Genomic DNA, 54,870 nt, shown 5'->3' with positions numbered 1-54,870 from the left:
GGTGCTGGACGCCGTGACCGCGCATCTGGCGCTGGAGGCCACCATCGGCGGCTACGAGGCGGCCGAGCACGCCAACGGCCGGCTGGAGGGCGTCTACGGCTCCGTGGCCCGCCTGCTCGCCTGCTCGCGGGAGGAGGTGGCCCTGGCGGAGAACGCGACGGTGGGCTGGGGCATGGCTTTCAACGCGCTGGCCGCCCTGCCGGGGGAGGGCTTCCGGCCCGGCGACCGCATCCTGACGGCGCGCGCCGAATACGCCGCCAACCTGATCCCCTTCCTGCAAGCCTCCCGGCGCACCGGCGTGGCGGTCGAGGTGATCCCCAGCGACGAGACCGGCCAGACCTCCGTCGCGGCGTTGGAGGCGATGATCGGGGAGCCGGGGAAGGGCCCGGTCAAGCTGATCGCCATCACCCACATCCCGACCAACGGCGGCTTGGTCAACCCGGCGGCCGCCATCGGGCGGGTGGCCCGGCGGCACGGCATCCCCTATCTGCTCGACGCCTGCCAGACGGTGGGTCAGATGCCGGTGGACGTCGAGGAACTGGGCTGCGACTTCCTGTCGGCGACCGGGCGCAAGTTCCTGCGCGCGCCGCGGGGCACCGGCTTCCTCTATGTCCGCAAGGATTGGCTCGACCGCATCGAGCCGTACACGCTCGACCACAGCGGCGGCGCGCTGGTAGGGCCGGACCGCTACACCATGCGCCCCGACGCCCGCCGCTTCGAATTGTGGGAGAGCAACACCGCCGTCCGGCTTGGGCTGGGCGTGGCGGTGGATTACGCGCTGTCCTGGGGGCTGGAGGCGATCCGCGACCGCGCCTTCGCGTTGGCCGACAGGCTGCGGCACGGTCTGGGCGGGCTTCCCGGCGTGACGGTGCGCGATCTCGGGGCGGAGCGCTGCGCCATCGTCACCTTCACGGTGGACGGCCATGACCCGCGCGGCATCAAGGCCGCTCTGCGCGGCCAGGGGATCAACCTCTCGGTGTCCTCCGCGCCCTCGACCCCCTTCGACATGGACGCCCGCGGCCTGACCGAGGTCGTCCGCGCCTCCCCCCACTACTACAACGACGAGGCGGAGGTGGAGCGGCTGCTGGCGGCGGTGAAAGCGCTGTAGGCGCTACAGCACCGACTCCACGACGTCGGCCACGCCGTCCGCGTAGCGGTCCCAGGTCAGCCCGGCCAGGAAGGCGGCGCCCGCCCGCCCGATGGCCGCGGCGCGGGCGCGGTCGGCCCACAGGCCTTCGAGCGCCGCGACGATCTCCTCCACATCGCTCTCGCCCCAGCCGTCGGTGCCGAAATCGGTCTGGATGGCGCGTTGCCGGGTCAGGGGGAGGCAGCGATCCGCCCCGATCAGGTCGAGATGCCCGGTGTTGGCCGACAGGATGGCGGGCACGCCGCAGGCCATGCATTCCATGGCGACGAGGTTGGTCCCGCCCTCGCCGCGGTTGGGGAACAGGCCGACATCGACCTCGCGCAGGATGCGGGCCATGTCGGCGTTGGGCACGGGCCCGAGGTCCATCACCTGATCGGCGCGCAAGCCGTTGGCGGCGGCCCAGCCGGCTCCGTCGAACTGCCCGTTCTCGTGGAAGCGCACCGGCGCCACCGCGGGGTTGGCCTCCAGCGAGCGGGCGCTCTCCGGCCAGGGATTGTGCCACGCTGTCAGCAGCAGCGCCTCGGGATGGCGTTCGGCGAAGGCGCGGAAACCGAGCAGGGCGAGGTCCTGCCCCTTGCGGAACTCCGGCTTGCCGCCGGAGAAGACGACGAAGCGGTCCTTGAACCAGCCGACTTTCGGCGCCGGATGGAAATGGGTGGGATCGACGCCTTGCAGGACCGTGCGCACCCGCCCGATCCCGGCCCCGGTCAGCACCCGCTCGACGAAGCTGGACCCGGCGACGATGGCCGCGCATTGCTCCGCCCGCGCCCGGCCCTCCGCGTCGATGGCGGTGTCCTCCAGATAGCAGACGCCGACGGTGGGCTGGCCTTTCAGCGTCACGCCCTCCACCGACCGGCTGCCGACGAGGTTGTTGCCGAGCCCGCGCAGCACCGGCACCGACACCCCGACCTCCTGCCCGGCGTGGGGCGCGATCTGCCGGCAGAGCGCCTCGGACTCGCGGACGAAGCCGGCCATACGCCGCCATTCCAGCGGGGACAGCGCGATGTCCTCCAGCCGCAGGGGCAGCGAGCAGACCGGCACCAGCCGCCCGCTGCGCGTCCAGCTCAGCGCCAGTTGCAGCCCGTTGACGCCCCAGCCGCTGTAGCTGGACAGGCCCCATTGGATAACGGCGGGCTGGGCGGTGGGCATGGGATGCGCTCCGGGTTGGTGTTCCCTCGCCCCTCCGGGGAGAGGGTGGCCCGGAGGGCCGGGTGAGGGGGATGCACTTGTGCCGGACGTAACGACACGCGCAACCCCTCACCCTAACCCTCTCCCCGACGGGAACCGTGCCGCGCGGTGGGGGAGACGTCGCCCATGGATTCCGACACCGGGGCGTAGGGTTCGTCCATCAGCCCCTCGACCTTGGCGGCCATGATGAAGTCGTTCTCGTGCAGGCCCTTGATCTTGTGCGTCCAGAAGGTGACGGTGCAATGGCCCCAGCCATAGAGGATCTCGGCGTGGTGGCCTTCCGCTTCGCACAGGTCGCCGACGCGCATCGCGAAATGCTGGGCCTCGCGGAAGTTGGAGAAGCGGTAGTCGCGCTCCAGCCGGTCGGGGTCCGGCCTGATCGACCAGCCGGGCACCTGCACCAGATAAGTTTCGGCCATGGCGCGGTCCATCGGCGGGATGCCGCCGCGGCAGGGTTCGCAGCTCTTTCCAGCCAGCTCCTGTTGTGTCGCCATCTCGCGTCCTCCTGTGTTGTTGGTTCGGACTCCTCGTTTCGAACAATGCTGGGGCCGAAGCCTCGCGGCGGCAAGCCTCAGGACAAGCAATGGACGCGCGCATGACGGACCTGCCCTTCGCCGATTACCAACAGCCCACGAAGACCGCCGCCGGGCCGCACCTCGCCATCGTGGGAGAAGCACCGGGAGCGGAGGAGGCGCGGCGGGGCGTTCCCTTCGTCGGGCGCAGCGGGCAGCTCCTCGACGAGACGCTGAAGGCGGCCGGGGTGGAGCGGGCGGAATGCCTCGTCGCCAACGTCTTCCGTTACCAGCCGCCGGGCAACAAGGTGGGGCATTTCTTCGCCTCCCGCACCCGCGCGAAGAAGGAGGGGCGGGCGCTGGACGAGCGCTGGGGGCCGTTCGGCACCTCCGACTGGGTGCTGGCCGAGTTCTCCGGCGAGATCGAGCATCTGCAGCGGACGCTGGAGGGCTTCGCCCCCCGCGTCATCGTCGCGCTGGGCCGCACGCCGCTGTGGGCGCTGACCGGGCTGAACGGGATCATGCAGCTGCGCGGCACGGTCCAGCCCTGCCGTCTCGTGCCGGGGGCGGAGGTGGTGGCGACCTTCCACCCCAGCTACATCCTGCGCGGCCAACTCGCCGAACAGCCGACCTTCCTGGCCGACCTGAAACTGGCCGTCTCGCGGTTGACGGCGTAAGCGCCTTTACGCCCGCTCCGCGGCCTCGGCCAGACCGAGGAAGGCGGGAAGCTCGTGGATGATGACGTAGGTCGGGATGGGGGTCAGGAAGTCGCGCATCCGGCCCTTCTCCATGAAGCGCTTGCGGAAGCGGGAGTGGGTGAACAGGGTGCCCAGCTTCGGCACGATGCCGCCCGCGATGTAGATGCCGCCCCGTGCCCCCAGCGTCAAAGCGAGGTTGCCCGCCACGGTGCCGAGCATCGCGCAGAACATCTCCACCGCCTCCACGCAATGCGGGTTGGTATTGGCGGTCGCCGCGTCGGACACCTGGGCCGGGGTGAAGGGCTCCGGCTCCTGGTGGTCGAGGACGCACAGCGCCTGATAGAGGTTGACCAGCCCCGGCCCGGACAGCACCCGCTCCGCTGACACATGGTCGAAGCTCTTGCGGAGCTGGGCCAGCACCGCGCTCTCGCGGTCGCTGACCGGGGCCATGGTGACGTGGCCGCCCTCCGCGGCGAGCGCGGTCCAGCCCTCGGGTCCGGGCACCAGCCCCGACACGCCCAGCCCGCTGCCCGGCCCGATCACCCCGACGACGCGGCCCGCCACCGGCGCTCCCTCGCCCACCTGACGGACGTCGGCGGCGGTGAGGCGGGGCACCGACAGGGCGACGGCGGTGAAGTCGTTGATGACGGCCAGCCGCTCCAGCCCCAGCTTGCCGCGCACCTCGGCCGTGGAGAAGGACCAGCCGCGGTTGGTCATCAGCACCGCGTCGCCGGTCACCGGACCGGCGATGGCGAAGGCGCCGCGGCTGGGCCGGGCGTCGTGCGCCACGCCGCCCAGATAGGCGAGCGCCGCCGCCTCCAGCGACGGGAAGTCGGCGCAGCGCAGCACGCGCGAACCGTGGATGCCCGTGCCGTCGATCAGGCCGAAGCGGGCGTTGGTGGCGCCGATATCGGCGACCAGGGTGACGGGGCCGGAAGCGGCATTGCTGTCTGTGGTCATGACATCAGTTTCACCCGTACGGCGCGCGCGTCAAGGCATCGACGTAGCTTTCCCGCCACCAGCCGATGTCGTGGCTGCGCAGGATGCGCATCATCGCGGCGTGGCGCTCCTTGCGCTCGGGCAGCGACATGGTCAGGGCGCGCTGAAGGGCGTCGGCCACCGCCTCGATGTCGAAGGGGTTGACGATCAGCGCCGAATCGAGTTCCCGCGCCGCCCCGGCGAAGGTGGACAGCACCAGCACGCCGGGGTCGTCGGCGTCCTGGCAGGCGACATACTCCTTGGCGACGAGGTTCATGCCGTCGCGCAAGGGGGTGACCAGCCCGACATGGGCGGTGCGGTAGAAGCCGGCCAGCACGCGCCGTCCGAAGCTCTTGTTCAGATAGCGGATCGGCACCCAGTCGAACTCGGCGAAACGCCCGTTGATGCGGCCCGACAGCTCCGACAGCTCGCGCTTGATGGCAATGTACTCGGGCACGTCCTCCCGGCTCGGCGGCGCCACCTGGAGGAAGGAGACGCGGTTGCAATGCTCCGGATAGGCCGCCAGAAGCTGCTCGAAGGCCTGGAAGCGCTGCGGCAGGCCCTTCGAATAGTCCAGCCGGTCCACCCCGATGATCAGCCGCCGCCCGACGAGGCTCTCCTTCAGCCGCTCCGTGTGACGGGAGCGCACGGCGGTCTCGGCGATGCTCACCAGATTTTCGGTGTCGATGCTGATGGGGAAGGCGCGGGCCAGCAGCGTGCGCCCGAAGGCGTGGATCAGCATGCCGCCCTCGGGGCCGCGGTCCTCCACCTCGCCGTTCAGCTCCTGCCGGATGTAGTCGGCGAAGCTGCGCAGATCCACCTGGGTGTGGAAGCCGACGAGGTCGTAGGCGCACAGCTCGCGGATCAACTCCCGGTGATTCGGCAGCGCCACCAGAATTTCGGGGGCCGGGAAAGGCGTATGCAGGAAGAAGCCCATGCGCTGGGTGCAGCCGCGCTGGCGCAGTTCCTCGCCGAAGGGGATCAGATGGTAGTCGTGGACCCACACCATGTCGTCGGGACGCAGCAGCGGGACGAGCTTCTCCGCGAAATAGCCGTTGACCCGCTTGTAACCCTCGCGCGTGCGGCGGCTGACCTCGATCAGGCCGACGCGGTAGTGGAACAGCGGCCACAGGGTCTGGTTGGCGAAGCCGTTGTAATATTCCTCGAAGTCGCGGCGGCTGAGGTCCAGCGTCGCGTAGGTCAGGCGCCCGACGTCGGTGCGCCGGGGTTCGCTCTGCGACTCCTCCTCGACCACCGTGCCGCTCCAGCCGAACCAGATGCCTCCGGTCTTCTTCAGCGCGGCCAGCACGGCCACGGCGAGGCCCCCGGCGGCCTGCTTGCCTTCGTCGATGGGGGCGACGCGGTTGGATACGACGACCAGTCTGCTCACGTGGGTGGTTCTCCGGTGCCGGACGACCGCTTGAAACGGCGGCCGAATCGCGTGTGACGGGGCAGACCCCGGAACGCGCAGGGACAAAACGACCGTGTGGGGGGTTGGTTCCCTATCGGTCGGATGGGTTATGCCGAAGGACCGGGGTGGGTTGGCGGACGCGCCGCCAGCCCCAGATTGTGCGGGAGCAGGGCCGGGATTCTGTGTGCAATGCAGCATAAACGGCTGTTTACGCTGCGCAGAAGCTTTGTCTTAACTTTGGTTAAACCATTGAATGACATGAAAAAACATTTTCCCTCTTGATCCCCGGGCGGGGCTTCATCATATTGTGCAGTGCGGCATCGATCGTGTCTGCGATGCGGGCGGTGCCGTAACGCACTTCTTGGGCGTTTCCTCCCTAGACTCGGGCCGGGGCCTTTGCCCCGGCCTTTTTTTGTGCGCGGCCCGGCGCGCGACGGGCTGTTCAGCGCGGGGCAAGGGGGGCGGGCGGCAGGTGGGCGACGTTGTCCACCATCTCGTGCATGTGCCGGGTCAGGACGGTCAGGAAGGGCAGACGCGACAGCGTGGCCTCGTCCATGTAGAGGTCGCGGCTGATTTCGATTTGAAGCGCGTGGATGCCCTGGCGCGGGCGCCCGTAATGGCGGGTGGTGTAGCCGCCGGCGTAGGGCGCGTTGCGGCTGACCGTGTAACCCAGACCGCGCAGGAAGCGCTCCGCCGTCTCGGTGACCGCGGGGGCGCAGGAGTTGCCGAAACAGTCCCCCAGCACGATGTCGCTGCGCCGGTTGTCGCGATCGCCCAGCCCGGGGGAGGGCATGGAATGGCAGTCGATCAGCACCGCGTGGCCGAAGCGGGCGCGCGTGTCTTCAACGAGGCGGCGCAGTGCGTTGTGGTAGGGGGTGTAGCACTGCTCCACCCGCCGCACCGCTTCGGAGAAGCGCAGCTTGCCGCGGTAGATGTCCTCGCCGTTGGCGACCACCCGCGCGATGGTGCCCAGCCCCGCGGCCACGCGCGGCGAGCGTGTGTTCACGTAAGGCGGCAGGGGGTCGGCGAACATCTCCGGGTCCAGCTCGTAGGCTTCGCGGTTGACGTCCAGGAAGGCGCGGGGAAACAGCGCGCGGATCAGCGGTATGCCCAGGGCCGGGGCGCCCGCGAAAATCTCGTCGACGAAGCAGTCTTCCGATTTGCGCAACGCGCGCGGGTCGAGCCGCGCCGCCGCCAGGAACTCGGCCGGATAGCGGTTGCCGCTGTGCGGCGAGGCCAGCACCAGCGGCTTGGTCTGTTCGTCCGGGGCCAGAAGTTCGAAGGCCGGCTCCGGTGTGGCGGCGTCGACGGAAGCATCCATGGCACTGTGATGTAGTGGACCTGGACGGCTCTGTCACGCACCGTCCCGCTCACGCCCCAACAGATGTGAGGCGCTTGCCGTCCCGTTGGCGGGAAAAAAGGCGGCGTTCGTCGTCGGGCCGCAAAAAAGTGAAATCGAGGCTTGCCAGACCTCCGGGATGATGGTACACCCCACGCCCACGCCGGACGGGACGCAAGACGGATGCCGAACCCCGAACCGACCGGCGACACGGATGGGCGCGTAGCTCAGCGGGAGAGCACTACGTTGACATCGTAGGGGTCACAGGTTCAATCCCTGTCGCGCCCACCATCCTCGAAGGCCGGAACCCAGACGGGTTTCCGGCCTTCGCCATATCTGGGCTTTGCCGTATTTGGACCCTGCGGGCGCACTGGCCTTGAGCAAAGAAAAAGGCCCTCCCCCGCGAATGGGGAAGGGCCTTCGATGCGCGCCGGATGGTGGGCCGGCTCAGCTGGCGGCCTTCGCCTTGGCCTCGATGCGGCGGCGGTGCAGCACCGGCTCGGTGTAGCCGTTCGGCTGCTCGCGGCCCTTGAAGACGAGGTCGCAGGCGGCCTGGAAGGCGACGCTGCCGTCGAAGTCGGCGGCCATCGGGCGGTAGAGCGGATCGCCCGCGTTCTGCTTGTCCACCACGGCGGCCATGCGCTTCATCGTCTCCATGACCTGCGCCTCGGTGGTGATGCCGTGGAGCAGCCAGTTGGCGATGTGCTGGCTGGAGATGCGCAGCGTGGCGCGGTCCTCCATCAGCCCGACGTTGTTGATGTCCGGCACCTTGGAGCAGCCCACACCCTGGTCGATCCAGCGCACCACGTAGCCGAGGATGCCCTGGGCGTTGTTGTCCAGCTCCTGCTGGATCTCCTCCTCCGACCAGTTGGGGCGGTCGGCCAGCGGGATGGTCAGGATGGCGTCCAGGCTGGCGCGCTCGCGGCGGGCCAGCTCCTCCTGGCGGGCGGCGACGTTGACCTGATGGTAGTGCAGGGCGTGCAGCGTGGCCGCGGTGGGCGAGGGCACCCAGGCGGTGTTGGCGCCGGCCTGTGGGTGGGCGACCTTGGCGGCCAGCATGTCGGCCATGCGGTCGGGCATCGCCCACATGCCCTTGCCGATCTGGGCGTGACCCTTCAGCCCGCAGAGCAGGCCGGTGTCGACGTTCCAGTCCTCGTAGGCCTTGATCCAGGCGGACGACTTCATGTCGTTCTTGCGGATCATCGGGCCGGCTTCCATGGCGGTGTGCATCTCGTCGCCAGTGCGGTCGAGGAAGCCGGTGTTGATGAACACCACGCGCGCCGCCGCGGCGCGGATGCACTCCTTGAGGTTCACCGTGGTGCGGCGCTCCTCGTCCATGATGCCCATCTTCAGCGTGTTGCGCGCGATGCCCAGCGCATCCTCGACGCGGGCGAACAGCTCGTCGGCGAAGGCGACCTCCTCCGGCCCGTGCATCTTCGGCTTCACGATGTAGACCGAGCCGGCGCGGCTGTTGAGGCGGGCGCCCTTGACGTCATGCAGCGCGATCAGCGAGGTGATCATGCCGTCGAGGATGCCTTCCGGCGCCTCGCTGCCGTCGTTGAGCAGGACCGCGCTGTTGGTCATCAGGTGACCGACGTTGCGGATCAGCATCAGGCTGCGGCCGGGCAGGGTGATCGTCTCGCCGTTGCGGCTGGTGTAGCTGCGGTCGGGGTTCAGCCGGCGCTCCACCGTGCCGCTGCCCTTGGGGAAGCTGGCGGTCAGGCTGCCGGTCATCAGGCCCAGCCAGTTGCGGTAGGCCAGCACCTTGTCCTCGGCATCCACGGCGGCGACGGAATCCTCGCAGTCCTGGATGGTGGTCAGGGCGGATTCGAGCACGAGGTCGGCGACGCCCGCCGCGTCGGTCTCGCCGATCGGATGGCTGCGGTCGATGCGGATTTCCATGTGCAGGCCGTTGTCGGCCAGCAGGATGGCGGTCGGGGCCGACGGCGCGCCGTTGTAGCCGACCAGACGTTCCGGCTCGGCCAGACCCGTGCTGCGGCCGTCCTTCAGCGCGACGACGAGGCGGCCGTTGTCCACCGTGTAGCCGGCGGCGTCGGCGTGCGACCCGTCGGACAGCGGCGCGGCGCGGTCCAGCACGTCGCGGGCGAAGGCGATGACCTTCTCGCCGCGCTTCGGGTTGTAGCCGGCGGTGCGCTCCGCCCCGTCGTCGTCGGGGATGGCGTCGGTGCCGTAGAGCGCGTCGTACAGGCTGCCCCAGCGGGCGTTGGCGGCGTTCAGCGCGTAGCGGGCGTTCATCACCGGCACGACGAGCTGCGGGCCGGCGGTGGTGGAAATCTCCGGATCGACGTTCTCGGTCGTCACGGCGAAGTCCGGGCCTTCCGGCAGGAGATAGCCGATCTCCTTGAGGAATTCGGTGTGGGCGGCGCGGTCCAGCGGCTGGCCGCGGCGGCTGCGATACCATTCGTCGATCTGGGCCTGGAGCGCGTCCCGCTTGGCCAGCAGCGCGCGGTTGCGCGGGGCCAGATCGTGGAGGATCGCGTCAAGGCCCGACCAGAATTGCTCCGGCGTCACGCCGGTGCCCGGCAGGGCTTCGTTCTCGATGAAGCGGTGAAGCTCCGTGGCAACTTGCAAGCCGCCAACCTGAATGCGTTCCGTCACCATTGCTGCTCTTTCCTTCCGAAGTCGTAGACACCGCGGTTTTTCGGTTTGTCGTTCTTTGGCTGACGTTTTTTCACCGCAAGCCCGCTCCGGCGCGGTCCGTTCGGTCCGGTGTCCGGCGCGGGGTTCGCGCGACAAGGTACACATTCGCGGCGCCGCGGTCTTCCTCCGAATTGACGCGATGCAGCGGTTGCGCGGAGAACTCCCCCAAAGGCCCGCCAGCACCTATGTTGGGTGGCATGAGCATATCCGGCGATGCCTCCACCGCGGCGGGACCCCCGCGGGAACCGCTGTCGGGGCTGGTGGAGCGGGTGACCTTCCACAGCCCGGAGACGGGATTCTGCGTGCTGCGGCTGAAGGTGCGCGGGCAGCGCGACCTCGTCACGCTGGTCGGCCACGCCGCCACCATCGGCGCCGGGGAGTTCGTGCAGGCCAGCGGCGCCTGGGTGAACGACCGCAACCACGGGCTCCAGTTCAAGGCCGACTTCCTGCGCGCCACCCCGCCGACCACGGTGGAGGGGATCGAGAAGTATCTCGGCTCCGGCCTGATCCGCGGCATCGGGCCGGTCTACGCCAAGAAGATGGTCAAGGCCTTCGGCGAGGCGGTTTTCGACGTGATCGAACAGGAGCCGGACCGGCTGCGGCAGGTCACCGGCATCGGGCCGAAGCGGGCGCAGCGCATCATCGCCGGCTGGGCCGACCAGAAGGTGATCCGCGAGATCATGATCTTCCTGCACAGCCACGGGGTCGGCACCTCGCGCGCGGTGCGCATCTTCAAGACCTACGGGCCGGATGCCATCCGTCTCATCACCGAGAATCCCTACCGGCTGGCCCGCGACATCCGCGGCATCGGCTTCAAGACGGCGGACGCGGTGGCCGCAAGGCTGGGCATCGAGAAGACCGCGATGATCCGGGCGCGGGCCGGCATCGGCTACGCCCTGGCCGAGGCGACCGACCAGGGCCATTGCGGCGTGCCGGTGGCCGAGCTGATCCCCATGGCCGTGAAGCTGCTGGAGATCGACGCCGCCATCCTGGAGACCGCGGCGGAACTGGAGCGGCAGGACGGCGCGGTGGTCGCCGACAGCCTGGGCGGCGAGACCTGCCTGTTCCTGGCCAGCCTGCACCGGGCGGAGCAGGCCATCGCCGACCGGCTGCGCCGCCTGGCCGGCGGTCCCGTGCCCTGGCCGGAGATCGACGCGGAGAAGGCGATTCCCTGGGTGGAGGCGAAGGCCGGGATCACGCTGGCCGAGGGGCAGCGGGAGGCGCTGCGCCAGGCGGCGACGTCGAAGCTGCTGGTCATCACCGGCGGGCCGGGGGTCGGCAAGACGACGCTGGTGAACAGCATCCTGACCATGCTGAAGGCCAAGGGCGTGTCGATCGCGCTGGCCGCCCCCACCGGCCGCGCCGCCAAGCGGCTGAGCGAGAGCACCGGCATGGAGGCGCGGACCATCCACCGCCTGCTGGAGACCGATCCGCAGGCCGGCGGCTTCAAGCGCGACGAGACCAACCCGCTGGACTGCGACCTGCTGGTGGTGGACGAGACCAGCATGGTCGACGTGCCGCTGATGAACGCCCTGCTGCGCGCCGTGCCGGGGCGGGCCGCCCTTTTGCTGGTCGGCGACGTGGACCAGCTGCCCTCGGTCGGGCCGGGGCAGGTGCTGGGCGACGTGATCGGCTCCGGCGCGGTGCCGGTGGTGCGGCTGACCGAGATCTTCCGGCAGGCGGCGACCAGCCGCATCATCGTCAACGCCCACCGCATCAACGCCGGCCAGATGCCGGAGACACCGAAGGCCGGGGAGGACAGCGACTTCTACTTCGTCGAGGCGGCGACCCCGGAGACCGGGGTGGCGAAGCTGATCGAGATGGTCCGCGACCGCATTCCCCGCCGGTTCGGCGCCGACCCGGTGCGCGACGTGCAGATCCTTTGCCCGATGAACCGCGGGGGCCTCGGCGCGCGGTCGCTGAACATCGAATTGCAGAGAGTGCTGAACCCGCCGGGCGAGTCCCGAGTCGAGCGATTCGGCTGGACCTTCGGCCCCGGCGACAAGGTCATGCAGGTCGAGAACAACTACGACAAGGAGGTCTACAACGGCGATCTCGGCATCGTATCCGCCGTTGATACCGAGGAAGGTGTGCTGACCGCCACCTTCGACGGCCGTCCGGTGACCTATGATTTCGGAGAATTGGATGAGATTGTCCTGGCCTACGCGACGACGATCCACAAGAGCCAGGGGTCTGAATACCCGGTGGTTGTGATCCCGGTAGTGACCCAGCATTACACGATGCTCCACCGCAACCTGATCTATACCGGCGTGACGCGGGGCAAGCGGCTGGTGATCATGCTCGGCCAGCGCCGCGCGCTCGCCATGGCGGTGCGTGGGGTCCAGGGACGGCGGCGCTGGACGAAGCTGGGGGAGTGGCTGTCGCCACTATGACCCTTGGAGGAGGACAACCATGTCGGGATTTTGTCACAGACGTATGCGCGCAGGGTTTGCGCCGCCTGCCCCGGTGTGCGCAGCGTCCGTCATCGCGCGCTGTGGAAAATGTCCTAAGCTGTTCAATTGACGAAAGAAACTCCTGTCTCCCCAGGGGCGGGGCGGGGGTGGGCGCCCAGGGTCCGCCGGGGGTGGCACCGGGCACCTTCGGGACCGGTACCCCTTCCGAACGGACGGCATTCCCCTTGGCCGAATGTCGCAGGAAAGGGCGTCTGGCCTTTGGCGTGCTTGACGGATGGCTCGTACCCTGTGACAAAGATAATTCGGCATCCTTTATGAGCTTGAAGACACATGTTCGACCGCCCGCCCCGCCAGGGCTACCGCGCTCCCGAGATCACCAAGGCCAACGTCACCGCCACTGTGAAGTGGTTCAACCCCACCAAGGGGTTCGGCTTCGTGTCACCCGAGGACGGTTCGCCCGACGCCTTCCTGCACGTCTCCGCGGTTCAGGCCGCCGGCTATGACGCGCTCGACGAAGGCGCGACCATCGTTTGCGACCTCGCCCGCGGCCCGAAGGGTCCGCAGGTTGCTTCCATCCAATCCGTGGACACCTCCACCGCGTCCCGTTCGGCCCGTCCGGCCCGCACGGGTGGCGCCGGTGGCTTTGGCGGCGGCGGTTATGACCGTGGCGGCTACGGCGGCGGCGGCGGTTACGACCGCGGCGGCTGGGGCAACGACGCCGGCGGCGGCGAAGAGGTCGACGGAACCGTCAAGTGGTTCAACGCCGACAAGGGCTTCGGCTTCATCACGCCGAGCACCGGTGGCAAGGACGTGTTCGTCCATGTGAACGTTCTGCGTCGCTCCGGCATGCAGACGCTCCAGGAAGGCGATCAGGTGCGCGTGACCGTCCGCCAGGGCCAGAAGGGTCCGGAGGCCGGCAAGGTCGAGTACCGCTAAGCCGTCTTCAGCCTCTGAAGAGCGGACTTTGAAAACGGCCGGGGCGCTTCCGCAAGGAGGCGCCCCGGTTCGTTTTCGGGACTCCGGCGCCAAGGCCCGAGGCCGACGGCTGGGGGATCCGCATCGTCGCGGCGATTCCCCATCTTGCCCAAACCTTGTGCAAGCTGCGACATTGGCCGAGGTTCTGTGGTGACGAGGTGAGGGTAGGCATGAGGAACGATCCGCCGGGCTATCGGCCCCAGGACGCCGCGACGCTGCGGTCCAACGCGCTGTTCGGCCGCCTGCCCGACCGGTCGCTGGAGCTTCTCGTCAGCACCGCCCAAGTGCGCACGGTGCCGCGCGGCACCACCCTGTTCGTTCAGGACGAGGACGCCGACCGCTTCTTCGCTTTGCTCGACGGCTGGGTGAAACTCTACCGCCTGACCCGCGACGGGGCGGAGGCGGTGGTGACCATCGTCGCCCCCGGCGAGACCTTCGCCGAGGCCGCCATGTTCGCCAGCGGCAAATTCCCGGTCTGCGCGGAGGCGGTCGCCGACTCGCGCGTCATGACCCTGACGGCGGAAGGCTTCACCCGCTGCCTGCGCGAGGACGAGCAGATCGCCTTCGCCATGCTGGGGTCGCTGTCGGTGCGGTTGCGCCACCTCGTCCAGCAGATCGAGCAGTTGCAGGTCCAGCCGACCGCTCAGCGGGTCGGCAGCTTCCTGTTGCGCTTCTGCCCGGAGGGAGGCGGCGCCACCAGCTTCGCTCTGCCCTTCGACAAGGCGCTGATCGCCCGGCGCCTCGGCATGCAGCCGGAGACCTTCTCCCGCGCGCTGGCGAAGCTGCGCGGCGTCGGGGTGGAGACGCAGGGCGGGATGGTGTCCGTCGCCGACCTGGACGCGCTGCGCCGCTTCTGCAACGCCGACTCCGGGGGCGACTCTCGCGGCTGACGGGCTGGCGCAGTCTTGGGTTGTCGTCGGCCGCGGCGCCCCGCCGATGAAGGGTTGTGGCGGAGTGCAGGGGCATGTTCACGCGCGGCGGCGCTGTGATATCCTCCCGCGACCGGAGGCTGCCGGCGGTGCGGAGTGAGTTCGATGAGCGACGAGTTTCTTTTCGCCGACGACGAGCCGGGTATCGAGGCCGAGACGGCGAAGGAAGCGGCGCCGGAGCCTGCCGATCCCTGGATCATCCTGATCGTCGATGACGATCCGGCCATTCACGCGACCACCAAGATGGTGCTGCGCGGCTTCACCTTCGAAGGTCGCCCGGCGCAGTTCCTGTCCGCCGGCACCGCGGCCGAGGCGCGCAGCCTGCTGGAGCAGAACCCGGCCATCGCCGTGGTGCTGCTGGACGTGGTCATGGAGTCGGACGACGCCGGCTTGCGGCTGGTGCGCATGATCCGCAGCGAACTGAACAACCGGCGCGTGCGCATCATCCTGCGCACCGGCCAGCCGGGGCAGGCGCCGGAACGCGACGTCATCCTGAACTACGACATCAACGACTACAAATCGAAGACGGAACTGACGGCGCAGAAGCTGTTCACCTCGGTCGTCGCCGCCCTGCGCGGCTATCAGGACATCACCGCCATCGAGGACCACCGCCGGGGGCTGGAGCGCATCCTGGACGCTTCGTCCGCCCTGCTCGACAAGCGGACCATGGCGGAGTTCGTTCGCGGCGCGGTGTCGAAGATCGCCGAGATCTGCCCGCCCTGCGACGGCATGGCCCTGTGCAGCCGCTGGACGGAGGAGGAAACCGGCGGTGCCGCGCGCGACCCGCTGGTGCTGGGGGCCGGCGGCATCCACGCGGCGGCGGAGGGCAAGCCGGTGCGCGCCGCCCTGCCGGCGGAGGCGGCGGAGGCGGTGACCCAGGCGCTGGCCGATGGGCGGAACCGCTATGAGCGGGAGCGCAGTTTGTTGGTCTTCCGCTCCACCTCGCGGCACCACGACACGGTGTTCCACATCAGCCACCAGCGCCCCCTGACGGAGGACGAGCGGCGGCTGCTGGAGGTGTTCTGTTCCAAGGTCGCGGTCGGCTTCGACAACGTGCATCTGTACGAGGAGCTGACGGCGCTGAACCGCAACCTGGAAAGCCAGGTGGCCGACCGCACCCGCGAGCTGGTCGCCGCGACCGAGGCGGCGGAGGCGGCAAGGGCGGAGGCGGAGGCGGCCAATCAGGCCAAGTCGCTGTTCCTGGCGACGATGAGCCACGAGATCCGCACCCCGATGAACGGCGTCCAGGGCATGCTGGAGCTGCTGGAATACACGCCGCTGACCCCGGAGCAGCAGGAGCTGGTCTCCGTCGTGCGCGATTCGGCGGGGGCGCTGCTGACCATCATCAACGACATCCTGGATTTCTCGAAGATCGAGGCCGGACGGCTGGACCTGGAGCACGCTCCGGTGTCGTTGTCCGCGGTGGTGGAGGGCGTCGCCGAGACGCTGGCCCCGGCGGCGCGGCAGAAGGACCTGACGCTGGTCACCTACGTCGATCCTGACCTGCCGCCGCTGGTCATGGGCGATTCGGTGCGCATCCGGCAGGTGCTGTTCAACATCGCCGGCAACGCCGTGAAGTTCACCCCCTCCGGCTCGGTGCGCATCCGCGCCGAGCTGGCGCGCTTCGAGGACGGGCGGGCGACCATCCGGATCACCGTGACCGACACCGGCATCGGCATCGCCACGGAGGCGCAGGCCCAGCTGTTCCGCCCCTTCACCCAGGCGGAAGCCTCGACCACGCGGCGCTTCGGCGGCACCGGGCTGGGGCTGTCGATCTGCCGCCGTCTCGCCGAGCTGATGGGCGGCGAGGTCGGGGTGACGAGCGAGCCCGGCCGCGGCTCGACCTTCTGGTTCACCTTCACCGCCGATCTCGCCGCAGACGGCGACGCCGTGGGCGTCGCGGCTCCGCCGCTGGCCGGGCTGTCGGTGCTGCTCCTGGCCGCCGACGCGGAGGAACGGCGTTTCCTCGCCCGCTATCTGAACACCGATGGTGCCGTGCTGCTGGATGCGCCGGACGCGGCGGCGGGGATGCGGGCCCTGCCGCCCGGCACGCCCTGTGACGTCGTGCTTACCACCGCCGAGGCGGACGTGCAGGCGTTGGACGCCGCGGCGCCGGGGCTGGCGCGCGGACGGGTGCTGCTGGGCGGGCGCGGCGCCCTGATCGACGCGGTCGGGCTGGCCCGTCCGGTGCGCCGCGGTCATCTGGTGCGCGCCGTGCTGGCCGCTGCGGGCCGCGGACCAGCGGTCGAGGCCGAGACGGGGCATCCCGGCCCGGCCGGAGCGTCCCTGGCGGGAGATGGCGCGGCGACCCCGCCGCGCATTCTGGTGGCCGAGGATCATCCGACCAACCGGCAGGTCATCCAGCGGCAGCTCGCCCTGCTCGGCCATACGGTGGACATGGCGGAGGACGGCGTCGAGGCGCTGGCCCTGTGGCGCGACGGCGATTACGCGCTGCTGCTGACCGACTGCCAGATGCCGGAAATGGACGGCTTCGAGCTGACCCGCCTGATCCGCGCCGAGGAGGCGGCGAAAGGGCGCCCGCGCCTGCCCATCATCGCGGTCACCGCCAACGCCATGGCCGGCGAGGCCCAGCGCTGCCTGTCCGCGGGGATGGACGACGCCGTGTCGAAGCCGGTGGAGATCGGCCAGCTGCGCCGCCTGCTGGAGCGCCATCTGCCGTCCCAACCAGGGGCCGAGCCGGAGGTCGCTCCCACCGCACCCGTCGCGGCTCCGGACTCCGCCTCCGACGCGCCGCCGATCGACGTGGGCGTTCTGGCGACGCTGTTCGACGGGGATATGGAGTTCGTCGGGCAACTGCTGCAGGAGTTCATCGTCTCCAACAGCGCCAGCCGCGACCGTCTGGTCGCCGCCCACGCGGCGGAGGATTGGGACGGCGTGCGGCAGGCCGCCCACAAGCTGGCGGGGTCCTCCCGCACGGTGGGCGCGCGCGATCTGGCCGCGGCGAGCGACGCCATCGAACTGGCCTGCATGGACCGGCGGCTGGACGGCATCGGCGCGCTGGTCGCCCGCGCCGACCATGAGCTTGGCCGTGCCGCCGCTTTCATTGATGGCATGGCGCCGGCTTAGCGAGCCGGCGCCATGCCCATCGGTCGATCAGGCGGTTCCCAAGTGGTTCCTCAAGCGGCCATCGGCCGCAGGGCACGGTCGCGGACCAGCGTGTTGAACCGCTGTTCGAAGCCGGCCTTCGCCTCGTCCGGCAACTCGAAACGGACGTGGCAGCTCTGGGCCTCGACCGTCACGACGGTGAAGGGCAGGGGCATGCCGAAGCCGTCGATGTGCAGCGCGCCGCGCCCGCCGTTCGTGGCGCCGTCCCAGACCTGCAGCGCAGCACCGCTGGAGGACAGGTTGTGCAGGCGGCAGATCCGGTTGCCGGCGGAGGTTTCGGCGCGGGCGGGCAGATCCACCGCGTAGCGGGCCTCGCGGCGGCGGTCCACCTCGCTCATCGAGGTGCGGACGACGCGGACCAGGATGCCGCGCAGCTCATCGATGCTCCCCGAGACGTCGTCGGCGACGGTGCGCACGTCGGACGCGCGGTCGCCGGTGGCCTGCGCCTCGCTGGAGACCTCGGCGATGCGGCGGGAGACCTCGCGCGCGGCGTCGGCGGTCTGGTTGACGTTGCGGCTGATCTCCTGGGTCGCGGCGGCCTGTTCCTCCATCGCGGCGGCGATGGCGGCGGCAACCTGATCGACCTCGGTGATGCTCTCGGTGATGGTGGAGACGGCAGCCACGGCGCCGCCGGTCGCGGCCTGGATCTCGCCGATCTGGGTGGCGATGTCCTCGGTCGCCTGCGCGGTCTGGTTCGCCAGATTCTTCACCTCGCTGGCCACCACGGCGAAGCCCTTGCCGGCTTCCCCGGCCCGTGCCGCCTCGATGGTGGCGTTCAGCGCCAGCAGGTTGGTCTGGCTGGCGATGTTCTGGATGAGCTGGGCGACGTCGCCGATCTTCTGCACGGCGTCGGACAGCGACTGGATGGTGCCGCGCGCCTGATCACCCTTGTCCACGGCGATGCGGGTGATGCTGCTGGCCTGCGCCACCTGGGTGCCGATCTCGCGGATCGAGGCGGCCAACTCCTCCGAGGCGGCGGCGACGGTCTGGGCGTTGCGCAGGGCCTGCTCCGCGGCGGCGGCCACCGACTGGCTGTTCGCCCCGACGGCGTCCGCCGACCGGGCCATGGCCGCGGCGTTGCCTTCCATCTGCCCGGTGCGCTCGGCCACCCGGTCCACGGCGTTGCGGGTTTCGCGCTCCACCGTCTGGGCCATGTTCTCCAGCGCGTCGCGCTTGGCGATCTCGGCCTGCTCGCGCTGGCGTTCCTGCTCCTGGCGCATGCGCTGGTTCTCCAGACCGTTGGCCTTGAACACCTCCACCGCGCGGGCCATCGCGCCGATCTCGTCGTGCCCGCCGCTTCCCGGCACGGCTTCGGCATAGTCGCCGTCGGCGATCCGCCGCATCGCGGCGGTCAGGCGCCCCACCGGGCCGACGACGCGGCGGACCACCACCATCACGCCCAGCAGCACCATGGCAATGCCGACGGCCAGCAGCGTCCAGGCGGTCGTGCTGGCCATGTCGTGGGTCTTCTGGGCGGCCTCGTAGCTTTCGCCGGCGACGCGCACCTGGAGGTCGATCAGCAGGCCGATGCGGTCGGTGACGGGGTCGATGGTCTGGTACAGCTCCTTTCGGACGAAGCCGTCCAGCGCCCGGCTGTCCTTGTCCGACAGGATGCCGATCAGCCGCTCGATCAGGATGTCGGCCTTGGCCATGTCCGGCTTGACCTGATCGACAAGGGCCCGCTCCTCGTCATTGAGCGTGTTGGCGAGATAGGCGGACCAGTGCGACCGGATGTCCTCCTTCGCCTTGCGGGCGGATGCCAGGCTTTCGTCCCAGGTGAAGTTGCCGTTGCGGGCCTTGTGCGAGGCGTCGACGATGAAGACGGCGTAGGCGTCCGAGATGATCTTCAGGTTGCGCAGCGGCAGCACCCGGTCGTCATGCACCGACCGCAGGTCGGCGTTCGCCATGTTGAGCGCGCGCAGCCCGACGACGTCGCTGACGGCAAGCAGCACGCCGAGCAGGTTCAGAACCACGAGAAGAAGGACCTTGATGGAGAGGCGCATTGCAAGCTTTCCGCGGATTTCGACAAGCTCCCGCTTTTCCCATCGTCGTGCGACGGCGCGGGCTTCGGAGACGTCAGGCGTGGACGGAACGAAAAATCGCCGTCCGCGGGATGGCGCGGACGGCGATTCCTGGTTTCTGCTCTGCACAGCGGGCCGCGCAATCCGGGCCTCGTCCGAACAGCCGGAGAGTGTCTACGAGCGGTGACTCGTGTCCAACCCCTCGGGCGTCATTGGACCTTGACCTCGTTCCCGTGATCGCGGCGGTAGATGTGCACATGGTAGGCGGCCATCGGATTGCCCCGGACATACTCCAGCAGACGGCGTTCCATATCCGGCGTGGCGTTGCGGATCAGCATCTGCCAGGCCGGCTCCATCGTGGCGCGCTGGGTCTCGTTGTGCGGCAGCATGATGAAGCCCGCCCATTCTGGCCGGAAGTCAGCAAGATAGCTTTCGGCATAATGCCGCATCATGGACGCGTCGTTGACGTTGACCGACTTCATGTTCTCGAAGCAGACACGAAGCTGCATGTTCCGTCTCCCTCGTTCCGCGGGTCTCGATACAACGGATATGTGCAGCGTCCGTCCCTTCCGCATCCTCCGATTTGTTGAAAATTCGGGTGGGAGCGCCGATCCCCCGCCGACAAAGAAAACCCCTCCCCGCGGAGCGGGAAGGGGTTTCAGTCATGGCGGATAGGAGAGGGAGACGACCGGCAAACCAGCGGCGAAGGCCGTAGGACCGCCGGTGCGTTCCTCAACCAAACTTATAACTGATGCCGTAGCCGCCCCGCGGGTAGTCCCACTGAATATTTTCCTTGTCCTGGCAGACCACGCGGCAGGTGCCGCATTCCAGGCAGCCGTCGGTGGCCAGCGTCACGCTGCCCGTCTCGTTCTTGCTGTAGCAGGCCGCCGGGCAGCAGATGGTGCAGGCCTGGGACTCGCAGGATTTGCAGACCGCCTCGTTGCGGATCTGGATGTGCGGCCGGCTCTCGTCGACGATGTAGCGGTTCTGGTACAGCTTCTCTTCGATCTTGACCACAATGCTCATCGCACGGCCCTCACCAGCTTGATTGCGTCGCCGACCAGACCCATGATCGAGCGCTTCTTGACGAAGGACTTCATGATCTCCTTCTCCTTCGTCCTCTTGTCGACGCTGTCCACGGTGAACCAGCTGTGGGCGGCGGCGGTCAGCGTGTCGGGATAGGCGCCGAAGAACTGCTTGTTCTCGTGCATGATGCCCGGCAGGTTCCGGTACTTCTTCAGGTCCTTCATGATGAAGCTGTCGTCCAGCTTCTTCTTGTAGGCGGCGAGGTTGGCGGCGTTGAAGGGCTTGCCGGCCTGCTTCAGCTCGATCACCGTCTCCGCGGCCATGCGGCCCGACGCCATGGCGAGGTTGGAGCCCTCGCGGTGGGCGGCGTTGTTGAAGTGGGCGGCGTCGCCGACCACCATCCAGCCGTCGCCGTAGAGCTGCGGAACCGCCTTGTAGCCGCCCTCGGGGATCATGTGGGCGGCGTATTCCTTCATCTCCGCCCCTTCGATGAGCGGCTTGATGACGGGGTGGTTCTTCAGGTCCTCCAGCATCTTGTAGGGCGGGATGGCGCCCTCCTTGAAGTCGGAGATCAGGCAGCCGATGCCGATCGTCAGCGATTCCTTGTTGGTGTAGAGGAACGCCGTGCCGACCATGCCCTTGGTCACCTTGCCCATGATCTCGATGACCACGCCCTCTTCGTCCTTCAGGCCGAAGCGCTGCTGGATCAGTTCGGGATCGATGAACAGGATCTCCTTGACCGCCAGCGCGACGTTCTGCGGCGCCAGCTCCGGCTGGAAGCCGGTGCGGCGGGCGAGCAGGGCGTTCACGCCATCGGCCATGATGACCACGTCGGCGTGGATCTCGCCGCCCTCGCGGTCGGTGCGCACGCCGATGACCTTGCCCGAGGCGTCGCGGATCAGCTCCGTCACCGTGGTCTCGCAGATCTGCAGGCCGCCGGCCTCGCGGATCTTCTCGGAGAACCACTTGTCGATGTTGGCGCGGATGATCGTGTAGCGGTTCGGCTTGTCGCTGTTGAAGGCGTCCGACCGGTAGTTGGTGCCGATGTAGTTGTCGTCGCCGAGCAGCCAGACGCGCTGTTCGATGATGTGGCGCTCGGTCGGGCAATCCTCGCGGAAGTCCGGGATGATCTTTTCCAGCTCGGCGGCGTACATGATGCCGCCCTGGACGTTCTTGGCGCCGGGATATTCCCCGCGCTCGAGCTGGAGAACGTTGAGGCCCTGCTTGGCCAGCGTGTAGGCCGCCGCGTTGCCGGACGGGCCGGCACCGATGACGATGGCGTCGAACTTTTCGACCATGGTCCTTGTGGCTCCTGTTCGTCCGGTTGCTTAGCCGGCCAGCCGGTTGACCGAGAGGCGCTTGCCGAAAGCGTCGGTCAGGGCCGGCAGGATGGTCAGCGCGTCGCCGACCAGCCCGAGATGGGCGAAGTCGAAGATCGGCGCGTTGGGGTCGGTGTTGATGGCCAGGATCAGGTCGGACTTTTCCATGCCGACCCGGTGCTGGATGGCGCCGGAGATGCCGGCGGCGATGTAGAGCTTCGGGCGCACCGTCTTGCCGGTCTGCCCGACCTGGCGGTCGAAGCCGGTCCAGCCGGCCTGGACCAGCGGACGGGTCACCCCGACCTCGCCGCCCAGAACCCTGGCGAGGTCGAAGACCAGCTTCAGGTTCTCCGGCTTGCCCAGCCCCTTGCCCGCCGCGACGATGATGTCGGCGAAGGCGAGCTGCGCCTCGTTCTGCTCGCGGTCGGCGATGAAGCTCAGCACCTTGGTGATGACGTCGGTCTCACGCAGGTTCGGGAACACCTGGACCACGCGGCCGGTGCGGCTGTCGTCGCGGTCGGGCATCGACATCACACGCGGGCGCACCGTGGCCATCTGCGGGCGGTAGGCCAGCGTCTGGATGGTGCAGAGCAGGGTGCCGCCGAAGGTCGGGCGGGTGGCCGCCAGCGACCGGTTGTCCATGTAGATGTCCAGCTCGGTGCAGTCGGCGGTCAGGCCGGTGGCGAGCGTGGTGGCGATGGCGCCGGCGAGGTCGCGGCCCAGCGTGGTGGCGCCCAGCAGCACGATCTCCGGCTTGTAGGTGTTGACCACGTCGGTCATCACCCGCGTGTAGGGATCGGTGCGGTAGTCGGCCAGGACCGGGTCGGTCACCTTATAGACGACGTCGGCGCCGTAGGTGAAGGCGTCGCCGCAGATGGCGTTCAGCTCCGGGCTGTCGGCGCCCAGCACCACGGCCCCCACCTCGACCCCCAGCTTGTCGGCGAGCTTGCGGGCCTCGCCCACCAGCTCCCACGACACGGAATGGACGGAGCCGCGCTCCTGCTCCACGATCACCCAGATGCCCTTGTATTCCTTCAGGTGCTCGGGCAGTTGGAACTTGCGTCCCTGCGGCTTGCTTGGTTCGCTCATCGGGATGTCTCCGGCGGAGGATTCGTCAGGAACGGCGCGTCAAGGCCAGCGCGTCACAGGCCGGCGGCGGCGCGGGCGAGCAGCTCGTCGGCGAGTTTCGGCTGGGCGCCGAGGATGGCTTCGACCGCGGCGGCGGCCTGGGCCTCGGCGGTGGGGGCCTCGGCCTCGACCATGGTGGCCTTCTGGGCGCGCGGCTTGGGCACGAAGACCTTCGACACGACGGTGGGCGAGCCCTTCAGCCCGACCTTCGTCTCTTCGGCGCCGGTGGTGTCCTTGTTCCAGGTCTTCAGGCCGTAGCGGGCGGCGCGGAACATGTCGTCCATCTTGCCGAAGCGGATGGTGTTCGTGCCTTCCAGCATCGTGATCATGCAGGGCAGGGCGGTCTTCAGCACCTGCACGCCGCCTTCGGAGCGGCGGTGCACAACGATCTCCTTGGCGCCCTGGTCGATCGATTCGATCTTCGTGATGTAGGTGAGCTGCTGGAAGCCCAGCCGCGTGGCGATGCCCGGACCGACCTGCGCGGTGTCGCCGTCGACCGTCTGCTTGCCGCAGAAGACCAGATCGACCGTCTCCTCCTCCGACAGCTTCTTGATGGCGGAGGTCAGGGCGTAGGAGGTCGCCAGCGTGTCCGACCCGGCGAACTTGCGGTCGGTCAGCAGCACCGCGTCGTCGGCGCCCAGCGACAGCGCCTTGCGCAGCGAGGTTTCGGCCATCGGCGGCCCCATGGTCAGGACGGTGACGCGGGCGCCCACCTTGTCCTTGATCCGCAGCGCCTCCTCCAGCGAGAAGAGGTCGAAGGGGTTGATGATGGCCGGGACGCCCTGACGCATGATCGTGTTCGTCACGGGGTGGATGCGGATCTGGGCGCTGTCAGGCACCTGTTTGATACAGACAACGATGTGCATCCCGGTCTCCTTGACATTCCGCCGCCTGTCGCGCGGCGTGGCTATGGTCGTACCAGCAAGCGGCGTGCCAGTTCTGCGCAACCGCGGTAAGATATTGTATTTAAATGATTTTATCGCTGTTGAGAGATTGTCGCAAAAACGACAAAGAACGGACGTGTCGGCTTCTCAACAGGGGGCTTCCGTCACGGCCTGACCGACGCCCCAACCCGGTCCGGCCTCTGTCGCCTACCGGACAAACCCGACAACGGCCGCACAGGGCGCGGAGGATGGCCGGAAAGCATGACGGCCCGCGGACGCTCGCCGGGGGCGGGTCCGCAGGCCGTCTTGGAAACGAAGGGTGAAACGGATCAGGTCGGCAGCAGGGCGTCCAGCGGCACGAAGCGGTCGGCCATCTTGCGCGCCTCCTCCTGGTGGACCTTGAAGGTCTTCTCGGCGATGGCGTTGGACGCCACGAAGTCCTGATAGGCGCGCTCCAGATGGGCGCTGTAGCGCGCGGCCATGCCCTCGTCGTCCAGCCCCTCCATGCCGGTGTCGGCGGACAGATAGTCGTGGAAGCGCTGCAGGATGTGCAGGCGGTTCACGTTCACCACGCGCTGCTCGTAGGTGACGCCGAGGAAGCGCAGGAAGTCCTCCGCGGTCTCCAGATCCTCCAGATCGTCCTTGAAGCTCATGGCGGGGTCCTTTCCGTTCAGATGACGTAATGATCGGCGCGCGCGCCGGTGTCGGGGGAATGGGTGTGGTGGTCGCGGTCGCCGCAGGCGTCCTGGTCGCACAGGTTGCCGCAGCTCCGGCAGACGATGCCGTCGAGCGGCAGATCGTCCAGCCGGATCGCGCTTAGCGGTGGGGCGGGGCGCGTGGCCTCCTCCGCCGCGTGGGCTTCCAGCCGGGCCTCGATGCGGTTGATGTGGTCGATCAGGCAGGCGATGGCCTTGCCGACCGGGTCGGGCATCAGATGGTGGTCGAGGTCGATGCCGTGGGCGGCCAGCCGGCGCTGGGTGTCCGGACGGACGATGCGGCCGGGGATGCCGACCACCGTCATGCCCTCCGGCACGTCCTTGGTCACCACGGAGTTGGCGCCGACGCGGCCGTGGGCGCCGACGGTGATCGGCCCCAGGATCTTGGCCCCGGACCCGACCAGCACGCCGTCGCCCAGCGTCGGGTGCCGCTTGCCCTTGGTCCAGGAGGTGCCGCCCAGCGTCACCCCGTGATAGAGCGTCACGTCGTCGCCGACCTCCGCGGTTTCGCCGATGACGACGCCGGCCCCGTGATCGATGAAGAAGCGGCGGCCGATGGTGGCGCCGGGGTGGATGTCGATGTTGGTCAGGGCGCGGGCCAGATAGGACAGGAAACGCGCCGGCCAGCGCAGACCCCGCCGCCACGCGGCGTTGGACAGCCGATGGACCACCAGCGCGTGGATGCCGGGGTAGCAGGTGAGCACGTCGAAGACGTTGCGCGCCGCTGGGTCGCGGTCGAAGACGCAGGCGACATCCTCGCGCAGCAGCCGCCACAGGCTGGTCTCATTCATGGCGAGGTCCGGGTGGGCGTCGATCGCGGCCATGGGGTCCTCCGGATCACGAAGAGACGACGCTCCAGCGGGTGGCGTCGTCGTGGAAGGCGCGCAGCTCCTCCGCCGTCGGGGCGCGCTTGGCGCGGGTGGCGAGGGCGCGGACCCGCGGCAGCACCGCCTGGGCGGTGGCGTCGTCGCAGGCGATGCCGAGCTGGCCGTAGGCCATCTTCACCCCAGCCGTGCCGGAATGCTTGCCCAGCACGATGCGGTGTTCGCGCCCCACCTCGGCGGGGTCGAAATTCTGGTAGGTGGCGCGGTCGCGCAGCAGCCCGTCGACGTGGATGCCGGCCTCGTGCGTGAAGACGGCGTCGCCGACGATCGACTTGTTGACCGCCACCGGCCGGTTGGAGGCGCGCTCCACGAGGTCGGAGATCGCCCCCAGCGCGCGGGTGTCCACGCCGCAGTCCTGCCCGTAGAGCACCTTCAGCGACACCACCACCTCCTCCAGCGGGGCGTTGCCGGCGCGTTCGCCCAGCCCGTTGACGGTGGTGTTGACGTGGGTCGCTCCGCCCAGCACGGCGGCCAGCGAGTTGGCGTTGGCGAGGCCGAGGTCGTCGTGGGCGTGGATCTCGATCTCCAGGTCGGTGGCCCGGCGCAGCCGTTCGATGCAGGCGCGCGTTTGGAAGGGGTCGAGCACGCCCAGCGTGTCGGCGAAGCGGAAGCGGCGGGCGCCGGCTTCCTGCGCCACCGTCGCTGCGGCGATCAGGAAATCCATGTCAGCGCGCGAGGAGTCCTCGCCGCCCAGGCTGACCTCCAGCCCGTGGTCGCGGGCCGTCTTGACCTTGCGTTCGATCTCCGCCAAGGCCCAGGCGCGGCTGCGCTTCAGCTTCCTGGTGATGTGGATGTCGGAGACGGGCATCGACAGGTTGACGGTGCCGACCTTGCAGTCCAGCGCCGCCTTCAGGTCGGTGTCGTGCATGCGGCACCAGACCATCAGCCGGGCCTTCAGCCCCAGCGCGGCCACGGCGCGGATGCCCTCGCGCTCCTCCGGACCCATGGCGGGGATGCCGATCTCCAGCTCCGGCACGCCGGCCTCGTCGAGCGCGCGGGCGATGGCGATCTTCTCGTCGAGCGTGAAGGCGACCCCCGCCGTCTGCTCCCCGTCGCGCAGCGTCGTGTCGTTGATGATGGTGGAACCGGCCGTCGGCATGACGTGAGCCTCGATGCGAATGCGTCGCGGTGGTTGCCCCCTCCCTAACCCTCCCCCGCTTCGCAGGAGAGGGGACTGCCGCCGCTCTGCCCCCTCCACCGCGACAGCGGGGGAGGGATGGGGAGGGGGCCGGGAGGTGTGTTGTGTCGCAGACCGGGCCGGGGAACCGCGTCCCGGCGGGTGTCGTCGGGCGGGTTGCCGGGACGCGGGCCCGGCCCGGCCTGCGATCTCGGTGTTACGAGTAAACCGGTGCGAACTCCTTCGGCGCGCCCGCCTGCGACCAGTAGGGCGACAGCGAGCGCAGCTTCGCGATGATGCCGGGGACCACCGCGATCACCCGGTCGATCTCCTCCTCGGTCGTTTCGCGCGACAGGGAGAAGCGGGTGGCGCCGTGGGCGGCGGTGTAGGGCACGCCCATCGCGCGCATCACGTGGCTCGGCTCCAGCGACCCGGAGGTGCAGGCCGACCCCGACGAGGCGGCGATGCCGGCCTCGTTCAGCAGGAGGAGGATCGCCTCGCCCTCGATGTACTCGAAGGCGACGTTGCAGGTGTTGGGCAGGCGGTTGGCCGGGTTGCCGGTGACGAAGCAGTTGGGAACGGCGGCCAGGATGGCCTGCTCCAGCTTGTCGCGCAGCGCCTTCACCCGCGTGTTCTCGTCGGTCATGTGCATGAGCGCGAGCTGTGCGGCCGCCCCCAGCCCGACGATGCCCGGCGCGTTCTCCGTGCCGGCGCGGCGCGAGCGCTCCTGGTGGCCGCCGCGCAGCATCGGGCGGAAGCGCAGGCCGCGCTTGACATAGAGCGCGCCGATGCCCTTGGGCGCGTGCAGCTTGTGGCCGGACAGCGACAGCATGTCCACCGCGCTGGTGGCGAGCGTCATCGGGATCTTGCCGACCGCCTGCACCGCGTCGGTGTGGAACACCGCGCCGGCGGCCTTGGTGAGCTGGGCCAGCTCCTCGATCGGGAAGATCGTCCCGGTCTCGTTGTTTGCCCACATGATCGAGACGATGGCGACGTCCGGCCCCAGCGCCGCCTTGTAGGCGTCGAGGTCGAGGTTGCCCCGGTTGTCCACGCCGATGCGGTGGACGGTGTAGCCGCGCTTCTTCTCCAGATAGTCGCACAGCGCCAGGACGGCGGGATGCTCGACCACGCTGGTGACGATGCTCTTCTTCTTCGGATAGGCCTCCAGCACCGACAGGATGGCGGTGTTGTCGCTCTCCGTGCCGCCGGAGGTGAAGACGATCTCGCTGTCATGGGCGGCGCCGAGCAGCGCCTGCACCTGCTTGCGCGCCCACTCGATCTTGCCGCCCACCGCGGCGCCGAAGCCGTGCATGGAGGAGGGGTTGCCGAACTGCTCGGTGAACAGCGGCAGCATCTCCGCCAGCACCTCCGGATCGACGCGGGTGGTGGCGTTGTTGTCGAGGTAGATTCCCTGTGCGGTCATGGCTCAGGCCCCCGCCGGCAGGAGGGAGGCGGGCTTGACGCGGACGAACTCGCCCAGCGCCTCGACCAGCTTGGCCTGCACGCCCATCATGGTGCCGGCGGACTGCGAACAGCCGGAGCAGGCGCCGGTCAGGCGGACATAGATGTCCTTGCCGTCGATGTCCACCAGCTCCACGTCGCCGCCGTCGCGCTGGATCTGCGGGCGCAGCTCCTCGATGGCGAACATGATCTTCTGCATGCGCTGCACGTTGGTCAGCTTCGCCGGGGCGGCCTCGGCCTTCGGGGCCAGCGGCTTGATGGCGTCCAGCCCGACCGTGCCGGGGGCGTGGGGCTTGGGCGGGGCCAGCGCGCCGGTCTTGGCGAGCACGGCCTCCAGCACCTCCTCGATCTTCTCGTGGCAGGTCTGGCAGGAGCCGCCGGCCTTGGTGTAGTGGGTGACCTCCTCCAGCGTGGTCAGGCTGTTGACGGTCACCGCGCGCTCGATCATCGCCGCGTCGATGCCGAAGCACTTGCAGACCAGCTCGCCTTCCTCGTGGTCGTCGACCCACTCCTCGCCCTTGAAGTTGGCGATGGCGGCGCGGAGCGCCTCGGCGCCCATGACCGAACAGTGCATCTTCTCCGGCGGCAGGCCGCCCAGATACTCGGCGATGTCGCGGTTGGTGACGGCCAGCGCCTCGTCCACCGTCTTGCCGATGATCATCTCCGTCAGCGCCGACGAGGACGCGATGGCCGAGCCGCAGCCGAAGGTCTGGAACTTCGCGTCCTCGATGACCTGGCTGTCGGGATTGACCTTCATCATCAGCTTCAGGGCGTCGCCGCAGGTGATCGACCCGACCTCGCCCACGGCGTTCGCCTCATCCAGCGCGCCGGCGTTCTTCGGGTTGAAGAAGTGTTCCTTGACCTTGTCGGTGTAGTTCCACATGACGCCTTGCCTTTCCCGCGTTACCGGGTGGGGGGAGAGTGTTCGGGGTTAGTGGGCGGTGCCGCAGCCGCCGGCCGCCGGCGCGGAGGAGCAGCTGCCCCCCGGACCCGCCGAGAAGGACTTGCCGCAGCCGCAGCTGCCCGTGGCGTTGGGGTTGTCGAACTTGAAGCCCGCGCCCTCGACCCCTTCGACGAAATCGACCACCACGCCGGTCAGGAAGGGCTGGCTGGTCGGATCGACGAAGATCGTCACCGGGCCGAAGGTCAGCACGGCGTCTTCGTCGCCCGCCGTGGCCTCCAGCCCCATTTGGTACTTCATGCCGGCGCAGCCGCCGTCGGCCACCGCGATGCGCAGGCCGGCCGCGGCGCCGCCAGACTTCGCCAGCACGCGCTCCAGGGTGTTCACCGCCGCATCCGTCAGGGTCACCATGTCTGCCGCCTCCAAATGCTTCGTCGGGCATGCCGACCGTTCCTGGTCATAGGATCAGCAAGCGGCGTGCCAACTTTTAAGTTGTTGATTTTGATGAATTGTCAGGTCAAGCGGCTGGTGTTTTCCCGACAATTGTCGGGTCGGGACCATGTCGGCTTTGCGACATGTTGCGACGAAAGGACGCACAATTTAATTATGGGCTTTTGCGAAACGGGCTTGCGGCCCATACAGGATTGTCGGTCGGGCGCACGGTTTTGCGAAACAACGGAAGGGGACGGGTGATGGAGCGGCCGGTCGAACTGCGGATGTCCAACGGGCGGATGGCCTTCGGCGAGGTGCCCGAACACATCGACGAGAAACTGCAGGAGGCGGTGAAGGCCCGCCCCGACGCCGCGGCCTGCGAGGCCCTGCTGTGGGAGGCCCACCGGATGGGGCCACGCGTCCTGCCGGTCTTCTACGCGCTCTACAAATTCTATTTCAACCGCAAGCGCTTCGCGGACGCGGAGCGGGTGGCGACGATCGGGCTGGACGCGGCGGCGCGTGAGGGCGGCTATGCCGGCGACTGGCGGAGCCTGCGCGTAGACAGCACGGATTGGGCGAAGGAAGGGCCGCCGCGCTTCACCCTCTTCACCTTGAAGGCGTTGGCCTTCATCAGCCTGCGCAGCGGACGGGTGGAGGAGGCGAGGGCGATCCTCGCGAAGCTGACGGACATCGATCCGCAGGACCGGGTCGGCTACGGCGTCATCGCCGCGCTGGCGAAGGGCCTGGGGGAGGAGTGATTTGGGAAGAGGGGTGATTGACGGATCGGTTCCGTCAATCACCCGACCCGAAGCACACGGCCTCCGCGCCGCAATCGCGGCAGACCGGGGCGCCGCAGGGGATCAGCCCGTCCCGCGCGCAGAGGAAGCGGTAGAGAAAAGCCTTCCAGCGGGTGCCGGTGGCGTTCAGCAGGGTCAGCGAGTCGAAATGGCGCTCCATCAGCGCCGCGAGATGGCTCGGTCCGGCCAGACCGAGATCCCGCCACAGTTCACCCTCGTCGAGCATGGCCCGAGCCACGATGGCGGCGAGCCATGCCTCCTCCTCGATGCCCAGCGAGCGGTGGGCGAGCAGAAGAGCGGCGATGTCGTCCGCTTCGCTCTGGAGAAGCGGGGGCAGGGGGGTGGGCGAACTGTCGGGAACCGGCAGGCCGGCCGCGAAGGCGCCAGGGAAATAGCGGTCGAGAAGCTGGCCGAGCGCCCGGTCGTCGAGACCCAACGCGCCCGGGCCCGCCGACCAGCGGCGGGACAGGATGCAGGCGAACAGATGCGCGTCGAAGACGTTGCAGCGTCCCTGGCGGTCGGTCAGCCAGCGGTACAGCCGCGTGGTGTCGCCCACCCCCGGCGGGGCGGCGTGCAGGATGCCCATGGCGTCCTCCTCCGGGGGCGGGCGGCCGTCAGGCCGTCTCAGACCAACTGGGCAGCCGTCAGGCCGCCTGGGGCAAGTGGGTGATGCAGTTCTTGGAGCAGACCTTGCCGCAGCTCTCGCAGCCGATGCAGTTGCCGGCGTTCTTGACGCTCATGACCTTCTTCTCGGCCTCGTCGTCGAAGGCGTCGACGATGTCGCCGTCCTCGGTGATGCCGATCAGCTCCAGCACGTCGCGGCCGCAGACCTTGAAGCAACGGCCGCAGCCGATGCACATCTTCTGGTCGATGCTTTCCACGAATTTCGGCGTCCAGGCGGCGCCGCCGCGGGTGGTGCCGGTCACGAACTCAGCCATCGTCTGCTCCTCAATCGGGCTTGGTGTGTTGTTTGGTGGGGATGGGCGTTGCCCCCACCCCGGCCCTCCCCCGCTATCGCAGGGGAGGGAGATGATCGCGAAGCGGCGGAGTTCCCTCCCCTGCGAAGCGGGGGAGGGTTAGGGTGGGGGCAATGTTTCCATTCAGGCCGCTCAGGCGGACGCCGTCTCCAGCGCCTTCAGCGCGGCGCGCTTCTCGGTCAGGGTCTTGTAGGCGTCGTAGGTCTCCTGGGCGACCTGGAGGATGGATTGCCAGTTCTGCGGCAGTTCCTCCGACAGGTCGTGCAGGTCCATCTTCTTCTGGGTCGCGCGGGCGTTGAGCTTCTTGACCTCGTCCTTCAGGGCGTCGATGTCGGACATGGCGGAATCCTCACAGATCGGCGACGTCAGGGTATTTGCGGATCAGCGCCACGGCCTCCTCGACGATCTTGGCGCCGTCGGCGGCCAGCTTCTCCAGCGACGGGAAGCCGAAGCGGTGAACGTCGCGCAGGTGCTTCGACACCACGACCAGCCGGCCCGTGGTCAGCACCATGCGGCCGAAGCCCTCGTGGCTCATCTTCATGATGGGGGAGGCGATGTGGCCGGTCTGCTTCTCGACCGTGATGCCGACGGCCTTGTAGAACAGCTCCAGCCGCCACAGCGTGTCGGGGTCCGGGTCGCCCATGATCGGAATGGCGGCGCGGGCTTCCTTGTCGAGGATGAAGGGAGCGAGGATCGTCTCATCGCTCTTGCCTTCCCAGGCGCCGTAGCTGTCTTCGGCGCGGAACAGCATGACCAGAGTCTTCAGGAAGGCCTCGGAAAGGTCGCTCCCGGTGGCCACGGTGGTGTCGGTCATGCTCTCAATCCTCCTCGTCGAAGGCCAGCTCCTGCGGCTGGCCGGCGTTCAGGGCCTTGCGCAGCCAGGGCGGCGGGTTGCCGTTGATGGTTTCGACCAGACGGTCGAGCAGTGCGGTGATGCTGTCCGTGGCCTCCACCTTCACGGGGTGGATCTTCTTCGCCACCACGCGGGCGGCGGCGGAGGCGCCGATGGCCGACAGGTAGACGATGGCGCAATCGGCCAGCGCGTCCAGCTTCGGGATCAGCTTGTCCTCGTTGCCGTCCTCGAACATCGAGCCGCCGAACTGGCAGGTCTCGACCATCGTGTAGCCGGCCTTGTCCACCTCGTAGACCACGATGTTCTTGGCCCACCCGAAATGCGCATCGACGTGCTGCATGTCCTGGGTGCAGAAAGCGACCTTCATGGAACCTCCTTTGCGGGGCCGGCCGTCCTCGGCTTGGCCCACCACACTCAGCCGGCGCTGCATCCGCATGATCCGCTCCCGCAGTGCTGGCCGTGTTCATGCCCGTCCCCATGACGATGACCGTGACCGTGGTCATGGCCGTGGCCGTGCTCGTCGTGGTCCATCTCGCGGGACAGGAACAGGTTGCCGATTTCGAACAGAAGCTCGCGCGTGCCGCGATAGCCGATATGGACCTTCAGCCCGGCGCCCAGCCGGTCGAACATCGGGAGGCCCATGCGGTGCAGCGGCACGCCGATGCGCCCCGCCCCCTGCCGCCCGTGGGAGTTCGACACGATCAGGTCGGCGTCGCGGGCCAGCGTCTCCACGTCGGAATGGTCGCCGACCATGACGGTCGCGGCCTTCAGCTTCTCCAGCACGGCGGTCTGGGTGGGGGAGACGGCGGCGATCACCTCCGCCCCCATGTCGGCCAGGAAGCTGGTGACGGCGTAGAGCAGGTCCGGCTCCAGCGCCACGGCGATCCGCTTGCGGCTGTAGAAGAAATGCCCGTCGAGCATGCCGTCCACCAGCGTCTCGCGCTGGCGCCGCAGCTTCGCCGGCACCGGACGGCCCGACAGCTCCGACAGGGTGCGGACGAGGCGGTCCGACGCCTCCAGCCCGGTCAGCCGGTCGAAGAAAAGGCTGCGCACGTCGGTCTTCAGCTCCAGCGCCGCGGCGGCGACGCGCATATGCTCGCCGACCACCAGCGTGGCTTCCGACGCGCCCATCGACGCGATCTGTTCCACCGTCACGCCGCCCAGCGAGGTCGCCGTGAAGTCGTCGGGCTGGCGGCCCGACATGGACAGCGACAGGTCGGGCAGGAAGATCGGCGACAGGCCGAAACTTTCGATGATGTCGCGCAGCTCTTCCACGTCGCCCGGCGACAGGTGGCTGCCGGCCAGCACGTTGATCTGGCCCTTCACCGTCTTGTCGGACGGCTGGACGACCTCCTCGACGATGCCGGTCACCGCGGCGGAGAAGCCGTCCTCGAACCCGCCGGAGAAGTCCGGGGTGTTGGCGAAGACCAGCTTCAGGCCGGCCAAGGCGGGGTTGCGCTGGCGGAACAGCGAATACTGGCCGGCCATGTCCTCGCCCTTGGTCTCGGTCACGCCGGTGGTGGCGACGCCGATCAGGGCGGGCGCGTTGCGCTCGTGGATGGTGCGGACGGCCTGCTCCAGATTCTCGTAGCCGCCGAGGATGGTGGAGACCTGATCCATCGCCGTGGTCTGGAGCGGGATGGCCTCGCGGAAATGGCGGACCAGCAGGACCAGCCCGAAGGCGGTGCAGCCCTGGCTGCCGTGGAACAGCGGCATGCAGCGGTCCACGCCGAGGAAGGCGAGCGCCGCACCCAGCGGCTGGCTCATCTTCAGCGGGTTGGTGGCGGCCGCCTTGGCGGAGTGGGGGAAGCGCTGGATGTTGCCCATGGCGGTTACGCTCCCACCGGCTTGGCATCCGGCCTGGCATCCGGTTTCAAGTCCCAGGGGGCGGCCAGACGCACCTGCCGCCAGATCGGGTTGGACAGGGTCTTGTCGATTTCCTCACACAGGTTGACGATGCCGTCATAGCCCGCGTAGGGGGTGTGGCGCTCCTGGTTCAGGTCGAGCCACGGCACCTTGGCCTTCAGCGCGATGAACTGCGACCGGCCGCCGGACATCATGATGTCGGCCTCGCTGTCGCGCAGCATCTTGTAGATGTCGCGGGGCTTCAGGTCGTCCCACTGGTGGAACTCCTCCCCCTTCATCTTCTTGATGCGCTCTTTGTCCTCCTTGGTCGACTTCTTGGTGGAGGTGCCGACGATGGTCAGCCCGGCGCCTTCCAGCGCGGTGACCATCGACCAGCTCTTCACGCCGCCGGTGAACAGCAGGACGCGCTTGCCGTCGAAGCGCGGCTTGTAGGGTTCCAGACGCCGCCAGACGCGGCTTTCCTCGCGGGCGATGACGCCTTCGGTGCGGTCGATGATCGCCTTGTCGGCGCCGCGCTCCACCAGCATGCGGGCCATGGTGCGCAGCGTGTCCGACATGTCCGACACGCCGTAGAAGGAGCCTTCGAAATAGGGGATGCCCCAGCGCTCCTGCATCTTGCGCCCGACATTCACCAGCGCCTGCGAGCAGACCACCATGGTCAGCCGCGCCCGGTGGGCCTGCGCCACCTCGTTGTAGCGCCCGTCGCCGGAGATGCAGGACAGGATGCGGATGCCGATCTCGTCGAGCAGCGGCTTCACCAGCCACAGCTCGCCGGCCAGATTGTATTCGCCGACGATGCAGATGTCGGTCGGGGTCGTGACCTCCGGCTCCACCGTGCCGATGACGTGGTCGAGCAGCGTCTCGCCGGCCAGCTTGTTGCCCAGATTCTTCGACCCGACGAAGCCCGGCGCCATCACCGGGATCACCGGCTTGCCCAGCTTCTTCGCGGCGAATTTGCAGACCGCCTCGATGTCGTCGCCGATCATGGCGGGGACGCAGGTCTGATAGACGAAGACGGCTGGCGGATCGTACTGCTGCACGATCTCCTTGATTGCCTTGTAGAGCTTCTTCTCGCCGCCGTGGATGATGTCGAGTTCCGACATGTCCGTGGTGAAGCCGGTGCGGTAGAGCTGCGAGCCCGATGATTTGGTGCCGCGGTTGTCCCAGGAGTTGCCGAGGCAGGCGATCGGCCCGTGCACGAGGTGGGCGGCGTCGGCGATCGGCTGGAGCGCGATCATCGCGCCGTCATAGGCGCAGCCTCCGGCGGCAGCTCCCGGCTTCAGAGCCTTGGAGCAACCCTTCTTCCGCTCCTTCTCCGACTTGGCTTGGTTGGTGGAGCAACCCGGCTCGTTGAAGACGTCCTGGAGCTTTTCCTGGAGCATGACCTTCTCCCGCCATTGGCCGACATCGGCGCCTGTGGGTCAGTCATATGCAGGAAGTGTACCAGACTGTGAATTGTTTATATTCAATAAGTTAAGGAGATCGGCCTCGTGTGCGATACCCGACAATCGCGGACTTTGTCGGGTATCGCACAGCCCGGGGCGAGGGCCAGCCGCGCACGGCGCGTGCCCTCAACGGGCCAGAACCTTGGCGGCTTCCTTGGTTTCCGAGACCGCCGAGGCGATCTGGGTGATCGCGGAGTTGATGGCGCCGATGTTGTGGTCGACGGCGCTGACCGAGGCCGACGCGTTCTGCATGTTGGTGGACATGTCGCCGGTCACCGCACTCTGCTCCTCCACCGCTCCGGCGGAGACGGTGACGAACTCCATCAGGTTGCTGGTGGCCTGACGGATGTTGCCCAGCGACGCGACCACGTCGGACGAGACGGCCTGCATGCCTTCGATCTCCTTGGAGATCTGGGCGGTCGCGTTGGCCGATTGGTTGGCGAGATTCTTGACCTCGTTGGCGACAACCGCAAAGCCGCGCCCCGCCTCGCCGGCCCGCGCCGCCTCGATGGTGGCGTTGAGCGCCAGCAGGTTGATCTGGCTGGCGATGGAGCTGATCAGATCGACGATGCCGCCCATCGCCTTGGCGACCTCCGTCAGGCGCGCCGCCGCCCGGTCGGCGTTCCCCGTCTCGTCCATCGCGGTGCTCGCCGCTTGGCGCGAACGGATCATGCTGTCGGCGATCTCGCGGGCCGACGCGGCGAGTTCCTCGGCGCTGGCGGCGACGGTCTGGACGGTGCCTTGCGTCGCGCCGGACCGCTGGGCGGCGTCCTCGGCCTGCCGGCCGGCGGCGGAGAGCGCGGCGTCGATCTCGGTGAAGTTGTTGTCGATCAGCGCCTTCAACTGGTCCAGCAGTTCCACCTGACGGGTGATGTCGGTGGCGAACTTGACGATCTTGGACAGCCGGTTGCTGGTGTCGAACACCGGGTTGTAGGACGCCTGAATCCACACAACGCGGCCGCCCTTGCCGATCCGCTTGTACTGGGCGGCCTGGAAACGGCCCTGCCGCAGGCTCTCCCAGAAGGCCCGGTAGTCCGCGCCGCCATGCTCCGCCGGATCGACGAAGGTGCTGTGGTGGCGCCCCTCGATCTCCCGCAGCGTGTAGCCGAGCAGGGACAGGAAATTCTCATTGGCGGTGATGACGGTGCCATCGGGGGTGAATTCGATCACCGCCTGGGACTTCGAGATGGCCTCCGCCTTGCCGCGCAGATCGATGTGCTCCAGATGGCGCTCGGTGACGTCGGTGCACACCTTGACCACCTTGTGGGTGACGCCCTGGCGGTTCTTGATCGGGTTGTAGGACGCCTCGATCCAGACCTCGCGCCCGCCCTTGCCGATGCGTTTGTAGAGGGAGGACTGGAACTCACCCCGGCGCAGACACTCCCAAAAATTCTTGTAATCCAGGCTATCGTGAAGGTTCGGTTCGACGAAAATCCGGTGATGCTTCCCTTTGATTTCCTCGAAGCTGTAGCCCATACATCGGAGAAATTGATCATTCGCCGACAATATGTTGCCAGATGTGTCAAAGGTGATTATGCCATTAGATTTGTCTAATGCGGTGGTTATTTCCGTCGCTTCCGTGTCTGCCGACCTTAGAAAGGTTTTAAAGGGCATGTTGATTGTCCTTATGGGGCAAAAAGGGAATGATGATTTGAGGTTATCGGCAATTTATATAAAAAACAATTAATTGGCGTTCATGCGGTGTTGTGGGGTGCCATGTCGTTTCGGCGATGATTGTATTCGCTAAGATATGTCGTTTCGCAGATAGGTAATTGCACGCAATTTTTTGTTGATGTTGTGGTCATTCTTCCGGTGGTGATGGCTCGTAGCCCAGAGATTTAGATCCCAGTTTATTCAACCAACAAGCGCCAAAGAGGGGATTCGCAAAGGCGAACGAGACCGTTGTCCGTCGATCTCTTTCCATGGAAAGCTGTGAGGCGGGTGTGCCTGCAAAGGCTGCGGGCTGGCGCTGCCGGAATGTTCCACCGAAAGTAACGCCTGTGAGGAACCGCGCGCTGCGGTGGCAAGGGGCGCGGTTCCGCAGGGCCATCGTCAGGGAACGATCACATAATCGGGGTTGGCGATCGCGAAGACGGCGTCGCGGTCCGGCTGGGGCGGGTAGATCCACTTGGTGTTGATCTCGCGCTTCACCGCCTTGCCCTCCTCGCGGGTCAGCCGAACCTGCCGGTCCCAGCCTTCAGTGAAGAGCGCGCCCCACGGGCCGAGATCGAGGCAGGTCACGTATTTGGGCTGGCTGTAGGGGTGGGTGGGCAGGCCGACCAGCTCCGCCGCGGCGTTGTGGCCGGCGACGCGGCCCAAGCTGAGGGCGTGCTGGCAGGACATCGCGGCGACGTTGCCGAGGTCGTCGGTGGCAGCCCGCGCCACGTCCCCGGTGACGAAGATCCCGTCGCTGCCGACCGCCTGCAGGAACGGATCGGCCGGGACGCGCCCGAACCGGTCATGCTCGCCGCTGATCTGCGCGGCCAGAGGGTTGGCGCGGGCGCCCGCCGTCCAGACGACGGTGTCGGCGGCGATGCGCTCGCCGGTGGAGGTGGTGACGCCTCCAGCGTCGACGGCGGCGACCGCCGTGCCGGCGACGATCTCCACGCCGCATTCGGCCAGCGCCTGCTCGATGACGGGGCGCGGCACCGGGCCGAGATCGGGGCCGATGGCCGGCGCCTGTTCGACCACCACGACGCGGACCTTGGCGTCCGCGCCCAGGATGGCGCGCAGCCGGTCCGGCATCTCCGCCGCCGTCTCGATGCCGGTGAAGCCGCCGCCGGCCACCACCACGGTGTTGCGCGCCGCCGTCTCCGGCTGGGCGGCCAGGGCCTTCAGATGGGCGTCGAGGGCGTGCGCGCTGTCGAGTTGGTCGACGTTGAAGGCGTGCTCGGCGAGACCGGGAATGGGCGGGGTGAACAGGCGGCTGCCCGCGGCCAGGACGAAGCGGTCGTAGGGCAGGGTGAACCGGGCGCCGTCGGTGCCGGTGACGTCCACCGCGCGATGGCCGGCGTGGATCGTTGTCACGACGCCGGAGACGTGGCGGACGCCCACCGCCTCGAACAGCGCCGCGAGGTCCGGCGCCATGCCTTCCAGCACCGCTTCGTAGAGGCGGGGGCGGATGTGGAGCTGGGGGGCCGGCGAGACGACGGTGATAGCGACGTCGCCGTCGCGGCCGGCCAGCGCCACGGCGCGGGCGGCGGACAGGGCGGCCCACAATCCGGCGAAACCGGAACCGGCGATGACGATTTGTTGGGTCATGACTCTGTGTCCTTCTGAAAGCCGGACAGGAGGGAGCGTTCTGGCGCGCGGGTGCGCGGCAGCCATCCCGTCCGTCCGGCGGAGGTCCGGGAGGTGTTTCAGGGCATTGGATGAGGCGTGGTGGTCGGGCCGGCTGCGGTGGCCAGCTACGGTGTCTGCCGTGTCCGTGATGCGGCGCGGGCGCTGAGGCGCGAGTCGATCCAGGTCTGGACGTCGCCTTGGAAGTCCGGCGGGGCCTTGCGCCCGAAGGTCTCGCCGACGCTGGCCAGCGTTTCCTTGGCCAGCGTGTCGCGCATCGCCTTCTCGGCCTTCAGCATCACGGCGTGGATGGCGCAAACACCGGAGGTCGCCCAATCCGGCGGTCTGTCGTCGAAGACGGCGCAGCGGCCGCGGATCTCCTGGCACTCGAACAGCGGCTTCTCGCCCTCGATGGCGTCGACGATGACGAGGAAGCTGATGTCTTCCGGCGCCTTGGCGAGGCGGTAGCCGCCGCGCACCCCTTCGCTGGCCGTGACGATTCCCGCCTTCTCCAGCTTCGGGAAAATCTTGGCAAGGAAGGAGGGGGAGATTCCCTGCAACTCCGCCAGATCCCGGCTGCTCAGCGGCGTGTCGCCGGCGGCGGCCAGCCAGAGCAGGCAGTGGATGCCGTATTCGACGCTTGCGGTGAGGTGTGCCATGGCGTGGCCCGTCCAACGGTCTCAACAACACAGACCGTATCAGTCCGCGTTCTCAAGCGCAAGACGGAAAACGCAGATAATGTTTGTCTGCGTTTATGGGCGAGGCGGCAGGCCGGACATGGAAAAGCCGGAGCCCACCTTGCGGTGGGCTCCGGCTCTCCGGGGAAGCGGCCGGGCGGGGGGATGGAGGCCCCGCGCCGGCCGGGGGAGGTCAGCGCACCAGATCGAACGAGTAGTCGGTCTCGCCGACGATGTTCGTGTTGGCGTCCATATCCTCGAAGATCCGATCCAGGATGCGCACCAGCACGTTCAGAGCGCCCTGGTAGCCCCAGGTCGGGTAACGGTGATGGTGGTGGCGGTCGAAGATCGGGTAGGTCAGGCGGATGAGCGGGATCTTGGTGTCGCGCTCCAGATACTTGCCGTAGCTGTTGCCGATGATGTAGTCGACCTTGTCGGTGAACAGCAGCGAGCGCAGGTGCCAGAGGTCCTTGCCGCCGTAGGCCTTGCCGGACTTGCCGAACGGCGAGGCGTCGAGCGTCTTCTGGACCTGCTTCTCCCACTTCTTCGAGCCGGAGGTGGACAGGATGTGCACCGGCTCGGCGCCCAGCTCCATCAGGAACTTCGACATGCCCAGGCAGAAGTCCGGGTCGCCGTACACGGCGAAGCGCTTGCCGTGCAGGTGGGTGTGGCTGTCGGCGATGGCGTCGACGAGACGGCCGCGCTCCAGCTTCAACTCCGCCGGGACCGGCTTGCCGGACAGCTCGGCCAGCTTCATCAGAAGCTCGTCGGTGCCGGTGACGCCCATCGGGTAGTTGTACTTGGCGACCTGCTGGCCCTTCTCCTTGATGAACTGCAGGGACTGCGGGGTGCAGTATTCCTGCATGGAGATGGTGGCCTTGGCGTGGACGGCCTCCTTCGTGGCCTCCAGCGGGGTGCCGCCGTCATACATGCGGTACTCGCCGTCGGCCGGGGTGTCGAAGTTGTCCGACACGTCCGACAGGATCGTCAGGTCGATGCCGAACAGGCCGGCGATGCGCTTCAGCTCGCGGTTGTTGCCGACCGCGAAGCCGTCGAAGCCCGGGATCAGGTTGATCTTCTCGTTCTTCGGGGTGTCGAAGTTCTCCGACGTGCCCCAGAAGTGGGTCAGAACACCCTTGATCATGTTGTCGTAGCCGACGATGTGGCTGCCGACGAAGGCCGGGGTGTGGGCGAAGGGAACCGGGAAATCCGCCGGGACGCTTTCCTTGTTCTTCGCGTTGTTGATGAAGCCCGAGAGGTCGTCGCCGATGACTTCCGCCATGCAGGTGGTCATCACGGCGATCATCTTCGGCTTGTACAGCGCGTAGGCGTTGGCCAGGCCGTCGATCATGTTGTTCAGGCCGCCGAACACCGCCGCGTCTTCTGTCATCGACGAGGAGACCGCGGAGTTCGGCTCCTTGAAGTGGCGGGTGAGGTGCGTGCGGTAGTAGGCGACGCAGCCCTGCGAGCCATGGACGAAGGGCAGGGTGCCCTCGAAGCCCTGGGCCGCGAACATCGCGCCGATCGGCTGGCAGGCCTTCGTCGGGTTGATGACGACCGCCTCACGGGCGAAGTTCTTTTCCTTGTACTCTTCCGTCTTGGTCCACGCGGAAACCCGGGCGACCTCTTCGTCGGAGTGGCCGTACTCGAACTCCGTCTTCTTGCGCTCGAGCAGCTCCTTGTATTCGGGCTGACGGAAGAGCGTGAAGTGGTCGATGACCTTGTCGGCGCTCTGGGAAACGGGGTGGGACATGCTCATTACTCCTATCTTCCAGAGGCCGCTTTAGAACGGAGCCTTCATGATGCCCCAGACGGGGTTGTTGATGGCCAGATCCATGTCGCGGGCGAAGATCGCGAAGCCGTCGTAGCCGTGATACGGACCCGAGTAATCCCAGGAGTGCATCTGGCGGAAGGGCAGGCCCATCTTCTGGAAGACGTACTTTTCCTTGATGCCCGAGGCGACGAGGTCCGGACGCATCACCTCGACGAACTTCTCCAGTTCGAAGGCGGTGACGTCGTCGTAGATCAGCGTGCCTTCCTTCACGTAGTGCTGGGTGCGCTGATAGTCGTCGTTGTGGGCGAATTCGTAACCCGTGCCGACGATCTCCATGCCCAGGTCATGGTAGGCGTCGACCACGTGGCGCGGACGGAGGCCGCCGACGTAGATCATCACCTTCTTGCCTTCGAGCCGCGGCTTGAACTTGGCGATGACGGCGTCGACCATCGGCTGGTACTTGGCGATGACCTTCTCCGCGTTCTCCTTGATGGTGTCATCGAAGAGAGCGGCGATCTTGCGCAGGGACTCGGCGATCTGCGACGGGCCGAAGAAGTTGTACTCCATCCACGGAATACCGAACTTCTCTTCCATGTGGCGCGCGATGTAGTTCATCGAGCGGTAGCAGTGGATGAGGTTCACCTTCGCCTTCGGCGTGTTCTCCAGCTCGGCGAGGGTGCCGTCGCCCGACCACTGGGCGATCACGCGCAGGCCGATCTCCTCCAGCAGGATGCGGCTGGCCCAGGCGTCGCCACCGATGTTGTAGTCACCGATGATGGTGACGTCGTACGGGGTGGAGACGAAGCCTTCCTTCGGCTCGGTCTTCTCGAAGATCCAGTCGCGGATGACGTCGTTGGCGATGTGGTGGCCCAGCGACTGGGAGACGCCGCGGAAGCCTTCGCAACGGACCGGAACGACCGGCTTGCCCAGCTCTTCCGACTTGGCGCGGGCGACCGCCTCGATGTCGTCGCCGATCAGGCCGATCGGGCACTCGGACTGGATGGAGATGCCGTTGACGAGCGGGAACAGCTCGTTGATCTCCTCGATCACCTTGTGCAGCTTCTTGTCGCCGCCGAAGACGATGTCCTTCTCCTGGAAGTCGGAGGTGAAGTGCATCGTGCCCCAGCTGTCCACGCCGGTGTCGCCGACATAGTAGTTGCGGCGGCCGGACCAGGAGTAGTAGCCGCAGCCGACCGGGCCGTGGGAGATGTGGATCATGTCCTTGATCGGACCCCACACCACGCCCTTGGAACCGGCGTAGGCGCAACCACGGATGGTCATCACACCGGGGATCGACTTGATGTTCGACTTGACGCCGCAGTCCTTCGCCTCGGCCTCCAGCACGTTCAGGTGCTTGGCGCGGCGCTTGCGCGACTTCTCGGGATACGCTTCGAGAACCTTGTCGACGAGACCCTTGACGTCGACGCCTTCGTTCACGGACAGGCTCATGGTGCCAGTCTCCTGCATGCTCTCATTGTCCGCGCCACTTCAGCGCGGGACCGAGCCCCCTCTCTCCCACCCCGCGCACAATGGCGGGGTGGGCTGGGGAGGGGGCCAGTTCAGACCTGTGCCCCGTCAGGGATCCAGGTGTCAGGCCTTGGCGGCTTCCTTGGCCTGGAGCTCGGCGAGCTGCTGCTCCTCCGACTTCATGATGCCGAAGTCCATCAGCATCTCTTCCAGCTCTTCCATCGTGATCGGGGTCGGGATGGTGCCCTTGCCCTTGTTCGCGTGGACCTTGTTGGCGAGCTGGCGGTATTCCTGGGCCTGCTGGCTGTCCGGCGCGTACTCGATCACGGTCATGCGGCGCAGCTCGGCGTGCTGCACGATGTTGTCGCGCGGCACGAAGTGGATGAGCTGGGTGCCGAGGCGGCCGGCCAGGGCCGAGGCGAGGTCGATTTCCTTGTCGGTCTGGCGCTCGTTGCAGATCAGGCCGCCGAGGCGCACGCCGCCGCTGTGGGCGTACTTCAGAATGCCCTTGGCGATGTTGTTGGCGGCGTAGAGCGCCATCATCTCACCGGACATGACGATGTAGATTTCCTGGGCCTTGTTCTCGCGAATGGGCATGGCGAAACCGCCGCACACCACGTCGCCCAGCACGTCGTAGGAGACGTAGTCGACGTCGTCGTAGGCGCCGTTCTCTTCCAGGAAGTTGATCGAGGTGATCACGCCGCGGCCGGCGCAGCCGACCCCCGGCTCCGGACCGCCGGACTCGACGCACTTGATGCCCTTGTAGCCGATCTTGAGAACGTCCTCGAGCTCCAGATCCTCGACCGAGCCGGCTTCGGCGGCGAGGTGCAGCACGGTGTCCTGCGCCTTGGCGTGCAGGATCAGGCGGGTCGAGTCGGCCTTCGGATCGCAGCCGACGATCAGGATCTTCTGATCCAGCTCGACCAGCGCGGCCAGGGTGTTCTGGGAGGTGGTGGACTTGCCGATACCGCCCTTACCGTAGAACGCAATCTGGCGCAAAGACATGGGAGGTTACTCCTTTGCTTGGGTCTACAGGGTGTCTTCAATTCCGGGGCGGCCTGCCCAGCGGCCGCTTCGACCCCTTCTCTGCATCCCTCGTGCCAGTTTGCGGAAAATTTTTAAGTCATTGAAAATGAACAACAAATTAGATTGCGGACGAGTGCGGCCCGCTTTGTCGGGCCTGTGACATACCCGACAAAGCCCGACATTTTGTCGGGTCTCTCGCAATGAAAAGGATGAGATGGGTGGATGGCGCCCGAACGGCGCCTTCGCGGCTCAGGCGGCGGCGTGGTTCAGCGCGTCGCGGGCAATGACGAGGCGCAGGGCCAGCGCCTCCAGCTCGTCGCCGTCCTGGCCCATGTCATAGAGAAGCTGGGCCAGCGACTGGCCGCGGGCGAGCAGGCGGCGCGCCTTGGCCGGGTCGGCGGGACGGGCGAGCAGGATGCCGACGAGACGCTCCCCGGCGATGCCGGCCAGCGCGCGGCTGCGCTCGGCCAGACGGCGCTCCAGCGTGTCGAGCACCGCCGGCCGCCCGGCATGGTCGAGGTCGGTGCAGAACTGGTGCAGGGAGCGGAGCTGGCGCAGCAGCGCCTCGAACAGCAGCTCGTCGAGGTCGCCACCGTTGGCGGCCTTTCCGACAAGATCGAACAGCGTGTCGGAAAGCCGCCACGCCGCCGACAGGCAATCGTTCATCGCCTTGCGGTCGGCGGGTTCGACGAAGGCGTTGGCCTCCTCGCGGTGCTCCTCCTGGTCATCGAGGTTCCGCATCGCAACGACGAGCAGCCCGTCCACCGAGGCCAGCGTGGCGAGGCTGGCGTGCAGCGCCTTGATGCCGCGGTCGGCGCCGAAGCCGTCCATGGCCTCCGCCGCCCGGCGCAGGGCGTGGCGGGTGAGACGACGCGATTGATAGACGACGTCGCGCAGGGCGACGGTGGCGCCCAGCGTCTCCAGCATCAGCCGCCGCGCCTCGAAGCGCAGCAGGGCGTGGGCGAGGCTGTCCATGGCGCCGGCGGTGGCGCCCCCCGCGACGCCGGCCGGATCGTCTTCCGCGGTTGCGACGGGCGCTTCGCCGCGGACCAGCCGGTCGGCGTCGGCGCGGGCGTCCGCCTCGATGGCCGAGACCACCGACAGCACGGCGCCGCGCCCGGCACCGCGCAGCAGGGCGACCAGGGCGCGCAGGGCGGTGGCCACCTCCGGCGCGCCGGGCAGCCCATCCTCGGCGGTGCCCTTGTTGTGGACGACGCGGTCGATCAGATGGTCGCGCAGGCGGGGCAGCAGGACGTCCAGGATGATCGGGGCGGTGGGTCGCAGCAGCGCCTCCAGCAGGCGGCCCTGCGGCTGGCCGAGCATGGCGGCCAGCGGGTTGACCGGCTTGGGCACCAGACGCGGGCGGTGGGGCTCCAGCAGGGCCAGCACCTCGTCGCCGCGCAGCGGGGTTATGGTGCCGCGCAGCAGCCGGGCGAGCGTCACGGCGTCGCGGGCCTCCCTGGCGCCGCGCAGCGGAACCGGCGGCCGTCCTGAACGCATCGGCATCTTTTCCGAGACGGCGGAAGGAAGAAGAACGCGCGGGGGCTGTACCGCCCGGTTGCGCGTCTCCTGTTCCTTACGCTTCATCGGCCACATGGCCTTGCCTCGTCTTGCGGTGCACTGAATCCCAATCGAAGAACTATGGTGTCGTCTCATCATCCGTTCAAACGGATATTTTTAAGATATTTGGAGTAAGCCAAAAGTTGTTTCGGCTGTTTAGTAGAATTGTTTTCGAATTCGAAATGTATTGCGGGCTAGGCGACATCGCCCTGCGATGACGCGGACCCTTGGCGGACGCGCCGGTTCGCGGTATCCATGAAAGAATTGTGGATTTGAGAGCGCGATGGCGGACGGTTCGGCGAGCGGTGGTTTGAGGGATGCGCGGGGGCGGCTGATCGATCCGGATTCGCCGCTGGCGTTGAAGGCGCATCGCACCAACCTGCTGAACGTGACGGCGGAAGCGCTGTGCGCGGAATCCTTCAACGACGAACCGCGGCGCCTGCGCATCGGCGGCACGCGCAGCGAACACGCCGTGCTGTTCGAAGCGCTCGACGAGAGCCCGAACAGCCTAATCGCCGCCGACATCTTCCAGCACCACATGGCCTTCACCTTCGGGCTGAACCCGGATTTTTCCGGCGCCGAGGGCACAGACGGGCGGCGGCGCTACCGCGCCAGCTACCTGCGCCTGCTGAAGGGGTGGCTGTTCGACAGCAACAACGCCGAGGGGGCTGTGCTGAAAGGCTGGGTGGAGAGCCGGTTCGGTCTGCTGCCCACCTATCACAAGGAACCGATCCTGCGCTTCGCCTCCGACGCGTGGCGGACCTACGGCGAGGAGAAGGTCGCCACCCGCTTTCACAACAACAACATCAACCTGCAGCTCGACCTGCTGTACGAGTATTGCCAGTGGTGGATGCGCCGCGGCTGGCCGGACGCGCCGATGCCGTCCCGCGCCAGCCACATCCGGCTCTACCGCGGCGTCAACGATTTCGAGGAGCACCACATCGTCGCGCGCCCCGACAAGCGCACGGCGGTCCTGCGCCTCAACAACCTCAGCTCCTTTTCCATCGAGCGCGACATCGCCGGCCAGTTCGGGGACTACATCCTCGAAACCTGGGTGCCGCTCACCAAGGTGGTCTTCTTCCGCGACATCCTGCCCCGCTACCCCTTCAAAGGGGAGGGCGAGTATCTGGTCGTCGGCGGGGACTACAGGGTGGGGGTGTCGCTTCTCTGACAACCGATCACGGGACAGATCCGGCCCATGACTGACCATTCCATCCGCTCACGCGCGCTGGGCGCCTATCTCGGGCTGGCCTGCGGCGACGCGCTGGGCGCCACCGTCGAGTTTCTGACAAAGGGCGAGATCGCCCACCAGTACGGCGTGCACAAGCACATCAAGGGCGGCGGCTGGCTGAAGCTGCCCGCCGGGCAGGTGACCGACGACACCGAGATGTCGATCCATCTCGGCCGCGCCATCCTGGCCGCCCCGGAGTGGGACGCCCGCCGCGCCGCGGAGGAGTTCGCCGTCTGGCTGAAGGGCGTTCCCGTCGATGTCGGGGACACGACACGGCGCGGCATCCGCCGCTTCATCATGCACGGCACCCTGTCGGAGCCGGAGAGCGAGTATCACGCCGGCAACGGGGCGGCGATGCGCAACCTGCCGGTCGCCCTGGCGACGCTGGGCGACGACGACGCCTTCGAGCGCTGGACGGTGGAGCAGGCGCACATCACCCACTGCAACGCGATGTCCGACGCGGCGACTCTGACGCTCGGCCACATGGTCCGCCGTCTGGTGCTGGGCGGCAGCGTGCGCGACGTGCGCGACGAATCGAACAAGCTCATCGCGAAGCACCGGCAATTCAAGTTCCAGCCCTACCGGGGCCTCGCCACCGCCTACATCGTCGATACGATGCAGACGGTCATGCACTATTATTTCCAGACCGATTCCGTGGAATCCTGCGTCGTCGAGACCGTCAACCAGGGCGGCGACGCCGACACCACCGGCGCCATCGCCGGCATGCTGGCCGGCGCCACTTATGGCGTGGAGACCATCCCGCCGCGCTGGCTGCGCAAGCTCGACCGCGACGTCTACAACGAAATCTGCGCCCAGGTGGACGGGCTGCTCGCCCGCTCCCCGGCGCTCAAGCAGGGGTGATTTCGACCATGGCCGACGTGATCTTCTTCGAAAAGCCCGGCTGCGCCGGCAACAACCGCCAGAAGGCGCTGCTGGCGGAGGCCGGGCACACCGTCCACGCCCGCGACCTGCTGTCCGAGCCCTGGACGGCGGACCGCCTGCGCCCCTTCTTCGGCGACCGCCCGGTGGCCGAGTGGTTCAATCGCGCCGCCCCCGCGGTGAAGAGCGGCGAGGTCGATCCGGACGCGCTGGACGAGGCCGCCGCCCTGGCGCTGATGCTGACGACGCCGCTGCTGATCCGCCGCCCGCTGATGCAGGTGGGCGACCGCCGCGACTGCGGCTTCGAGGCGGAGCGGGTGGACGCCTGGATCGGGCTGGCCGCCGGGGCGCCGGAGGGCAAGCTGGAAGGCTGCGCCCGCGCCGGGATGCCACCCTGCCCACCACCCGCAAAGGGGTGACGGGACAACCCGGACTGTCGTAGGTTTGCCCCCGTCCTGTTTGAAACCCGACATTTCAGCGATGGGGGCCGATCCATGTGCGAACTCCTGGGCATGAGCGCCAACGTGCCCACGGACATCTGCTTCAGCTTTCGCGGCCTGATGCGCCGCGGCGGGCAGACCGGTCCGCACCGCGACGGCTGGGGAATCGCTTTCTACGAGGGGAAGGGCTGCCGCACCTTCCACGACCCGGCGCCGAGCTGCGAGTCGGAGATCGCGCGGCTGGTCAGCAGCTATTCCATCAAGTCCTGCGTGGTCATCTCCCACATCCGCCGCGCCAACCGCGGCCGGGTGTCGCTGGAGAACACCCACCCCTTCACGCGGGAGCTGTGGGGCCGCGTCTGGACCTTCGCCCACAACGGCCAGCTCAAGGGCATCAAGGAACGGACGCTGACCTTCTACGAGCCGGTCGGGACGACGGACAGCGAGCACGCCTTCTGCTGGCTGCTCGACCAGATCCGCATGCAGTATCCGGAGCCGCCCAAGAGCAGCGGCGCCCTGATGCGGCTGATCCGCGACCTCGCCACCGACCTCGGCACGCTGGGCGTCTTCAACATGCTGCTCAGTGACGGGCGGTATCTGTGGTGCCATTGCGCGACCAACCTCGCCTGGCTGACCCGCAAGGCCCCCTTCGGCCCGGCGACGCTGATCGACGAGGACATGAGCGTCGATTTCGCCAAGGAGACGACGCCCGACGACGTGGTGACGGTGGTCGCCACCCGCCCCCTGACCCGCGACGAGGATTGGACCGTCATGAAGGGCGGCGAGATGGTCGTGTTCAAGGGCGGCAATCGGGTGCGCTGACCGGGGATTGTTCTGATCTGTGCAACGAAGATTGGCGAAATCGGGGCTCAATCGATTGGCGTAAGCGGGCTTATGGTCACTTCCGAGACAAACCGAAGCGGTGACGGTGCCGGACCGGCGCCCCGCTTCCCGGATAGGAAGACGTGACCATGAAGATCCTTCGCATCGATTCCAGCCCGCTGGGCGACGCCTCCGTTTCGCGCCAGCTCACCGGCTCCATCGTCGCGGCGCTGCTCCAGGCGACGCCGGACGCCGAGGTGTCCGCCCGCGACCTGACCGTCGCCCCGCCGGACCACCTGACCGGCGAGCTGATGCAGGTCGTGAAGTTCCGCAACCTGGAGGGCCTGACCGCCCGCCAGCAGGAGGAACTGGCCCTGACCGACGCGCTGGTCGACGAGTTCCTGGCCGCCGACGTCGTGGTGATCGGCGCCCCGATGTACAACTTCACGGTGCCGACCCAGCTCAAGGCCTGGATCGACCGCATCGCCCAGGCGGGCCGCACCTTCCGCTACACCGAGACCGGCCCGGTCGGTCTGGCCGGCGGCAAGAAGGTCTACATCGCCTCGACGCGCGGCGGCGTCTACTCGACCAACGCCGCGATGAGCGCGCTGGACCATCAGGAGGCCTTCCTGCGCACGGTGCTGGGCTTCCTGGGCGTCACCGACGTGACGGTGATCCGCGCCGAGGGCGTCGGCATGGGCCCGGACGCCCGCGCCAAGGCCCTGGCCGCCGCCCAGCAGGAGATCGACGCCCTGGCGACCCCGGTCGCGGCGTAAAGATCGCCGCGTTCCCTCTCGATGTCCCCTCTCCCCTCCGGGGAGAGGGTTAGGTGAGGGGGTTGGCGCGTGGCGGGCCGTCCGGCACAAGCGCAAGCGCGTGGCGGGCCGTCCGGCACAAGCGCAACCCCCTCACCCGGCCCTTCGGGCCACCCTCTCCCCAGAGGGGAGAGGGGAGCTTCGCGACGCGCTAGCTTTAATTGGCCCCCATCGCCTCGCTGATCCGCCGGACCGCCTCGTCCAGAGGCAGGTCGAGGCGGGTGATGTTCTGCAGTTCCAGGAAGCGCGCCTCGTTCTTCGACAGCTCGCCCTCGATCACCGCCCAGTGCTTGTCCGACGAGCGCTTGGCGATCTGGCGGGCGAAGGTGCGCTGGATCTCCTGGTCGAAGCGGCAGCCGAGGTAGAGGAAGTTCCGGCCCGCCCGGCGCTCCTGAACGACGGCGGGAATCGGCGTCTGGATGTCGATCTCCGTCAGGATTTCGACAAAATCGCTGTCGGAAATCAGGTAGTTCCCCGCTGGGGCGGCGCTGCCCGAAGGCTTGTAGAGCAGGGTTTCCCAGCCCGACGCCGCGGCGGCCTCGACCTCCGCCCCGCCGGGCGCGTAGTATTTCACCCATTCGCCGACGCCCTGCGGGTGGGAGAGTCCCTGGATCTGCCCCCAGCTCCGCTCCGCATCGGCGGTCAGCAGGCGTTCCAGCGTGTTGTCGTACCAGACATCGACGATCATCGGCGGGGCGGGCAGGGTGGCCAGCCACGCGTGAACCGGCGTCGCCGGGACCTCGCGCTTGAAGATCTCGTTCAGGATGCCGTCCAGCGTCTTGCGGTGGCGCCGCGATTCGATGAACTGGGCGACGGCGGTCAGCTGGCTGCGGATGCGGCCCGGTGCGGCGACCTTGGCGTTCAGCCGCTGCGCCAGTTCCAGCGAGGTGCGCGGGATCGGGCAGTCGGCCTCCGGCAGCAGCGCGAAGGCGCCCGGCCCGAGATAGGGCACCACGCCCCGCGCTTTCAGCGCCGCGGCGATGTCCGCGATGATGGTGTCGGTGCCCGTGCTGGTGTCCATGCTGTCGATGACGGCGGTGTCGGTCATGCTAACCCCGTTCGGCTGGCGTTTGCCCCCTCCCTGACCCTCCCCCGCTGGGCGGGTGAGGGGATAGAAGGGACGCGTTTCACAAATAGATCGCCGCGCCCGCCCCCGTGTTGACGGTGGCGTCCTTCAGCGTGTCCACGATGAACTGCACCTCGTCGGCGGTGACCTTGTGGTGCAGCGGCAGGGCCAGCACGCGGTCGACCGTCTTCTGGCAGACCGGGCAGTCGGCCCGGCTGGCGCCGCGCTCCTGGTAATATTGCTGGGTGTAGAGCGCCTGCCCGTAGTCCGACGCCTCCACCTCGTGCGTCGCCAGGTCCTCCAGCACCGCCTTGCGCCCCGAGGCGGTGAAGCGGGTGCCGAGATGGACGGCGTAGACCATCGGGTGCACGTCGTCGGCGCCCGGCCCCTTGTAGGGCGGCTTGATGCCTTCGAAGGAGGCCATGGCCGCCTCGTAGTGAGCGACCACCTCCCGGCGCTTCGCCAGGATTTCCGGCAGGCGCTTCAACTGGACGAGGCCCAGCGCGGCGGTCAGGTTGCTCATGCCCGCTTGGAAGGGAATGGTGCGGGTGATGACCACCGTGTTGCGGTGCTCCATCTCGCGCCGGCGCAGATAACGGAGTTGATGGGCGAGGTTGCGGTCGTCGGTGACGATCATCCCGCCTTCGCCGGTCACCAGCACGCCGGGTTCGGAAAAGTCGAAGACCGCGCAGTCGCCGAAGCTGCCGACCATCTTCCCCTTGTAGGAGGAGCCGATGGCCTCGGTCGAATCCTCGATCAGGATCAGCCCCTTGTCCGCGGCGAGCGCGCGCAGCTCGTCCCAGTGGGCGGGGTGGCCGTTGACGTTGCCGGCCAGGATGGCCTTGGTCCGTGGCGTGATCTTGGCCTCGGCCTTGGCCGGGTTGATGGTGTGCTGCCAGTAGTCGATGTCGACGAAGACCGGCTCCGCGCCGGCCAGCGCGATGGCGTGCTGTACCTGATGCCAGCCGAAGGGGGAGCAGAGCACCTCGTCCCCCGGCCCGATGCCGTAGGCCTTGAGCACCATCAGCGTGGCGATGGTGCCGCTGGACACCGCCACCGCATGCGCGCGGCCGAGCCAGGCGGCGAAGGCGTTCTCGAACCCCTCGGTCATCCGCCCGTCGCTGAGGCTGCCTGAGGTGAGGATGCGGCCCAGCACCGCCACCTCCGCTTCCGAAATGTCCGGGTCGATCAGCGGGATGTAGTCGCCAAGCTCCGCGTCGTCTTCGGCTGAGTTGTCCGGGGGCATCGTCATTCCGCGATCCTTATTCAGTCGTCCTCGTCCCGTTGCGCGATCACCACGCCGGTCGCCGTCTCCGGCTTGTTGGTGATGAGCCAGCAATGGTTGGTGCCGTCCACGAGGTAGAGGTTGAAGCCGGGCTCCTCCCGGAAGGCGTCCTCCGCCATCACCGCGGCGTGCGCCCCGGTGACGTTGGACAGGTCCGGGTTCGCCTCGCGCACGGCGCGGACCACGGCGTCGAGCCGGGTGCCGTCCGCGAAGAGGCCGCCGGCCAGGGCGACGATGGCGTCGATCCGTTCCGGGGACAGGGCCATGGCGGTCACTCCGCGCCGCGCTTCTTGGCTTCGACGGTGATGGGCAGGCGGGTGTCCGCCGGCATCTCCGGCAGGTCGAGCGTCCAGCCGTTGGCGACCTTGACCCAGCCGCCCCACAGGCCCGGTTTCTCCATCTCGGTGATGGGCTCCTCCAAGTCCTTCTTGGCGACGTAGATCGTGTATTGCTCACCGGCCTTGCGCACCATCACCTTCATGTCACTCTCCAGTCGTCGTGTTTTGGGCTGTCGTTTGGTCAGGCCGCGATCCGCGCGTAGAGCGCGGGAAACTCGTTGAGGACCGATTCCACCTCCTCCGCCGTGCTGTAGCGGCTGAGGGAGAAGCGCAGGCTGGCCGCGGCCTCCGCCGGGCTCAGGCCCATGGCGGTCAGGACGTGGCTCGGCTCGTTGCCGCCGGACGCGCAGGCCGCCCCCATGGAGACGGCGATGCCGGCGCGGTCGAGCCGCATCAGCAGCTCCTCCGCGTCCAGCGGGCGGCCCTGCGGGTCGGCGAAGCGGATGTTGCTGGTGTTGGGCAGGCGGGCCGCCCCCTCGCCGTTGACCCGGCTGCCCGGCCAGCCGGCGAGCACGCCGCGCTCCAGCCGGTCGCGCAGAATCGCCAGCCCGCCGGCCTCCGCCACCGTGGCGGCGGCGCGGCTGGCGGCGGCGCCGAAGCCGACGATGGCCGGCACATTCTCGGTCCCGCCGCGGCGGTGGCGCTCCTGGTGGCCGTGGATTAGCGGGGCGAAGGGCACGCCTTTGCGGATGAAGAGGGCGCCGATGCCCTTCGGTCCGTGCATCTTGTGGGCCGACAGGGTCAGCAGGTCGGCGTTCACCGCGTCGACCTTGATGGGCAGCCGCCCGGCGGCCTGCACCGCGTCGGTGTGGAACAGGGCGCCGCGCGCCTGGGCGATGTCGGCGGCGGCGCCGACCGGCTGGATCGCCCCGGTCTCGTTGTTCGCCCATAGGACGGAGACCAGCGCCGTGTCGGGCGTCACCGCGTCGCGTAGGTCGGCGAGCGCGATGGTGCCGGTGCCATCCACCGGCAGGACAGTGACCCGCCAGCCCTGCCGTTCCAGATCACTCGCCAACATCAGCGTCGAGGGATGCTCGATCGCCGTGGTGACGAGGTGGCGGCGCTCCGGACGCTCCATCGCCAGAGCGCGCAGCGTGCCGAGCAGGGCCGTGTGGTTGGCCTCCGTCGCGCTGGCGGTGAAGAGGATGTCCGCCGCCTTCGCGCCGACCAGCGCCGCCACCCGGGCGCGCGCCTCGCCCACCGCCCGCTTGGCGGCCATGCCGGCGGCGTGCGGGCTGGAGGGGTTGCCGAACTCCCCGGAGAGGTGGGGCAGCATCGCCTCCCGCACCTCGGGCGCCAGCGGGGTCGTCGCGTTGTTGTCGAGATAGATCATGGGTCCATCGCAGGCCGTGGCACGGAGGGGGCGGTCAGTCCATCACGCCGGGGACGCCGCGGCGGCGGCCGTCGGCGGGCGTGATCTCCTCCTCCAGGCAGCCGACGACGACGCCGGCCGGGAACTCCACCAGATAGACGGGGATCTGCGTGCCCTCGGCGTGGCCGATGCGTACGATGGTACCGGGCGTGCCCTTGGGAGCCAGCAGCGCGCCGTCCTCGGCGTTGGGGTGGCTGCCGTCGTTGTGGAGATCCACCGCGGCGGTGACCGCCAGCCCCCAGTCGTAGAGCGGTTCGCGGGGCGGGATGAAGCCGGGCTTCTTCGCTTCGGTGACGGCGTCGCTCATCGCGTGCTCCTCAGGCGGGAAGGTCCTAGGGGGAAGGGTCACTGCGGGTCGTTGCAGCGGGCGTCGACCAGTTCGAGTTCCTTGGCGCGCATGCCGACGATGATGCGCTTCTCGTAAAAGTCGATGCCGTAGATATAATACATCTGCAGATAGGTACCGATCGACTTGACGTAGCCGATGTCCCCGGTGCGGATCAGGAAGTCGCCCATCGGGCGTCCGGGATAGGTGCCGTCGTTGCGCACGTCGCGAAGGGCGCGGACCTTCTGGCCCTCCTCGAAGGCGGGGCGGTCTTCCAGTTCGATCGGCTCGTTCGGATCGCGGGCGCGCTCGCGCATTCGGTGCTCCTTGGTGCGGGGGCGTCAGTCGGGGATCAGGTCGCCGGTGGCGGGCAGTCCGGCGCGGCGCTTCTGCGCCACGGTGCGGACGTCGTCCACCGGGTCCTCGGTCAGCGGGGCGAGGTCTTCGGGCGGCAGGCGGCTGGCGACGACGAAGCGCACGCACCAGTCGGTGTCGCGGATCAGCGCGGCCAGCTTTTCCGGAGGCAGGCGGCGGGCGACGACCATGCGCACGCGGGCGCTGTCGTCCCAGGCCATGCTCATCAGCCATTCCAACCCGATGCGGTTGGCGACCTCCAGCCGGATTTCCGGGTCCTCGTCGTGCATCATCGCCGGCAGCATGCCCTCGGGCACGCGGCGGGCGACGCGCAGGCGGACGGAGTAATCGGGGTCGCGCATCAGCGGCGAGAGGTCGGCGTCCTCCAGCCGGGAGGCGACGGCGATGCGCACCTCGCGGTCGGGGTCGCCGCGCATCTTCAGCAGCAGGCGGCGGGGCAGGCGGCGGGCGACGGCGGCGCGCACCGTCTCGTCGGGGTCGTCCATCAGCCGCGGCACGATGAAGATCGGCGCGAAGCGGGCGGCGTTGGCGCGGACTTCGAAATAGGGGTGGTCGAGATGCTCGCCCGCCAGATCGTCGTTCCATTGGAAGAAGCGCTGGATGCGCTTGGCGTAGCGGTCCTGCACGCAGGCGCGCAGCGGTTCGCAGCGCCCCTCGGCCAGACGGTCGCGGCAGGCGCAGCCGTCGCAGTCGACGGGGTTGCCCAGCCAGTCCAGCGCCTTGTCGATGTCGTCGCTCATGCGTCGTCGTCCTCCAGCCCGGCGTCGTGTTGGCCGGCTTCGTGACGGTCCGCGGCGGCGAGCAGGCGGCTGGTTCCGAAGCGGTCCTTCGGGTCCAACTCCCGGACCTTGTTCAGGGCCTCGCGCCCTTCGGCCAGACGGCCCAGGCGCAGATGCAGGTAGCCGACTGCGGTCAGGGCGAACAGGAACAGGCG

The 54,870-nt window shown here is 68.1% G+C and carries 54 protein-coding genes and 1 tRNA gene (2 of these 55 running past the window's edge); 14 read left to right on the top strand and 41 right to left on the bottom strand.

The genetic code is table 11. The annotated features are described in order from the left end of the window. Positions 1-1,108, top strand: the 3' portion of a protein-coding gene (locus ABAZ39_RS09975; RefSeq protein WP_038529049.1) for an aminotransferase class V-fold PLP-dependent enzyme. Its footprint begins 95 nt before the window's first position; only the last 1,108 of its 1,203 coding nucleotides appear in the window; the start codon falls outside the window, past its left edge; the stop codon is at positions 1,106-1,108. Positions 1,109-1,111: 3 nt separating this feature from the next. On the opposite strand, the gene ABAZ39_RS09970 is transcribed toward ABAZ39_RS09975, so the two are convergent. Both ABAZ39_RS09970 and ABAZ39_RS09965 read right to left on the bottom strand, forming a co-directional pair. Further along, a complete protein-coding gene (locus ABAZ39_RS09970) occupies positions 1,112-2,296 on the bottom strand; it encodes a glycosyltransferase family 4 protein (protein ID WP_051657918.1) in 1,185 nt (394 codons plus the stop codon). 113 nt (positions 2,297-2,409) lie between these two features. Continuing rightward, positions 2,410-2,829 (bottom strand): 4a-hydroxytetrahydrobiopterin dehydratase, encoded by a 420-nt coding sequence (locus ABAZ39_RS09965; protein WP_051657917.1) that lies wholly within the window; start codon positions 2,827-2,829, stop codon positions 2,410-2,412. 101 nt (positions 2,830-2,930) lie between these two features. On the opposite strand from ABAZ39_RS09965, the gene ABAZ39_RS09960 reads away from it, so the two are divergent. Continuing rightward, the gene (locus ABAZ39_RS09960; protein WP_247881563.1) at positions 2,931-3,524 is read left to right on the top strand and encodes a uracil-DNA glycosylase; all 594 of its coding nucleotides are present in this window, start codon (positions 2,931-2,933) and stop codon (positions 3,522-3,524) included. 6 nt (positions 3,525-3,530) lie between these two features. Here the strand turns inward: ABAZ39_RS09960 and glk are convergent, their stop codons facing one another. The 3 genes from glk to ABAZ39_RS09945 form a co-directional block, all read right to left on the bottom strand. Then, a complete protein-coding gene (glk, locus tag ABAZ39_RS09955) occupies positions 3,531-4,505 on the bottom strand; it encodes a glucokinase (RefSeq protein ID WP_038529043.1) in 975 nt (324 codons plus the stop codon). A 10-nt stretch (positions 4,506-4,515) separates the two neighbouring features. Continuing rightward, positions 4,516-5,913, bottom strand: a complete 1,398-nt coding sequence (gene otsA, locus ABAZ39_RS09950; RefSeq protein ID WP_038529040.1) for an alpha,alpha-trehalose-phosphate synthase (UDP-forming) — start codon at positions 5,911-5,913, stop codon at positions 4,516-4,518. A gap of 463 nt (positions 5,914-6,376) precedes the next feature. Next, complete coding sequence (locus ABAZ39_RS09945; protein ID WP_038529037.1) at positions 6,377-7,255, bottom strand: N-formylglutamate amidohydrolase; 879 nt, start codon at positions 7,253-7,255, stop codon at positions 6,377-6,379. Between the two features lie 234 nt (positions 7,256-7,489). Between ABAZ39_RS09945 and ABAZ39_RS09940 the strand changes: the two genes are divergently transcribed. Continuing rightward, positions 7,490-7,564 (top strand) — tRNA-Val (locus tag ABAZ39_RS09940). 156 nt (positions 7,565-7,720) lie between these two features. On the opposite strand, the gene ABAZ39_RS09935 is transcribed toward ABAZ39_RS09940, so the two are convergent. Then, positions 7,721-9,892, bottom strand: coding sequence for a malate synthase G (locus tag ABAZ39_RS09935; protein WP_038531146.1), 2,172 nt, complete (start codon positions 9,890-9,892; stop codon positions 7,721-7,723). Positions 9,893-10,131: 239 nt separating this feature from the next. Here ABAZ39_RS09935 and recD2 point away from each other — a divergent pair, with 239 nt between their 5' ends. From recD2 to ABAZ39_RS09915, 4 genes are all read left to right on the top strand, one after another. Continuing rightward, the gene (gene recD2, locus ABAZ39_RS09930) at positions 10,132-12,327 is read left to right on the top strand and encodes an SF1B family DNA helicase RecD2 (RefSeq protein ID WP_211112929.1); all 2,196 of its coding nucleotides are present in this window, start codon (positions 10,132-10,134) and stop codon (positions 12,325-12,327) included. A gap of 351 nt (positions 12,328-12,678) precedes the next feature. After that, the gene (locus tag ABAZ39_RS37390) at positions 12,679-13,284 is read left to right on the top strand and encodes a cold-shock protein (protein WP_051657916.1); all 606 of its coding nucleotides are present in this window, start codon (positions 12,679-12,681) and stop codon (positions 13,282-13,284) included. A 209-nt stretch (positions 13,285-13,493) separates the two neighbouring features. Further along, the gene (locus tag ABAZ39_RS09920) at positions 13,494-14,213 is read left to right on the top strand and encodes a Crp/Fnr family transcriptional regulator (protein WP_051657915.1); all 720 of its coding nucleotides are present in this window, start codon (positions 13,494-13,496) and stop codon (positions 14,211-14,213) included. Positions 14,214-14,357: 144 nt separating this feature from the next. Continuing rightward, on the top strand, positions 14,358-17,339 hold the full coding sequence (locus ABAZ39_RS09915; RefSeq protein WP_038529034.1) for a DUF3369 domain-containing protein: 2,982 nt from the start codon (positions 14,358-14,360) through the stop codon (positions 17,337-17,339). 50 nt (positions 17,340-17,389) lie between these two features. Here ABAZ39_RS09915 and ABAZ39_RS09910 read toward each other — a convergent pair whose 3' ends face one another. The 6 genes from ABAZ39_RS09910 to ABAZ39_RS09885 form a co-directional block, all read right to left on the bottom strand. Continuing rightward, positions 17,390-19,381, bottom strand: a complete 1,992-nt coding sequence (locus ABAZ39_RS09910) for a methyl-accepting chemotaxis protein (protein ID WP_038529031.1) — start codon at positions 19,379-19,381, stop codon at positions 17,390-17,392. Between the two features lie 227 nt (positions 19,382-19,608). Beyond that, a complete protein-coding gene (locus tag ABAZ39_RS09905) occupies positions 19,609-19,908 on the bottom strand; it encodes a hypothetical protein (RefSeq protein WP_038529028.1) in 300 nt (99 codons plus the stop codon). Between the two features lie 223 nt (positions 19,909-20,131). Next, a complete protein-coding gene (locus ABAZ39_RS09900; protein ID WP_081862943.1) occupies positions 20,132-20,425 on the bottom strand; it encodes a ferredoxin family protein in 294 nt (97 codons plus the stop codon). Beyond that, a complete protein-coding gene (locus ABAZ39_RS09895) occupies positions 20,422-21,723 on the bottom strand; it encodes an FAD-dependent oxidoreductase (RefSeq protein WP_038529024.1) in 1,302 nt (433 codons plus the stop codon). Before ABAZ39_RS09895 ends, ABAZ39_RS09900 begins: the two co-directional genes overlap by 4 nt. 30 nt (positions 21,724-21,753) lie before the next feature. After that, the gene (locus ABAZ39_RS09890; RefSeq protein ID WP_038529021.1) at positions 21,754-22,833 is read right to left on the bottom strand and encodes an electron transfer flavoprotein subunit alpha/FixB family protein; all 1,080 of its coding nucleotides are present in this window, start codon (positions 22,831-22,833) and stop codon (positions 21,754-21,756) included. A 53-nt stretch (positions 22,834-22,886) separates the two neighbouring features. Then, positions 22,887-23,738, bottom strand: coding sequence for an electron transfer flavoprotein subunit beta/FixA family protein (locus ABAZ39_RS09885; RefSeq protein WP_038529018.1), 852 nt, complete (start codon positions 23,736-23,738; stop codon positions 22,887-22,889). On the opposite strand from ABAZ39_RS09885, the gene ABAZ39_RS36415 reads away from it, so the two are divergent. Beyond that, positions 23,662-23,931 (top strand): hypothetical protein, encoded by a 270-nt coding sequence (locus tag ABAZ39_RS36415; protein ID WP_162473405.1) that lies wholly within the window; start codon positions 23,662-23,664, stop codon positions 23,929-23,931. The genes ABAZ39_RS09885 and ABAZ39_RS36415 overlap by 77 nt on opposite strands. A gap of 154 nt (positions 23,932-24,085) precedes the next feature. On the opposite strand, the gene nifW is transcribed toward ABAZ39_RS36415, so the two are convergent. The 6 genes from nifW to ABAZ39_RS09855 all read right to left on the bottom strand — a co-directional run bounded on the left by nifW (position 24,086) and on the right by ABAZ39_RS09855 (position 29,246). Then, complete coding sequence (gene nifW / locus ABAZ39_RS09880) at positions 24,086-24,409, bottom strand: nitrogenase-stabilizing/protective protein NifW (RefSeq protein ID WP_035672214.1); 324 nt, start codon at positions 24,407-24,409, stop codon at positions 24,086-24,088. 17 nt (positions 24,410-24,426) lie between these two features. Continuing rightward, positions 24,427-25,296 carry a serine O-acetyltransferase gene (gene cysE / locus ABAZ39_RS09875; protein ID WP_038529015.1) on the bottom strand — a complete coding sequence of 290 codons (870 nt, stop codon included), beginning with the start codon at positions 25,294-25,296 and terminating at the stop codon, positions 24,427-24,429. 13 nt (positions 25,297-25,309) lie between these two features. Further along, entirely contained in the window at positions 25,310-26,455 is a 1,146-nt protein-coding gene (nifV, locus tag ABAZ39_RS09870; protein WP_038529012.1) for a homocitrate synthase, read from the bottom strand. A gap of 235 nt (positions 26,456-26,690) precedes the next feature. Further along, positions 26,691-27,896, bottom strand: a complete 1,206-nt coding sequence (nifS, locus tag ABAZ39_RS09865) for a cysteine desulfurase NifS (protein WP_038529009.1) — start codon at positions 27,894-27,896, stop codon at positions 26,691-26,693. 3 nt (positions 27,897-27,899) lie between these two features. Further along, complete coding sequence (nifU, locus tag ABAZ39_RS09860; protein WP_038529006.1) at positions 27,900-28,817, bottom strand: Fe-S cluster assembly protein NifU; 918 nt, start codon at positions 28,815-28,817, stop codon at positions 27,900-27,902. A 48-nt stretch (positions 28,818-28,865) separates the two neighbouring features. After that, a complete protein-coding gene (locus tag ABAZ39_RS09855) occupies positions 28,866-29,246 on the bottom strand; it encodes a HesB/IscA family protein (RefSeq protein WP_014239772.1) in 381 nt (126 codons plus the stop codon). Between the two features lie 281 nt (positions 29,247-29,527). On the opposite strand from ABAZ39_RS09855, the gene ABAZ39_RS09850 reads away from it, so the two are divergent. Further along, on the top strand, positions 29,528-30,025 hold the full coding sequence (locus ABAZ39_RS09850) for a hypothetical protein (RefSeq protein ID WP_051657914.1): 498 nt from the start codon (positions 29,528-29,530) through the stop codon (positions 30,023-30,025). A gap of 34 nt (positions 30,026-30,059) precedes the next feature. Here ABAZ39_RS09850 and ABAZ39_RS09845 read toward each other — a convergent pair whose 3' ends face one another. The 14 genes from ABAZ39_RS09845 to ABAZ39_RS09780 form a co-directional block, all read right to left on the bottom strand. Then, complete coding sequence (locus tag ABAZ39_RS09845) at positions 30,060-30,650, bottom strand: nitrogen fixation protein NifQ (RefSeq protein WP_051657913.1); 591 nt, start codon at positions 30,648-30,650, stop codon at positions 30,060-30,062. A gap of 58 nt (positions 30,651-30,708) precedes the next feature. Next, entirely contained in the window at positions 30,709-31,002 is a 294-nt protein-coding gene (fdxB, locus tag ABAZ39_RS09840) for a ferredoxin III, nif-specific (RefSeq protein ID WP_014239775.1), read from the bottom strand. Between the two features lie 171 nt (positions 31,003-31,173). Beyond that, the gene (locus tag ABAZ39_RS09835; protein WP_035672275.1) at positions 31,174-31,380 is read right to left on the bottom strand and encodes a CCE_0567 family metalloprotein; all 207 of its coding nucleotides are present in this window, start codon (positions 31,378-31,380) and stop codon (positions 31,174-31,176) included. A gap of 10 nt (positions 31,381-31,390) precedes the next feature. Continuing rightward, a complete protein-coding gene (locus ABAZ39_RS09830; protein WP_038529001.1) occupies positions 31,391-31,855 on the bottom strand; it encodes a NifX-associated nitrogen fixation protein in 465 nt (154 codons plus the stop codon). 4 nt (positions 31,856-31,859) lie between these two features. Beyond that, complete coding sequence (gene nifX / locus ABAZ39_RS09825; RefSeq protein ID WP_038531130.1) at positions 31,860-32,261, bottom strand: nitrogen fixation protein NifX; 402 nt, start codon at positions 32,259-32,261, stop codon at positions 31,860-31,862. A gap of 47 nt (positions 32,262-32,308) precedes the next feature. After that, positions 32,309-33,721 carry a nitrogenase iron-molybdenum cofactor biosynthesis protein NifN gene (gene nifN, locus ABAZ39_RS09820; protein ID WP_038528995.1) on the bottom strand — a complete coding sequence of 471 codons (1,413 nt, stop codon included), beginning with the start codon at positions 33,719-33,721 and terminating at the stop codon, positions 32,309-32,311. Between the two features lie 5 nt (positions 33,722-33,726). Then, the gene (nifE, locus tag ABAZ39_RS09815) at positions 33,727-35,142 is read right to left on the bottom strand and encodes a nitrogenase iron-molybdenum cofactor biosynthesis protein NifE (RefSeq protein ID WP_038528990.1); all 1,416 of its coding nucleotides are present in this window, start codon (positions 35,140-35,142) and stop codon (positions 33,727-33,729) included. Positions 35,143-35,331: 189 nt separating this feature from the next. Further along, complete coding sequence (locus ABAZ39_RS09810; RefSeq protein WP_051657912.1) at positions 35,332-36,819, bottom strand: methyl-accepting chemotaxis protein; 1,488 nt, start codon at positions 36,817-36,819, stop codon at positions 35,332-35,334. Positions 36,820-37,257: 438 nt separating this feature from the next. Next, positions 37,258-38,466, bottom strand: a complete 1,209-nt coding sequence (locus ABAZ39_RS09805) for an NAD(P)/FAD-dependent oxidoreductase (protein WP_038528984.1) — start codon at positions 38,464-38,466, stop codon at positions 37,258-37,260. A 146-nt stretch (positions 38,467-38,612) separates the two neighbouring features. Beyond that, positions 38,613-39,143, bottom strand: coding sequence for an RrF2 family transcriptional regulator (locus tag ABAZ39_RS09800; protein ID WP_038528981.1), 531 nt, complete (start codon positions 39,141-39,143; stop codon positions 38,613-38,615). A 211-nt stretch (positions 39,144-39,354) separates the two neighbouring features. Beyond that, the gene (nifK, locus tag ABAZ39_RS09795; RefSeq protein WP_038531127.1) at positions 39,355-40,914 is read right to left on the bottom strand and encodes a nitrogenase molybdenum-iron protein subunit beta; all 1,560 of its coding nucleotides are present in this window, start codon (positions 40,912-40,914) and stop codon (positions 39,355-39,357) included. Between the two features lie 30 nt (positions 40,915-40,944). Then, positions 40,945-42,384, bottom strand: a complete 1,440-nt coding sequence (nifD, locus tag ABAZ39_RS09790) for a nitrogenase molybdenum-iron protein alpha chain (RefSeq protein WP_014239785.1) — start codon at positions 42,382-42,384, stop codon at positions 40,945-40,947. A gap of 141 nt (positions 42,385-42,525) precedes the next feature. Next, positions 42,526-43,407: a nitrogenase iron protein gene (nifH, locus tag ABAZ39_RS09785; protein ID WP_038528978.1), complete on the bottom strand. Its 882-nt coding sequence runs from the start codon at positions 43,405-43,407 to the stop codon at positions 42,526-42,528. A gap of 270 nt (positions 43,408-43,677) precedes the next feature. Continuing rightward, entirely contained in the window at positions 43,678-44,928 is a 1,251-nt protein-coding gene (locus ABAZ39_RS09780; RefSeq protein WP_247875081.1) for an amino acid adenylation domain-containing protein, read from the bottom strand. Between the two features lie 343 nt (positions 44,929-45,271). On the opposite strand from ABAZ39_RS09780, the gene ABAZ39_RS09775 reads away from it, so the two are divergent. The 5 genes from ABAZ39_RS09775 to ABAZ39_RS09755 all read left to right on the top strand — a co-directional run bounded on the left by ABAZ39_RS09775 (position 45,272) and on the right by ABAZ39_RS09755 (position 49,136). Then, positions 45,272-46,159, top strand: coding sequence for an NAD(+)--dinitrogen-reductase ADP-D-ribosyltransferase (locus ABAZ39_RS09775; protein ID WP_038528972.1), 888 nt, complete (start codon positions 45,272-45,274; stop codon positions 46,157-46,159). A gap of 27 nt (positions 46,160-46,186) precedes the next feature. Continuing rightward, positions 46,187-47,080 carry an ADP-ribosyl-[dinitrogen reductase] hydrolase gene (draG, locus tag ABAZ39_RS09770; protein ID WP_038528969.1) on the top strand — a complete coding sequence of 298 codons (894 nt, stop codon included), beginning with the start codon at positions 46,187-46,189 and terminating at the stop codon, positions 47,078-47,080. 8 nt (positions 47,081-47,088) lie between these two features. Next, entirely contained in the window at positions 47,089-47,517 is a 429-nt protein-coding gene (locus tag ABAZ39_RS09765; protein WP_038531125.1) for an ArsC/Spx/MgsR family protein, read from the top strand. Positions 47,518-47,592: 75 nt separating this feature from the next. Continuing rightward, the gene (locus tag ABAZ39_RS09760; protein WP_038528966.1) at positions 47,593-48,360 is read left to right on the top strand and encodes a class II glutamine amidotransferase; all 768 of its coding nucleotides are present in this window, start codon (positions 47,593-47,595) and stop codon (positions 48,358-48,360) included. Positions 48,361-48,509: 149 nt separating this feature from the next. Beyond that, on the top strand, positions 48,510-49,136 hold the full coding sequence (locus ABAZ39_RS09755) for an FMN-dependent NADH-azoreductase (RefSeq protein ID WP_038528963.1): 627 nt from the start codon (positions 48,510-48,512) through the stop codon (positions 49,134-49,136). 196 nt (positions 49,137-49,332) lie between these two features. Here ABAZ39_RS09755 and ABAZ39_RS09750 read toward each other — a convergent pair whose 3' ends face one another. The 9 genes from ABAZ39_RS09750 to ABAZ39_RS09710 form a co-directional block, all read right to left on the bottom strand. Further along, entirely contained in the window at positions 49,333-50,223 is an 891-nt protein-coding gene (locus ABAZ39_RS09750) for an SIR2 family protein (RefSeq protein WP_081862942.1), read from the bottom strand. A gap of 79 nt (positions 50,224-50,302) precedes the next feature. Next, entirely contained in the window at positions 50,303-51,493 is a 1,191-nt protein-coding gene (locus ABAZ39_RS09745) for a DegT/DnrJ/EryC1/StrS family aminotransferase (protein WP_200885616.1), read from the bottom strand. A gap of 14 nt (positions 51,494-51,507) precedes the next feature. After that, positions 51,508-51,792 (bottom strand): DUF6129 family protein, encoded by a 285-nt coding sequence (locus ABAZ39_RS09740; RefSeq protein ID WP_038528960.1) that lies wholly within the window; start codon positions 51,790-51,792, stop codon positions 51,508-51,510. A gap of 5 nt (positions 51,793-51,797) precedes the next feature. Then, positions 51,798-52,007 carry a putative nitrogen fixation protein NifT gene (gene nifT, locus ABAZ39_RS09735; RefSeq protein WP_035672252.1) on the bottom strand — a complete coding sequence of 70 codons (210 nt, stop codon included), beginning with the start codon at positions 52,005-52,007 and terminating at the stop codon, positions 51,798-51,800. 38 nt (positions 52,008-52,045) lie between these two features. Further along, positions 52,046-53,197, bottom strand: coding sequence for a cysteine desulfurase family protein (locus ABAZ39_RS09730; RefSeq protein WP_038528955.1), 1,152 nt, complete (start codon positions 53,195-53,197; stop codon positions 52,046-52,048). A 34-nt stretch (positions 53,198-53,231) separates the two neighbouring features. Beyond that, positions 53,232-53,543: a nitrogen fixation protein NifZ gene (locus ABAZ39_RS09725; protein ID WP_051657911.1), complete on the bottom strand. Its 312-nt coding sequence runs from the start codon at positions 53,541-53,543 to the stop codon at positions 53,232-53,234. A 38-nt stretch (positions 53,544-53,581) separates the two neighbouring features. Next, positions 53,582-53,878, bottom strand: a complete 297-nt coding sequence (locus ABAZ39_RS09720; RefSeq protein ID WP_038528952.1) for a nitrogen fixation protein NifZ — start codon at positions 53,876-53,878, stop codon at positions 53,582-53,584. A gap of 24 nt (positions 53,879-53,902) precedes the next feature. Then, complete coding sequence (locus tag ABAZ39_RS09715) at positions 53,903-54,676, bottom strand: 4Fe4S-binding leucine-rich repeat protein (RefSeq protein WP_038528949.1); 774 nt, start codon at positions 54,674-54,676, stop codon at positions 53,903-53,905. Next, positions 54,673-54,870, bottom strand: the final stretch of a protein-coding gene (locus ABAZ39_RS09710; protein WP_051657910.1) for a hypothetical protein. The gene runs 369 nt beyond the window's last position; 198 of the gene's 567 nt are visible here — the last part of the coding sequence; its start codon lies beyond the right edge, outside the window — the gene reads right to left on this strand; the stop codon is at positions 54,673-54,675. Before ABAZ39_RS09710 ends, ABAZ39_RS09715 begins: the two co-directional genes overlap by 4 nt.

It is taken from the genome of Azospirillum argentinense (assembly GCF_000632475.1).
Lineage (GTDB): Bacteria > Pseudomonadota > Alphaproteobacteria > Azospirillales > Azospirillaceae > Azospirillum > Azospirillum baldaniorum.
Note: the sequence above shows the minus strand (reverse complement) of the source record. Positions and strands in the feature narration are given on the sequence as shown.

Coding starts and splice junctions, on each gene's coding strand:
- fdxB (WP_014239775.1), bottom strand. CDS start 31,002: ATGGCTGAGTTCGTGACCGGCACCACCCGCGGCGGCGCCGCCTGGACG.
- nifV (WP_038529012.1), bottom strand. CDS start 26,455: ATGCCGACGGCCGGTTCCACCATCATCAACGACACGACGCTGCGCGAC.
- ABAZ39_RS09720 (WP_038528952.1), bottom strand. CDS start 53,878: ATGCGCGAGCGCGCCCGCGATCCGAACGAGCCGATCGAACTGGAAGAC.
- ABAZ39_RS09800 (WP_038528981.1), bottom strand. CDS start 39,143: ATGGCACACCTCACCGCAAGCGTCGAATACGGCATCCACTGCCTGCTC.
- ABAZ39_RS09730 (WP_038528955.1), bottom strand. CDS start 53,197: ATGATCTATCTCGACAACAACGCGACGACCCCGCTGGCGCCCGAGGTG.
- nifT (WP_035672252.1), bottom strand. CDS start 52,007: ATGAAGGTGATGGTGCGCAAGGCCGGTGAGCAATACACGATCTACGTC.
- ABAZ39_RS09715 (WP_038528949.1), bottom strand. CDS start 54,676: ATGAGCGACGACATCGACAAGGCGCTGGACTGGCTGGGCAACCCCGTC.
- ABAZ39_RS09965 (WP_051657917.1), bottom strand. CDS start 2,829: ATGGCGACACAACAGGAGCTGGCTGGAAAGAGCTGCGAACCCTGCCGC.
- nifH (WP_038528978.1), bottom strand. CDS start 43,407: ATGTCTTTGCGCCAGATTGCGTTCTACGGTAAGGGCGGTATCGGCAAG.
- nifX (WP_038531130.1), bottom strand. CDS start 32,261: ATGAAGGTCGCTTTCTGCACCCAGGACATGCAGCACGTCGATGCGCAT.
- nifU (WP_038529006.1), bottom strand. CDS start 28,817: ATGTGGAACTACACCGACAAGGTCAAGGAACACTTCTTCAACCCGAAG.
- ABAZ39_RS09780 (WP_247875081.1), bottom strand. CDS start 44,928: ATGCGTTCAGGACGGCCGCCGGTTCCGCTGCGCGGCGCCAGGGAGGCC.
- ABAZ39_RS36415 (WP_162473405.1), top strand. CDS start 23,662: ATGATCGTGTTCGTCACGGGGTGGATGCGGATCTGGGCGCTGTCAGGC.
- ABAZ39_RS09960 (WP_247881563.1), top strand. CDS start 2,931: ATGACGGACCTGCCCTTCGCCGATTACCAACAGCCCACGAAGACCGCC.
- ABAZ39_RS09750 (WP_081862942.1), bottom strand. CDS start 50,223: ATGACCGACACCGCCGTCATCGACAGCATGGACACCAGCACGGGCACC.
- ABAZ39_RS09855 (WP_014239772.1), bottom strand. CDS start 29,246: ATGGTGACCCTGACGGATGCGGCGGTGAACACCCTGGAGCGCGTGCTG.
- draG (WP_038528969.1), top strand. CDS start 46,187: ATGACTGACCATTCCATCCGCTCACGCGCGCTGGGCGCCTATCTCGGG.
- ABAZ39_RS09885 (WP_038529018.1), bottom strand. CDS start 23,738: ATGCACATCGTTGTCTGTATCAAACAGGTGCCTGACAGCGCCCAGATC.
- cysE (WP_038529015.1), bottom strand. CDS start 25,296: ATGGCCGCGATCGACGCCCACCCGGACCTCGCCATGAATGAGACCAGC.
- nifE (WP_038528990.1), bottom strand. CDS start 35,142: ATGCTCCAGGAAAAGCTCCAGGACGTCTTCAACGAGCCGGGTTGCTCC.
- ABAZ39_RS09765 (WP_038531125.1), top strand. CDS start 47,089: ATGGCCGACGTGATCTTCTTCGAAAAGCCCGGCTGCGCCGGCAACAAC.
- ABAZ39_RS09805 (WP_038528984.1), bottom strand. CDS start 38,466: ATGACCCAACAAATCGTCATCGCCGGTTCCGGTTTCGCCGGATTGTGG.
- ABAZ39_RS09895 (WP_038529024.1), bottom strand. CDS start 21,723: ATGGTCGAAAAGTTCGACGCCATCGTCATCGGTGCCGGCCCGTCCGGC.
- ABAZ39_RS09755 (WP_038528963.1), top strand. CDS start 48,510: ATGAAGATCCTTCGCATCGATTCCAGCCCGCTGGGCGACGCCTCCGTT.
- ABAZ39_RS09910 (WP_038529031.1), bottom strand. CDS start 19,381: ATGCGCCTCTCCATCAAGGTCCTTCTTCTCGTGGTTCTGAACCTGCTC.
- ABAZ39_RS09845 (WP_051657913.1), bottom strand. CDS start 30,650: ATGGGCATCCTGCACGCCGCCCCGCCGGGGGTGGGCGACACCACGCGG.
- ABAZ39_RS09920 (WP_051657915.1), top strand. CDS start 13,494: ATGAGGAACGATCCGCCGGGCTATCGGCCCCAGGACGCCGCGACGCTG.
- ABAZ39_RS09740 (WP_038528960.1), bottom strand. CDS start 51,792: ATGGCCCTGTCCCCGGAACGGATCGACGCCATCGTCGCCCTGGCCGGC.
- ABAZ39_RS09905 (WP_038529028.1), bottom strand. CDS start 19,908: ATGCAGCTTCGTGTCTGCTTCGAGAACATGAAGTCGGTCAACGTCAAC.
- recD2 (WP_211112929.1), top strand. CDS start 10,132: ATGAGCATATCCGGCGATGCCTCCACCGCGGCGGGACCCCCGCGGGAA.
- ABAZ39_RS09835 (WP_035672275.1), bottom strand. CDS start 31,380: ATGTCCGACATCGACGCCCTGAAGGACGAGGTCAAGAAGCTCAACGCC.
- glk (WP_038529043.1), bottom strand. CDS start 4,505: ATGACCACAGACAGCAATGCCGCTTCCGGCCCCGTCACCCTGGTCGCC.
- ABAZ39_RS09810 (WP_051657912.1), bottom strand. CDS start 36,819: ATGCCCTTTAAAACCTTTCTAAGGTCGGCAGACACGGAAGCGACGGAA.
- nifS (WP_038529009.1), bottom strand. CDS start 27,896: ATGACCGCACAGGGAATCTACCTCGACAACAACGCCACCACCCGCGTC.
- ABAZ39_RS09945 (WP_038529037.1), bottom strand. CDS start 7,255: ATGGATGCTTCCGTCGACGCCGCCACACCGGAGCCGGCCTTCGAACTT.
- ABAZ39_RS09915 (WP_038529034.1), top strand. CDS start 14,358: ATGAGCGACGAGTTTCTTTTCGCCGACGACGAGCCGGGTATCGAGGCC.
- nifW (WP_035672214.1), bottom strand. CDS start 24,409: ATGAGCTTCAAGGACGATCTGGAGGATCTGGAGACCGCGGAGGACTTC.
- ABAZ39_RS09725 (WP_051657911.1), bottom strand. CDS start 53,543: ATGAGCGACGCCGTCACCGAAGCGAAGAAGCCCGGCTTCATCCCGCCC.
- ABAZ39_RS09760 (WP_038528966.1), top strand. CDS start 47,593: ATGTGCGAACTCCTGGGCATGAGCGCCAACGTGCCCACGGACATCTGC.
- nifD (WP_014239785.1), bottom strand. CDS start 42,384: ATGAGCCTGTCCGTGAACGAAGGCGTCGACGTCAAGGGTCTCGTCGAC.
- ABAZ39_RS09970 (WP_051657918.1), bottom strand. CDS start 2,296: ATGCCCACCGCCCAGCCCGCCGTTATCCAATGGGGCCTGTCCAGCTAC.
- ABAZ39_RS09850 (WP_051657914.1), top strand. CDS start 29,528: ATGGAGCGGCCGGTCGAACTGCGGATGTCCAACGGGCGGATGGCCTTC.
- ABAZ39_RS09890 (WP_038529021.1), bottom strand. CDS start 22,833: ATGAGCGAACCAAGCAAGCCGCAGGGACGCAAGTTCCAACTGCCCGAG.
- nifN (WP_038528995.1), bottom strand. CDS start 33,721: ATGGGCAACATCCAGCGCTTCCCCCACTCCGCCAAGGCGGCCGCCACC.
- nifK (WP_038531127.1), bottom strand. CDS start 40,914: ATGTCCCACCCCGTTTCCCAGAGCGCCGACAAGGTCATCGACCACTTC.
- ABAZ39_RS09745 (WP_200885616.1), bottom strand. CDS start 51,493: ATGACGATGCCCCCGGACAACTCAGCCGAAGACGACGCGGAGCTTGGC.
- ABAZ39_RS09830 (WP_038529001.1), bottom strand. CDS start 31,855: ATGACCGACACCACCGTGGCCACCGGGAGCGACCTTTCCGAGGCCTTC.
- ABAZ39_RS09775 (WP_038528972.1), top strand. CDS start 45,272: ATGGCGGACGGTTCGGCGAGCGGTGGTTTGAGGGATGCGCGGGGGCGG.
- ABAZ39_RS09900 (WP_081862943.1), bottom strand. CDS start 20,425: ATGAGCATTGTGGTCAAGATCGAAGAGAAGCTGTACCAGAACCGCTAC.
- ABAZ39_RS37390 (WP_051657916.1), top strand. CDS start 12,679: ATGTTCGACCGCCCGCCCCGCCAGGGCTACCGCGCTCCCGAGATCACC.